Source organism: Oricola indica (assembly GCF_965227485.1).
GTDB classification, from domain to species: Bacteria; Pseudomonadota; Alphaproteobacteria; order Rhizobiales; family Rhizobiaceae; genus Oricola; species Oricola indica.
The window spans coordinates 4584615-4642119 of sequence record NZ_OZ245747.1; the positions used below are offsets into that span (position 1 = coordinate 4584615).

General features: G+C 62.7%; 53 protein-coding genes and 1 tRNA gene (2 of these 54 only partly in view). 28 read left to right on the forward strand and 26 right to left on the reverse strand.

The features are described from left to right. The 4 genes in view from ACQK2M_RS22700 to ACQK2M_RS22715 are tightly spaced (at most 39 nt apart) and all read right to left on the reverse strand, a layout consistent with a single transcriptional unit that may run on beyond the window. Positions 1-523, reverse strand: partial view of a class I SAM-dependent methyltransferase gene (locus ACQK2M_RS22700; protein ID WP_425419693.1) — the 5' portion only. Its footprint begins 107 nt before the window's first position; 523 of the gene's 630 nt are visible here — the first part of the coding sequence; its start codon is at positions 521-523; the stop codon falls past the left edge of the window. 21 nt (positions 524-544) lie between these two features. Then, entirely contained in the window at positions 545-1543 is a 999-nt protein-coding gene (locus ACQK2M_RS22705; protein WP_425419694.1) for an Hsp33 family molecular chaperone, read from the reverse strand. Further along, complete coding sequence (gene argF / locus ACQK2M_RS22710; protein WP_425419695.1) at positions 1540-2466, reverse strand: ornithine carbamoyltransferase; 927 nt, start codon at positions 2464-2466, stop codon at positions 1540-1542. Before argF ends, ACQK2M_RS22705 begins: the two co-directional genes overlap by 4 nt. 39 nt (positions 2467-2505) lie before the next feature. Beyond that, positions 2506-3699 carry an aspartate aminotransferase family protein gene (locus tag ACQK2M_RS22715; protein WP_425419696.1) on the reverse strand — a complete coding sequence of 398 codons (1194 nt, stop codon included), beginning with the start codon at positions 3697-3699 and terminating at the stop codon, positions 2506-2508. A gap of 339 nt (positions 3700-4038) precedes the next feature. Between ACQK2M_RS22715 and ACQK2M_RS22720 the strand changes: the two genes are divergently transcribed. After that, positions 4039-4593 carry a GcrA family cell cycle regulator gene (locus ACQK2M_RS22720; RefSeq protein ID WP_223476476.1) on the forward strand — a complete coding sequence of 185 codons (555 nt, stop codon included), beginning with the start codon at positions 4039-4041 and terminating at the stop codon, positions 4591-4593. 69 nt (positions 4594-4662) lie between these two features. On the opposite strand, the gene phoB is transcribed toward ACQK2M_RS22720, so the two are convergent. The 7 genes from phoB to ACQK2M_RS22755 all read right to left on the reverse strand — a co-directional run bounded on the left by phoB (position 4663) and on the right by ACQK2M_RS22755 (position 12389). Continuing rightward, entirely contained in the window at positions 4663-5355 is a 693-nt protein-coding gene (gene phoB, locus ACQK2M_RS22725; RefSeq protein WP_223476477.1) for a phosphate regulon transcriptional regulator PhoB, read from the reverse strand. A gap of 17 nt (positions 5356-5372) precedes the next feature. Next, positions 5373-6092: a phosphate signaling complex protein PhoU gene (phoU, locus tag ACQK2M_RS22730; protein WP_223476735.1), complete on the reverse strand. Its 720-nt coding sequence runs from the start codon at positions 6090-6092 to the stop codon at positions 5373-5375. 56 nt (positions 6093-6148) lie between these two features. After that, the gene (gene pstB / locus ACQK2M_RS22735) at positions 6149-6958 is read right to left on the reverse strand and encodes a phosphate ABC transporter ATP-binding protein PstB (protein WP_425420118.1); all 810 of its coding nucleotides are present in this window, start codon (positions 6956-6958) and stop codon (positions 6149-6151) included. Positions 6959-6978: 20 nt separating this feature from the next. After that, positions 6979-8319, reverse strand: coding sequence for a phosphate ABC transporter permease PstA (gene pstA / locus ACQK2M_RS22740; protein ID WP_425419697.1), 1341 nt, complete (start codon positions 8317-8319; stop codon positions 6979-6981). Then, complete coding sequence (gene pstC / locus ACQK2M_RS22745) at positions 8319-9791, reverse strand: phosphate ABC transporter permease subunit PstC (protein WP_223476479.1); 1473 nt, start codon at positions 9789-9791, stop codon at positions 8319-8321. Before pstC ends, pstA begins: the two co-directional genes overlap by 1 nt. A 90-nt stretch (positions 9792-9881) precedes the next feature. After that, positions 9882-10919, reverse strand: a complete 1038-nt coding sequence (locus tag ACQK2M_RS22750) for a substrate-binding domain-containing protein (RefSeq protein WP_425419698.1) — start codon at positions 10917-10919, stop codon at positions 9882-9884. Between the two features lie 147 nt (positions 10920-11066). Next, entirely contained in the window at positions 11067-12389 is a 1323-nt protein-coding gene (locus ACQK2M_RS22755) for an ATP-binding protein (RefSeq protein WP_425419699.1), read from the reverse strand. Between the two features lie 113 nt (positions 12390-12502). On the opposite strand from ACQK2M_RS22755, the gene ppk2 reads away from it, so the two are divergent. Continuing rightward, the gene (ppk2, locus tag ACQK2M_RS22760) at positions 12503-13384 is read left to right on the forward strand and encodes a polyphosphate kinase 2 (protein ID WP_425419700.1); all 882 of its coding nucleotides are present in this window, start codon (positions 12503-12505) and stop codon (positions 13382-13384) included. Positions 13385-13398: 14 nt separating this feature from the next. Here ppk2 and ACQK2M_RS22765 read toward each other — a convergent pair whose 3' ends face one another. Then, positions 13399-14472 carry a hypothetical protein gene (locus tag ACQK2M_RS22765; protein WP_425419701.1) on the reverse strand — a complete coding sequence of 358 codons (1074 nt, stop codon included), beginning with the start codon at positions 14470-14472 and terminating at the stop codon, positions 13399-13401. A 218-nt stretch (positions 14473-14690) separates the two neighbouring features. Here ACQK2M_RS22765 and ACQK2M_RS22770 point away from each other — a divergent pair, with 218 nt between their 5' ends. Next, positions 14691-15653 carry an NAD(P)H-dependent flavin oxidoreductase gene (locus ACQK2M_RS22770; RefSeq protein WP_425419702.1) on the forward strand — a complete coding sequence of 321 codons (963 nt, stop codon included), beginning with the start codon at positions 14691-14693 and terminating at the stop codon, positions 15651-15653. Positions 15654-15738: 85 nt separating this feature from the next. Here ACQK2M_RS22770 and ACQK2M_RS22775 read toward each other — a convergent pair whose 3' ends face one another. The 5 genes from ACQK2M_RS22775 to ACQK2M_RS22795 all read right to left on the reverse strand — a co-directional run bounded on the left by ACQK2M_RS22775 (position 15739) and on the right by ACQK2M_RS22795 (position 20793). Next, the gene (locus ACQK2M_RS22775) at positions 15739-16449 is read right to left on the reverse strand and encodes a L,D-transpeptidase (RefSeq protein ID WP_425420119.1); all 711 of its coding nucleotides are present in this window, start codon (positions 16447-16449) and stop codon (positions 15739-15741) included. 87 nt (positions 16450-16536) lie between these two features. After that, positions 16537-16893: a hypothetical protein gene (locus ACQK2M_RS22780; RefSeq protein ID WP_425419703.1), complete on the reverse strand. Its 357-nt coding sequence runs from the start codon at positions 16891-16893 to the stop codon at positions 16537-16539. Between the two features lie 125 nt (positions 16894-17018). Next, positions 17019-17813, reverse strand: coding sequence for an FAD binding domain-containing protein (locus tag ACQK2M_RS22785; RefSeq protein ID WP_425419704.1), 795 nt, complete (start codon positions 17811-17813; stop codon positions 17019-17021). A 29-nt stretch (positions 17814-17842) separates the two neighbouring features. Then, a complete protein-coding gene (locus tag ACQK2M_RS22790) occupies positions 17843-20188 on the reverse strand; it encodes a xanthine dehydrogenase family protein molybdopterin-binding subunit (RefSeq protein WP_425419705.1) in 2346 nt (781 codons plus the stop codon). Between the two features lie 113 nt (positions 20189-20301). After that, entirely contained in the window at positions 20302-20793 is a 492-nt protein-coding gene (locus ACQK2M_RS22795; RefSeq protein ID WP_223476488.1) for a (2Fe-2S)-binding protein, read from the reverse strand. 214 nt (positions 20794-21007) lie between these two features. On the opposite strand from ACQK2M_RS22795, the gene ACQK2M_RS22800 reads away from it, so the two are divergent. Continuing rightward, a tRNA-Thr gene (locus ACQK2M_RS22800) sits at positions 21008-21083 on the forward strand. Between the two features lie 158 nt (positions 21084-21241). On the opposite strand, the gene ACQK2M_RS22805 is transcribed toward ACQK2M_RS22800, so the two are convergent. From ACQK2M_RS22805 to ACQK2M_RS22840, 8 genes are all read right to left on the reverse strand, one after another. Next, positions 21242-22198 carry an endo alpha-1,4 polygalactosaminidase gene (locus ACQK2M_RS22805; protein WP_223476489.1) on the reverse strand — a complete coding sequence of 319 codons (957 nt, stop codon included), beginning with the start codon at positions 22196-22198 and terminating at the stop codon, positions 21242-21244. Beyond that, positions 22195-23679: an exopolysaccharide Pel transporter PelG gene (pelG, locus tag ACQK2M_RS22810; RefSeq protein WP_425419706.1), complete on the reverse strand. Its 1485-nt coding sequence runs from the start codon at positions 23677-23679 to the stop codon at positions 22195-22197. The genes ACQK2M_RS22805 and pelG overlap by 4 nt, the downstream gene beginning before the upstream one ends. Next, complete coding sequence (gene pelF, locus ACQK2M_RS22815) at positions 23679-25181, reverse strand: GT4 family glycosyltransferase PelF (protein ID WP_425419707.1); 1503 nt, start codon at positions 25179-25181, stop codon at positions 23679-23681. Before pelF ends, pelG begins: the two co-directional genes overlap by 1 nt. Continuing rightward, entirely contained in the window at positions 25181-25807 is a 627-nt protein-coding gene (locus ACQK2M_RS22820) for a hypothetical protein (RefSeq protein ID WP_425419708.1), read from the reverse strand. The genes pelF and ACQK2M_RS22820 overlap by 1 nt, the downstream gene beginning before the upstream one ends. Continuing rightward, a complete protein-coding gene (locus ACQK2M_RS22825) occupies positions 25800-26711 on the reverse strand; it encodes a hypothetical protein (protein ID WP_425419709.1) in 912 nt (303 codons plus the stop codon). Before ACQK2M_RS22825 ends, ACQK2M_RS22820 begins: the two co-directional genes overlap by 8 nt. Positions 26712-26791: 80 nt before the next feature. Next, positions 26792-27394: a hypothetical protein gene (locus tag ACQK2M_RS22830; protein ID WP_425419710.1), complete on the reverse strand. Its 603-nt coding sequence runs from the start codon at positions 27392-27394 to the stop codon at positions 26792-26794. Beyond that, a complete protein-coding gene (locus ACQK2M_RS22835; protein WP_425419711.1) occupies positions 27391-29643 on the reverse strand; it encodes a polysaccharide deacetylase family protein in 2253 nt (750 codons plus the stop codon). The genes ACQK2M_RS22830 and ACQK2M_RS22835 overlap by 4 nt, the downstream gene beginning before the upstream one ends. Before the next feature lie 332 nt (positions 29644-29975). Next, a complete protein-coding gene (locus ACQK2M_RS22840; protein WP_425419712.1) occupies positions 29976-31853 on the reverse strand; it encodes a sigma 54-interacting transcriptional regulator in 1878 nt (625 codons plus the stop codon). Positions 31854-32068: 215 nt separating this feature from the next. Here ACQK2M_RS22840 and ACQK2M_RS22845 point away from each other — a divergent pair, with 215 nt between their 5' ends. The 24 genes from ACQK2M_RS22845 to ACQK2M_RS22960 all read left to right on the forward strand — a co-directional run bounded on the left by ACQK2M_RS22845 (position 32069) and on the right by ACQK2M_RS22960 (position 56662). Further along, a complete protein-coding gene (locus ACQK2M_RS22845; protein WP_425419713.1) occupies positions 32069-33448 on the forward strand; it encodes a CmpA/NrtA family ABC transporter substrate-binding protein in 1380 nt (459 codons plus the stop codon). Positions 33449-33451: 3 nt separating this feature from the next. Next, positions 33452-34285 (forward strand): nitrate ABC transporter permease, encoded by an 834-nt coding sequence (gene ntrB / locus ACQK2M_RS22850; protein ID WP_425419714.1) that lies wholly within the window; start codon positions 33452-33454, stop codon positions 34283-34285. A gap of 10 nt (positions 34286-34295) precedes the next feature. Next, entirely contained in the window at positions 34296-35213 is a 918-nt protein-coding gene (locus tag ACQK2M_RS22855; protein WP_425419715.1) for an ABC transporter ATP-binding protein, read from the forward strand. 22 nt (positions 35214-35235) lie between these two features. Continuing rightward, a complete protein-coding gene (gene cynS / locus ACQK2M_RS22860) occupies positions 35236-35700 on the forward strand; it encodes a cyanase (protein ID WP_223476499.1) in 465 nt (154 codons plus the stop codon). A 283-nt stretch (positions 35701-35983) separates the two neighbouring features. Continuing rightward, complete coding sequence (locus ACQK2M_RS22865) at positions 35984-36970, forward strand: LacI family DNA-binding transcriptional regulator (protein WP_425419716.1); 987 nt, start codon at positions 35984-35986, stop codon at positions 36968-36970. A 28-nt stretch (positions 36971-36998) separates the two neighbouring features. After that, positions 36999-38342, forward strand: coding sequence for an ABC transporter substrate-binding protein (locus ACQK2M_RS22870; protein WP_425419717.1), 1344 nt, complete (start codon positions 36999-37001; stop codon positions 38340-38342). 61 nt (positions 38343-38403) lie between these two features. Continuing rightward, a complete protein-coding gene (locus ACQK2M_RS22875) occupies positions 38404-39708 on the forward strand; it encodes a carbohydrate ABC transporter permease (RefSeq protein ID WP_425419718.1) in 1305 nt (434 codons plus the stop codon). Then, positions 39708-40937: a carbohydrate ABC transporter permease gene (locus ACQK2M_RS22880; RefSeq protein ID WP_425419719.1), complete on the forward strand. Its 1230-nt coding sequence runs from the start codon at positions 39708-39710 to the stop codon at positions 40935-40937. Before ACQK2M_RS22875 ends, ACQK2M_RS22880 begins: the two co-directional genes overlap by 1 nt. A 2-nt stretch (positions 40938-40939) precedes the next feature. Further along, on the forward strand, positions 40940-42226 hold the full coding sequence (locus tag ACQK2M_RS22885) for an MGH1-like glycoside hydrolase domain-containing protein (protein WP_425419720.1): 1287 nt from the start codon (positions 40940-40942) through the stop codon (positions 42224-42226). Between the two features lie 9 nt (positions 42227-42235). Beyond that, positions 42236-43282: an ABC transporter ATP-binding protein gene (locus ACQK2M_RS22890; RefSeq protein WP_425419721.1), complete on the forward strand. Its 1047-nt coding sequence runs from the start codon at positions 42236-42238 to the stop codon at positions 43280-43282. Positions 43283-43397: 115 nt separating this feature from the next. Continuing rightward, complete coding sequence (locus tag ACQK2M_RS22895) at positions 43398-44732, forward strand: 8-oxoguanine deaminase (RefSeq protein WP_425419722.1); 1335 nt, start codon at positions 43398-43400, stop codon at positions 44730-44732. 9 nt (positions 44733-44741) lie between these two features. Further along, positions 44742-45707 (forward strand): isopenicillin N synthase family dioxygenase, encoded by a 966-nt coding sequence (locus ACQK2M_RS22900; protein WP_425419723.1) that lies wholly within the window; start codon positions 44742-44744, stop codon positions 45705-45707. 301 nt (positions 45708-46008) lie between these two features. Next, a complete protein-coding gene (locus ACQK2M_RS22905) occupies positions 46009-47121 on the forward strand; it encodes a BMP family ABC transporter substrate-binding protein (protein ID WP_223476508.1) in 1113 nt (370 codons plus the stop codon). Between the two features lie 64 nt (positions 47122-47185). Beyond that, positions 47186-48292: an ABC transporter permease gene (locus tag ACQK2M_RS22910; RefSeq protein ID WP_223476509.1), complete on the forward strand. Its 1107-nt coding sequence runs from the start codon at positions 47186-47188 to the stop codon at positions 48290-48292. Continuing rightward, positions 48289-49209, forward strand: coding sequence for an ABC transporter permease (locus tag ACQK2M_RS22915; RefSeq protein ID WP_425419724.1), 921 nt, complete (start codon positions 48289-48291; stop codon positions 49207-49209). The genes ACQK2M_RS22910 and ACQK2M_RS22915 overlap by 4 nt, the downstream gene beginning before the upstream one ends. 13 nt (positions 49210-49222) lie before the next feature. Next, positions 49223-50239: a formamidase gene (locus ACQK2M_RS22920; RefSeq protein ID WP_425419725.1), complete on the forward strand. Its 1017-nt coding sequence runs from the start codon at positions 49223-49225 to the stop codon at positions 50237-50239. 4 nt (positions 50240-50243) lie between these two features. Continuing rightward, on the forward strand, positions 50244-50975 hold the full coding sequence (locus ACQK2M_RS22925; RefSeq protein WP_425419726.1) for a cysteine hydrolase family protein: 732 nt from the start codon (positions 50244-50246) through the stop codon (positions 50973-50975). Further along, on the forward strand, positions 50975-52525 hold the full coding sequence (locus ACQK2M_RS22930) for an ABC transporter ATP-binding protein (RefSeq protein ID WP_425419727.1): 1551 nt from the start codon (positions 50975-50977) through the stop codon (positions 52523-52525). The genes ACQK2M_RS22925 and ACQK2M_RS22930 overlap by 1 nt, the downstream gene beginning before the upstream one ends. A 1-nt stretch (position 52526) precedes the next feature. Beyond that, on the forward strand, positions 52527-53207 hold the full coding sequence (locus tag ACQK2M_RS22935) for a cysteine hydrolase family protein (protein WP_425419728.1): 681 nt from the start codon (positions 52527-52529) through the stop codon (positions 53205-53207). After that, positions 53204-53392, forward strand: a complete 189-nt coding sequence (locus tag ACQK2M_RS22940; protein ID WP_223476515.1) for a DUF4089 domain-containing protein — start codon at positions 53204-53206, stop codon at positions 53390-53392. Before ACQK2M_RS22935 ends, ACQK2M_RS22940 begins: the two co-directional genes overlap by 4 nt. Beyond that, on the forward strand, positions 53389-54795 hold the full coding sequence (locus ACQK2M_RS22945) for an AtzE family amidohydrolase (protein WP_425419729.1): 1407 nt from the start codon (positions 53389-53391) through the stop codon (positions 54793-54795). Before ACQK2M_RS22940 ends, ACQK2M_RS22945 begins: the two co-directional genes overlap by 4 nt. 2 nt (positions 54796-54797) lie before the next feature. Next, the gene (locus ACQK2M_RS22950) at positions 54798-55559 is read left to right on the forward strand and encodes a 5-formyltetrahydrofolate cyclo-ligase (protein WP_223476517.1); all 762 of its coding nucleotides are present in this window, start codon (positions 54798-54800) and stop codon (positions 55557-55559) included. A 3-nt stretch (positions 55560-55562) separates the two neighbouring features. Further along, positions 55563-55949, forward strand: coding sequence for an oxalurate catabolism protein HpxZ (hpxZ, locus tag ACQK2M_RS22955; RefSeq protein WP_425419730.1), 387 nt, complete (start codon positions 55563-55565; stop codon positions 55947-55949). Further along, positions 55946-56662, forward strand: coding sequence for a GntR family transcriptional regulator (locus ACQK2M_RS22960; RefSeq protein ID WP_425419731.1), 717 nt, complete (start codon positions 55946-55948; stop codon positions 56660-56662). Before hpxZ ends, ACQK2M_RS22960 begins: the two co-directional genes overlap by 4 nt. Here ACQK2M_RS22960 and atzF read toward each other — a convergent pair. Beyond that, on the reverse strand, positions 56623-57505 hold the 3' portion of the coding sequence (gene atzF / locus ACQK2M_RS22965; protein ID WP_425419732.1) for an allophanate hydrolase. It continues 863 nt past the right edge of the window; only the last 883 of its 1746 coding nucleotides appear in the window; the start codon falls outside the window, past its right edge; the stop codon is at positions 56623-56625. The genes ACQK2M_RS22960 and atzF overlap by 40 nt on opposite strands.

Genomic DNA, 57505 nt, shown 5'->3' on the forward strand with positions numbered 1-57505 from the left:
GCGCGCGGGTGAAGACGCGGATGAGCGGCAGCAGGCCGACGGACCTCCCGAGCGGCGCGATGAAACGGATCCAGGCCATATCGTCGCCGACGCAGCCCGTCGAGGATACCAGCACGCCGCCGGGCTTCAGCGCATCGAACAGCCTTGCGATCACGGCGTCCCGATCGTCGACGAGATGGAGGATGCTGAGCGCCAAAACGACGTTGTAATGCGCCGGAGGCAGGTCCAGCTCGTCAATGTCGGCCTTCTCGAAGTCGATATTCGTGACGCCGGCTTCCAGCGCCTTCTCGCGGGCGATGTCGAGCATGTTGGCAGAGCAATCGACGGCGCGGATATGCCGAACGCGCGGCGCGTGCAGGATGGCGGTCGAGCCGGTGCCGCAACCGACTTCCAGCACGTCCGACGTCTCGCCAAGATAGGCGCGCGTGATCTCCAGCTTCTTCTGGTAGGACGCCTCGTCGGCGACCGGCCGGGCCGCGTATCTCTTCGCGATGCGGTCCCAGAACCTGTCTGTCCGGCTCATGAAGCCTCCGATCTGCGTTTCCTAGTTCGGCTTGTCGAAATCCGACAGCTTGAAGCGATAGACGGTCGAGCAGAACTCGCACTTTACGACGATCTCGCCGTCCTCGAGCGATTCCGCGCGCTCTTCCGGCGACAATGACTGCAACACGCCGGCAACCTTCTCGCGCGAGCAGGTGCAGCGATCATGCACCGGACCCGCTTCGTTGACTGTCACACCACGCTCGTGGAACAGCCGGTAGAGAAGCGTGTGGACGCCGACGCTCTCGTCGACGAGTTCGTCGTCGCTGACCGTGTCCAGCAACGCCTTGACCTCCTGCCAGGCGTCGTCCTCGTCCAGCTCGTGGATTTCGGCATCGTCGGGCGCGTCGCCGGGGTGCAAATCGGACATGCGGGCGCGTTCCGGCGCATCGGGCAGGAACTGAGCCAATATGCCGCCCGCGCGCCAGTGATTGCGCACATCGCCATCATCACCACGCACCGTCAGCCGCGCGACCGCGAGACGCAGTTCGGTCGGGATCTGCTCGGACTGGCGGAAGTAATTGCGCGCGACTTCCTCCAGCGATGCACCGTCGAGCTGGACGATGCCCTGGTATCGCTGCATGTAGGCGCCCTGATCGACAGTCAGGGCGAGCGTGCCCTTGCCGAGCAGGCTTGCGGGATCATCCGTTCCGGCCTTTTGCGCAGCCTCGACGGCGTCTTCGTCCCAACGGGCATAGGCGCGCACGCCATCCGGCGTCGCGAAATCGCAGACCAGCAGGGACACGGGTCCGTCGGTCTGGCTCTGGACGATGAACTTTCCCTCGAATTTCAGCGACGTGCCGAGAAGCACCGTGAGCACGATCATCTCGCCGAGCAGCCGGGCGACGGGCTCGGGATAATCGTGACGGTCAAGGATCGCGTCGAGCATGGGGCCGACCATGACCGCCCGGCCGCGCGCATCCAGCGCGTCGACCCGGTAAGGGACCACCGCGTCGATCGGATCCGTGTCGCTCATGCCCGTGAAGGCGATGTGTTCGCTCATCGTGCGCCGATCCCCACGCCAAGACACCAGGCGATGATTTCCTTTTGCGCATGAAGCCGGTTCTCGGCCTCGTCGAAGACGACGGATTGCGGGCCGTCGATCACGCCGTCCGTCACCTCCTCGCCGCGGTGTGCGGGAAGGCAGTGCATGAACAGGGCGTCCTCGGAAGCCTGCTTCATCAGGCGCTCATTGACTTGGTAAGGCATGAATATGTTGTGGCCGCGCGCCTTTTCCTCCTGGCCCATCGACACCCATGTGTCGGTGACGACGGCATCCGCGCCGGCGACCGCAGCCTCCGGATCGTGGCCGATCTCCACCTTGCCGCCACGCGACCGGGCCCAGTCGACATAGCGCTGCCCCGGCTCGTTGCCCTCGGGTACGGCGACGGAGAGGTCGAAACCGAATTGCGGCGACGCCTCGATCAGCGAGTGCAGGACATTGTTGCCGTCGCCGGTCCACGCAATGCGATGGCCCTCGATCGGCCCGCGATGCTCCTCGTAGGTCATCACGTCGGCCATGATCTGGCAGGGATGGGTGTCGTCGGTCAGCGCGTTGATGACGGGCACTGTCGCGGCATCGGCCAGTTCCATCAGCCGGTCGTGTTCCTTGGTGCGGATCATGATGATGTCGACATAGCGCGACAGCACCCGCGCCGTGTCGGCGATGGTCTCGTCACGGCCGAGCTGCATTTCGGTCCCGGTCAGCATGATCGTTTCGCCGCCAAGCTGGCGCATGCCGACATCGAAGGACACGCGCGTGCGCGTCGACGGCTTTTCGAAGATCATGGCCAGCGCCTTGCCTTCGAGCGGCCTGTCGGCGGTGCCCGCCTTCTGAGCGGCCTTTCGCTGTTTCGCGCCTTCGAGGATTACGCGCAGTTCTTCCGCCGGGATGGCAGCGATATCGAGAAAATGACGGACACTCATGGTTCGGAATCCAAAAGGGTTTCGTATGACGGACCGGTTTTACCGGTCACGTCCCGTTGCGGACAGATGCGATACGGCCTCTTCGACGCGTTCGAGCGCGATCTTGATATCCTCGTCTGTCGAGGTCAGAGGCGGAAGGATGCGCACGACATTGTCGCCCGCCGGTATCGTCAACATGTGGTTTGCGTAAAGCTGCTTCACAAGGGCGGTGTTGGGCACGACGCATTTGATGCCGAGCATCAGCCCTTCGCCGCGCACTTCGGCCAGCACGTCGGGATAACGGTCGACGATCGAGGCGAGCCCTTGCTTCAGGCGCAGCGCCTTGTCATGCACGGCCTCCAGGAAGCCATCGGCGAGGATGACGTCGAGCACGGCGTTGCCGACCGCCATGGCAAGCGGATTGCCGCCATAGGTCGTTCCGTGCACGCCGGGCACCATGCCGTTCGCCGCCTCTTCGGTCGCAAGACAGGCGCCCATCGGAAAGCCGCCGCCGATCGCCTTGGCCACGGCCATGATGTCCGGTTCAATGCCGGCCCACTCATGCGCGAACAGCTTGCCGGTCCGGCCCATGCCGGACTGGACCTCGTCGAAGATCAGCAGCAGGCCCTTGTCGTCGCAGAGCGCGCGCAAATCGCGCAGGAAGCTCAGCGCGACCGGACGGATGCCGCCCTCGCCCTGCACGGGCTCGATGAGCAGCGCCGCGGTCTCGTCCGTGATCGCCGCCTTCAGGGCGTCCATGTCGTCGAAGGGCACCTGGTCGAAACCTTCGACCTTGGGACCGAAGCCCTCGAGATATTTCGGCTGACCGCCGGCGGCGATGGTCGCCAGCGTCCGGCCGTGAAAGGCGCCCTCGAAGGTGATGATGCGGAAGCGCTCGGGATGCCCCTTGGCATAGTGATAGCGCCGCGCCGTCTTGATGGCGCATTCAAGCGCCTCGGCGCCGGAATTGGTGAAAAAGACCTTGTCGGCAAAGGTCGCGTCGACGAGGCGCTGGGCGAGCCGGCGCTGTTCCGGCACCTCGTAGAGATTGGAGGTATGCCAGAGCTTCCCGGCCTGCTCGCGCAGTGTCTCCACCAGATGCGGATGCGCATGACCGAGCGCGCTGACGGCGATGCCGCCGCCGAAATCGAGATATCGCTCGCCGCGCGTGTCCACGATCCAGGAGCCTTCTCCGTGATCGAAGGCGATGTCGGCCCGCGCATAGGTCTCGAACAGCGGCGATGGTTGCGTCATTTGATTGCCCCGCATGGTGTGCAAACGAAAAAAGCCGCCTGTTCCGGCGGCATTCCGGTTTTAAGATCAGACCGCGCTTGCGTCAATCGGGCTGGAGATTCCGCGTCTCCGGGGGGCGTCGGCAAGATAAAAAATGCAAGTTGTTGAAAACCGCGAAATCGGATTCACGGATGTCCGGCGACTCTTGTCAGCGAGTCAGCGGCCATAGTAGTTTCCTTTCAAGCGGGGCCAACCACGCAGAGTTTACTCCCAAGTTTCGCGTTCGGGTGCCGGTTTTTCTTGGAAAAACCGAGCCACGGAGAAGGATTCTGCGCACAGTCATTGGATGGAGAGACGGAAGTGAGCTGGACTGACGAACGCGTCGAAATGTTGAAGAAGCTATGGGCCGACGGCCTGAGCGCCAGCCAGATCGCCGCACAACTCGGCGGCGTGAGCCGCAATGCCGTGATCGGCAAGGTCCACCGGCTGAAATTGTCCGGCCGGGCGAAATCGGTTTCCTCGGGCGCACCCAAGACCAAGCGCAGCGTTGCGCCGCGGGCCTCCACGCCACGGGGCGGCGGTTATTCCGGCGGTGGCGGCGGCGGCGGTGGTGCCGGCGGACGCACCCTCACGACGGTTACGCATGCCGTCGGCGCGACGGTGATGAAGAACGAAGTCAGCACAGTGGCCTTCGCGGAAGCCGACCGCCGTCCGATCGAGGACGTCGTCGTTCCGATCTCGAAGAACCTGACGCTGGTCGAGCTCAATGAGAACACCTGCAAGTGGCCGCAGGGCGATCCGTTGTCGGAAGACTTCCATTTCTGCGGACACCAGTCCGAGGAATCCTCGCCCTATTGCAAATACCACGCGAAACTCGCCTTCCAGCCGACATCCGAGCGCAAGCGCTCGCGCTGAGCGAGAGGACATCAGGAAAAGAAAAAGGGCGGCCAATGGCCGCCCTTTTTGTTACGGAATTGGCGGGCGTCAGACCGCTTCCAGCGAATAGCCTGCCCCGCGAACCGTGCGGATCGGATCCCTCATCTTTCCGATATTGATGGATTTGCGCAGGCGACCGATATGTACGTCAACGGTGCGATCGTCGACATAGATGTCCTCGCCCCACACGCCATCGAGCAGTTGCGCGCGCGAGAACACCCGGCCAGGGGCCTGCAGGAAGAACTCCAGAAGGCGGAATTCCGTCGGTCCGAGCTTGATCTCGCGCCCGTTGCGATAGACGCGATGGGTCTCGCGGTCGAGTTCGAGTTCCCCGACCTTGAGCACGCTGGCGACGATTTCCGGGCGGGCGCGGCGCAACATGGCCTTGACCCGCGCCATCAGTTCGGGCGTCGAGAATGGCTTGACGACATAGTCGTCCGCACCGGTCGAAAGCCCGCGAATACGCTCGCTTTCCTCGCCGCGCGCGGTGAGCATGATGATCGGCAGGCGCTGCGTCTCTGGCCGCGCACGCAGCCGACGGCACAATTCGATGCCGCTGAGACCCGGCAACATCCAGTCGAGTATCAAGAGATCGGGCACGGATTCACGGAGCGCTATCTCGGCCTCGTCGCCGCGCAGTTCCGCGTCGACCCGGTATCCTTCCGATTCCAGATTGTACTTCAGCAGAACGCTAAGCGCTTCTTCATCCTCGACAACCATCACCTTTGGCTGATTGCCCATGCCTATGCTCCCATGCATCAAGCGTCGGGCTGATCCACGACGATTTTGTGCGTCTTGTCTTCTTTCGGGCGAAAGGCGGACAGATGCTCGCCCGTCACGATGTAATAGACGGATTCCGCGATGTTGGTGGCGTGATCGCCGATGCGCTCGATGTTCTTGGCGCAGAACAGCAGATGCGTGCAGGTCGTGATGTTGCGCGGATCCTCCATCATGTAGGTGAGGAGTTCGCGGAACAGCGACGTGTACATCGCGTCGATCTCGTCATCGCGGTCGCGGACCATGTTGATGCGCGTGACCGAGCGCGAGCCGAAAGCGTCGAGCACTTCCTTGAGCTGGGCCAGGGCGAGATCGCCGATATGGTCGATGCCGCGGACCAGATTGACGGAATGACCGCGCTCGGAAATCGCGACAACGCGTTTGGCGATGTTCTTGGCTAGGTCGCCGATACGCTCGAGGTCGCTGGCGATACGAATGGTCGAGAAGACCTCCCGCAGGTCGCTGGCGACGGGCTGGCGCTGTGCGATGATCTGCACGACCTTGTCGTCGAGCGTCGCCTGGGCCTCGTCGAGAACGAGATCGTCGGTGATGACCTTCTGCGCGAGCGGAATGTCCGACTTGATAAGCGCGCGGATGGAGCTTTCCACCATGCGCTCGGCAAGACCGCCCATTTCGGCAATCTTGTGGGCGAGGAATTTCATGTCCTCGTCGAAAGCGGTCACCGTATGGCTCGTTGGCACCATCGGACTGTCCTTCCCTTGTTTCGTTATCGCTGTTTCACCACCCGAGCCGGGAATTACCCGAACCGGCCGGTGATGTAGTCCTGTGTGCGTTTTTCGGTCGGGTTGGTGAAGATCTCCTTCGTATCACCAAACTCGACGAGCTCTCCGAGGTGGAACATCGCCGTGCGCTGCGACACGCGGGCTGCCTGCTGCATGGAGTGCGTTACGATGACGATGGTGTAGCTCTCGCGCAGTTCGTCGATCAGTTCCTCGACCTTTGCGGTCGCAATCGGATCGAGAGCCGAGCAGGGTTCGTCCATCAGGAGGACTTCCGGTTCGGTGGCGACAGCGCGCGCAATGCACAGACGCTGCTGCTGGCCGCCGGAAAGACCGGTGCCGGGTGCGGTCAGGCGGTCCTTGACCTCGTCCCAGATCGCACCGCGGCGCAGCGATTTCTCGACGATCACGTCGAGATCGGCCTTGGACTTTGCGAGCCCGTGAATGCGCGGGCCGTAGGCAACATTGTCATAGATCGATTTCGGGAACGGGTTCGGCTTCTGGAACACCATGCCGACCTTGGCGCGAAGCTGAACGGGGTCCACCTTCTTGTCGTAAATGTCCTCGTCGTCGATCGTGATCTCGCCTTCGACGCGCGCCACGTCGATCGTGTCGTTCATCCTGTTCAGGCAGCGCAGGAAGGTCGACTTGCCGCAGCCCGACGGGCCGATGAAGGCGGTGACGGCCTTGTCCTCGAGATCGACATCGACATCTTTGATCGCGTGGGTGTCGCCGTAATAGACCTGCACCTTGCGAGCCTTGATCTTTGTGTCTTTCGGGCCGGCGGCCGGCACGGTCGCGACTGTGTTGTCCGCTTCGGTCAGCATCGTTTTCATGGTCTTTCTCCTTACCAGCGGCGCTCGAAGCGGCGGCGCAGAATGATGGCAATGATGTTCATGGTCATGAGGAACAATAACAGGACGATGATCCCGCCCCATGCTTTTTCGTAGAAACTCGCATCGGCGCGGGCCGCCCAGGTGTAAATCTGGGCAGGCATGGCCGAGTTGGCCTCGGTGAAACCGGTGAGGAAGCTGTCCGGGTAGCCGCGCGCCACGAAGCCGACCATGCCGATCAGCAGCAACGGCGCGGTTTCGCCAAGTGCCTGCGCCAGTCCGATGATCGTTCCCGTCAGGATGCCCGGCATGGCGAGCGGAAGCACATGGTGGAAGACGGATTGCATCTTCGACGCGCCGACGCCCAGCGCGGCGTCACGGATCGACGGCGGCACCGCTTTCAGCGAGGCTCGGGTCGAGATGATGATCGTCGGCAAGGTCATCAGCGTCAGCACAAGGCCACCGACCAGTGGCGCAGACTGCGGCAGACCCGCGAACTGGATGAACACCGCCAGACCAAGGATACCGAATACAATCGACGGCACGGCGGCCAAGTTGGAGATATTCACCTCAATCAGGTCGGTGAACCAGTTTTTCGGTGCGAATTCTTCGAGATAGATCGAGGTGGCGACGCCTATGGGGAGGCTTAGCGCCAGCACGACAATCATCATAAAGAAGGAACCGACCACGGAAGCGCCGATACCAGCGCCGCCCGGGTTGTCCACGCCGGAATCGGCGCCAGTGATGAAGGTCCAGTTGAAGTCGCTCTTGATGATGCCCGCTTCGTACAATTCGTCAGCGAGATCCAGATCGCTGGCCTCAAGGAAACGGCTGTCGCTCACGTCCTCGCGCTTCAGGCGGCCATTGAAATAGCCGTCGACGCGTGAGGAGGTCGGCAGTTCGAAGACCACTTCCTCGCCGATCTTGTCCGGGTTTGCGGCGTAGAACTCGCGCATAATACCGCCGACCTTGCCGATCAGACGATCGAGGACGGCCGCGTCATACTCCACCTCGACACCGCGTTGCTCGAGCGCCTTGTCGAACCCCTCGACGAAGTAGCCCTGATAGGCGCCCGTCTTGAGAAGCTGGCTCTCGGCCTCGTCGAACTGCGCCTGCGTCAGGGTGAAGTCGAGCTCCACGACCATACGGGTGAAGGCGGGGATGCCGTTCGAGATGATCGAAACGAACAGCACGACCAGGAAGAAAAGGCCGGCGAGGACCGCGGCCAGGCCATAGGCCTTGAACCGGGCTTCGGTGGCGTTGCGGCGTTTGGTGTGCTCGTCCAGCGTCAGAAGTGACGCAAACGGGCGGCGGGCTTGGGCGGGTGCGCCAGTGGCTGCGGTCGCGTCGGTCATCAGTCGTACTGCTCCCGGTACTTGCGGACGATATAAAGGGCGAGAATATTCAGACCCAGCGTGATGACGAAGAGCGTCATGCCGAGGGCGAAGGCCACGAGGGCCTCGGGCGAGGCAAAGTCACTGTCGCCGGTGAGCTGGCTGACGATCTTTGCCGTGACGGTGGTCATGGCCTCAAACGGATTGAGCGACAGTTTCGCAGCCGCGCCTGCGCCGAGCACCACGATCATCGTTTCACCGATGGCGCGCGAGGCGGCCAGCAGGATGGCGCCGACGATGCCGGGAAGCGCGGCGGGAAGAATGACCTGGCGAACCGTTTCGGAATGCGTCGCACCGAGGCCAAGCGAGCCGTCGCGCATGGCCTGCGGCACCGCGTTGATGATGTCATCCGACAAGGACGACACGAAGGGGATCAGCATGATGCCCATGACGAGACCGGCGGTCATGACGGCGGTCCCTGCCTGCATCCAGCCAAGCCCTCCTTCTCCGAACACGCTCAGCAGCATCGGGCCGACCGTCAGGAGGGCAAACAGACCGTAGACGATGGTCGGGATACCGGCCAGAACCTCGATCAGCGGCTTGGCGATGGCGCGCATGTGCGGGCCGGCATATTCGGACAGGTAGATCGCCGCGAAGAGCCCGATCGGCACCGATACCGCCAGCGCGATAAAGGAGATATAAAGCGTACCCCAGAGGAGCGGCACGAAACCCAGCTCCGACGAACCGCCCCGGCCGGAGAAGCTCGGCGACCATGTCGTGCCGAAGAAGAACTCCGTCCAGGAGTAGAGCCGGAAGAATTCCCAAGTGTTGAAGACCAGCGAGAGAACGATGCCGATCGTCGTGAGGATCGCGATCGAGGCCGCACCGATCAAAAGGTAGCGAATTGTCGTTTCGACGACGTTTCGGGCGCGAAAATCCTTGTGCGACCGCAGGTAGGCCAGGATGAAACCTGCCGCCGCCAGGCCGAGCACGACCACCGCCATGAACATGTGGCCGGTAGCGTTCAGTGACCGGTAGCGCTGCGCCGCGCGCAGAACCGCCGGACCGACATCGGAGCCAAGGGCCACACCGATGGCGCCGAGACGATCGCGCACATCGGTAAATTCAGCGCGGATGTTGGATGCGGCTTCGGGATCCATCGCGCCCTGCGACACGGCCTGATCGAGGCCGTCGGCGACGCGACGCACGTCCGACATCATAAGGCCGAGCGTGCTGCCCTCCCGGACCATTTCGGGCGGAATATTGGCCGCCACCTGGTTTTCTATGACGATAGGCTGAACGATCAGCCAGACGATAAGGACGAGAAACGAGAACACCATCGTGAAGATGGCAACGCTGGAGCCGTAATAGCTGGGAAGCGAATGCAGATTCCGCGGATCGCCACCTGCGCTGGCCAGCGCTCTTTGGCGCCCCATGACGTAGCCGATCGCGGCCATCGCCAAAATAATTATGACGATCCAAAGCACAGGCATTGCGCGTCCCCTAAAAGCTAGCCGTCAGTATTTCAGGAAGTGAGAGGCGGCCCGTATACCGGACCGCCTCGTGATCAGACCGAAGCCTGATTACATGGTGTTTTCGTCAGCAACCATTGCCTGGGTCTCGGCAAGTTCCGGGTCGGAAACGAGGCCGTAATTGGCCAGCGGGCCATTCGGGCCGGCGATCTCGTCGGAGACGAAGAACTGGGCGTATTCCTTCAGACCGGGGATCACGCCGATATGTGCCTTCTTGATGTAGAAGAACAGCGGACGCGAAACCGGGTATTCGCCCGAAGCGATGGTTTCCGTCGAAGGCGCGATGCTGGACATGGTCGCGACCTTGAGCTTGTCGGTGTTGTTTTCGTAGAAGGCCAAGCCGAACACGCCGATGCCGTCCGGATTCGCGTCGATGCGAGCCAGGGTCTCGGTGTAGTCGCCGTCGATGTCGACCGACTTGCCGCCGTCCGTACGCACGGCGAGGCAAGCGTCCTCGGCGTCGTCTTCGGACATGCCGCCGGAGATCATGGCTTCCATCGCGCCGGTGGCTTCACAGCCGATCAGCAGGACTTTTTCCTCGAAGACTTCGCGGGTGCCGTGCTTGGTGCCCGGGATGAACATGGAGATGCCGACATCCGGCAGGTCCGAGTTGAATTCGGCCCAGTTATTGTACGGGTTGTCGACGACTTCGCCGTTCACCAGAACCTTGGCGCCGATGGCGTTGAAGATGTCGGAAGGCTCGAAAGCAGTGAAAGCCGGGCCGTCCTTCTGGCTGGCGAACACGATGCCGTCATAGCCGATGCGCACCTGGATGATGTCGGTCACGCCGGCATCGGCACAGGCTGCGACTTCCTTCTCACGGATGGCGCGCGATGCGTTCGCGATGTCGATGGTGTTTTCGCCAACGCCTTCGCAGAAGCGCTTCAGGCCAGCAGAGGAGCCGCCCGATTCCACGACCGGGGTCGGGAAGTCGGTGTTCTCACCGAAGAGTTCAGCAACGATCGAAGCATAAGGCAGAACCGTGGAGGATCCTGCGATCTGGACGTTGTTGCGCGACTGGGCCACGGCAGCCGAAGTCAGCGCGGTCGCTCCGAGTGCTGCGACAAGTGCAATCTTGAGGGTTTTCATGGAATTCTCCCGTTTGGGCATGTGTGAGCTCTGACCGGCGCTCGCCGGACAAGGGCGTTCTATCGCTCTCTCGGTAGAGCTTTTATGACGAATACAATACAGTTATGTGACAGTATATCTGCTTGATTATAAACCGTTTTCAGGATCCTAAATGTCCGTCTTCTCAATCCAAACCGGGATTGTGACAACAAACGAGGCCCCCTCGCCCATCTGTGAGGTGATCGACAGGCGCCCGACGTGGCGGGTCAGGATATGCTTGACGATCGCCAGGCCCAGACCGGTCCCCTTCTTGGCGCGACTGGATTCGACATCGACCCGGTAGAAACGCTCCGTCAGGCGCGGGATATGGTCGGCCTCGATGCCCGGGCCATAGTCGCGAACCGTCACGCGAATGCTGTCGACGCCGGAAACCGGCACCCTCTCGGCACCAACGTCGATCCGCTTGCCGGTTCCCGCGTAGCGGATGGCATTCTCGATCAGGTTGGAGAAGACCTGGATCAGTTCGTCGCGACTGCCCCATACCCTGCATTCGGGATCGTCGATGGCGGCGATGTCCTCGTTGATCGTCACATCCGCCTCGTTCGCCGTGGGTGCGAGCGTCATGCGCACATGGCGCAGGACTTCGGCGATATCGACGGGTTCGAACTCGGTGTTGGCCAGCGCCGTTTCCAGCCGGCTCAACGACAGCAGGTCGTCGATGAGCCGCGACATGCGGCTCGTCTGCTCCAGCATGATGGCGAGGAAACGGTCGCGCGCCGCGGTATCATTGCGCGCGGGGCCGGCCAGCGTCTCGATGAAACCGGAGAGCGACGCAAGCGGCGTGCGCAGTTCATGGCTCGCATTGGCGATGAAATCGCTGCGCATGCGATCGATGCGGCGCGTTTCGCTGAGATCGCGGAAATGCAGCAGGTATGGCGTATCGCCGGCGACCTCGGCGGGAAGGCGCACGACCGTCGCCTCGAACCAGCGTTCGATCGGATAACGCTCCATGACCTCGACTGGCCCGGGCGTTCCGCCGGCGAGCGCGCCGTTGATCATGGCGATGAGTTCCGGGCTGCGGAAGCGCATCAGGACCGACGCTCCCGTTTCAAGCGTATCGCCGAAAAAGCGGTGGCAGGCCCTGTTGACCACCAGAATGGTTCCGCGCCGGTCAAGCAGCATCACGGGATTTGGCAGGCTGTCGAGGACCGCCCTCGAGCGTTTCGCGTCGGGACCGGCGGATGTCTGCTGCGTCAGGGCAGCCCTGCGCTGGCTGAAGCTGCGCACCGGCGCGAACATGCTGACCGCGGCCATCGCTGCCATAAGCGCCAATGCAAGGGTCCATGGCAGGACCTGCGCGACGCCGAGCCCGGCAAAGATCGCGATCGAAGCCGCCAGCGGATAGCGGTTGGAGAAAAGACGCCGCAGAACCGCCTGGCCCAACCCCTCGCGCGGGGATCGCTCGTTCGCCCCGTCGCGCGGCTCATCCATCGATCGCTCCCTGCGTCAATTCTTCCCGGTCGCAAGCTTTCGGCATCTGGACGCTTCCAGCGTGAAGCCATAGGTTGGCCGACCTGAGCGAAACTGGAAAACGGCGATCGGACATGGCGACGGAATCACGCGCGGTTGAATTCGACATCGACGGAAAGAAAAGGGTCTTCGACATAGACGACCCGAAGCTGCCGGACTGGGTTGACGACAATGACATAACCGCAGGCGGCTATCCCTACAAGAAGCGGATGGACAAGGGCGACTACAAGGACACGCTCGAGGCGCTGCAGGTCCAGATCGTCAACATGCATACGCACATGCAGGAAACCGGCAAACGGCTGATCGCGGTGTTCGAGGGGCGCGACGCCGCCGGCAAGGGCGGATCGATCAGCGTCCTGCACGAGTTCCTCAACCCGCGCACCGCGCGCAACGTGGCTTTGTCCAAGCCTTCCGACGTCGAGCGCGGACAGTGGTACTTCCAGCGCTATATCGAGCATTTCCCGACAACCGGCGAACTCGTGAGCTTCGACCGCTCCTGGTACAATCGCGGCGGCGTCGAGCCGGTGATGGGATTCTGCACGCCGGAGCAGCACAAGGCGTTCCTGCACGACACGCCGGAATTCGAGAAAATGATTGTCGAAGAAGGCATCATCTTCTTCAAGTTCTGGCTCAATATCGGGCTCGAAACGCAATTGAAGCGTTTCCATGACCGGCGTCACAGCCCGGTCAAATACTGGAAGCTGTCGGGCATCGACATCGTCGGCATGCAAAAGTGGGACGACTACACGCTGGCACGCGACACGATGATCCAGGCGACGCATTCGAGCCATGCGCCATGGACGGTCATTCGCATGAACGACAAGCGGCGCGGGCGTATCGAGGTACTGCGCCATATTCTGCGCAACACCGATTACGAGGGCAAGGATACCGACGCCATCGGCAGTCCCGATCCGAAGATCATCGGTTCAGGCCCGATGGCGCTCGAGGAACTTTAGGCGGCTTCGCCCGGTCAGGGCTTCAGTTCGCGCACGCGCACGCTCGAGATCTTCACCGCCCGGCCGGCACCGGAAATGTCGGTAACGATCTTCAGACGGCCGGGTCCCGATACGCCGACGCCGCCCGGAAGGTCGACGCTGAACAGGAACTCGTTGTCGCTGGCGATGACATCGAAGCGCCGGCGGCCACACTCGCCCAGGTCTGCGAGTTCGCAGGTTACCGACATCTGCGTCTCGGCATCGTCGTCGGCACGGGCGACGAAGGAGAACTGTGCCGTCTTGCCGGCCAGCATTTCCAGCGTTCCCGGCGGCACGTCGATACCGATCACGTCCTGCACGGTGGGCGAAACCATGCGGGCGAAATCGCCGAAGGGATCGCTGTCGATGGCGGCGCTGGCATTGCCCTCCAGCGTAACGGTCGTCGGATCGGCAGGATCGAACAGGGTCACCCAGCCGCTTTCGGCCTCGGAACGTGCGGCGATGCGCGCCGGACCGGCAGAAGACGCGTTGTCGCGAGACCCGGGGAAACTCTCGTTTTCGAGTTCGAGCGGCGGATTGGGGACAGACGTGTCGCGTTCCTCCGTGCTCTGGAACGCGCCGGTCGAGAATACCCACCATGCGCCGGAGCCGAGAAGCGCGACCGCCACGACCGCCGTCAGCATCAAAGCGAAGGGCGCGCGCCTTGCCCGCGACCTCTGCCCGGTGCCACGGTCCTCTCCGCCGATTTCAGGAAAGGACGGACCGGATGACGCCCGCTCCATACGCGGCTCGGCGCGCAGTTGCGGCGTTTCCGATTGCGGACGCGGTGCTGGGCGTCGGCGCGGTTCGGGGCGCACGCTCACGGCCGGCGGCTCGTCGCGACCGGAGGCCTCGGGCTGAGTGCGTTGCCGGCGGTGGTGTGCCTCGGTGGCGCGGATCGCGTCCATGAGACGCTGCCTTTGCCGGCTGCGCCGATCCGGATCCGGGTGATCGGCCAGCGCGCGTTCCATCGCGGTCATGGCGGATCGGTAGACCCGCTGGCGAAACGCCGGATCCGACGCGTCTCCCTTGGAGAGCGTGTTCCTCAGCGCGGTTTCCAAATCACTCACTGGCGGTTGCCCCGTTTCCGGTCCGCCTCTCGGCCGGATCTTTCAAGTTACAGCGTTCCGGCATTTGACATAATCGTCAATCCAATGAAAGCGCACGTGCCAATCTTCCCAAAAAACTGGCAATGTTGCGGCAGCCGGTCGCGTATGACCGCTTGCCTCGCACGCGCAACACAGTTAGGTCTTACGTTTACGAAAACGTCAAAATTTGGGAGGAGCCGATGGCGCTGCCGTCAATCCTGAAGGAAAATCTGCAATTGCCGGCGGTGGCGGCCCCGCTGTTCATCATTTCCCACCCCCCGCTGGTGCTGGCGCAGTGCAAGGCGGGCGTCGTCGGCTCGTTTCCCGCCCTCAATGCGCGCCCGGAAGCACAACTGGACGAATGGCTGGCCCAGATCACCGAGGAACTTGCCGACCACAACGCCAAGAATCCCGACAACCCCGCCGCGCCCTTCGCCGTCAACCAGATCGTGCACATGTCGAACAAGCGTCTGGAGCACGACCTGACCATGTGCGTGAAATACAAGGTGCCGATCGTGATCTCGTCGCTCGGCGCGGTGCCTGAGGTCAACCAGGCGATCCACTCCTATGGCGGCATCGTGCTGCACGACGTCATCAACAACCGGCATGCCAATTCGGCGATCCGCAAGGGCGCCGACGGGCTGATCGCCGTTGCGGCCGGCGCGGGCGGCCACGCGGGACCGCTGTCGCCCTTCGCGCTGGTGCAGGAAATTCGCGAATGGTTCGACGGGCCGCTGCTGTTGTCCGGCGCGATCGCCAACGGGCGCTCGATCCTGGCGGCGCAGGCGATGGGCGCGGACATGGCCTATATCGGCTCGCCCTTCATCGCCACGCCGGAAGCGCGCGCCGTCGATGACTACAAGCAGATGATCGTCGACTCGACGGCCAAGGATATCGTCTATTCGAACTATTTCACCGGCATCCACGGCAACTACCTGAAGCCTTCGATATCCGGCGCGGGCATGGATCCGGACGCACTCCCCGAAGCCGATCCCTCCAAGATGGATTTCGACAAGGCGGCGCAACCCGGTGCGAAAGCCTGGAAGGATATCTGGGGTTCGGGCCAGGGCATCGGCGCGGTCAAGGAAATCGCGCCCGTCGCCGATCTCGTCGGCCGCCTGAAGCGCGAATATGCAGAGGCGAAAGCGAGCCTCTGCGGCTAAACGCCAAAGCGCTGATATCGCGCGGCAACGCTTCCCGTTCCAGACGGAAAGAAAAAGCCCGGCCGTTTCCGGCCGGGCTTGAAACTCACACGACGATGATGGCAGCGCCCGGCGTGACGCGGCCGTAAAGATCGATAACGTCCTGCTGGATAAGCCGCACGCACCCGCTCGATACGGCCTTGCCGATCGACCAGTATTCCGGCGAGCCGTGAATACGGTAGAGCGTGTCTTTCCCGTTCTGGAAGATATAGAGCGCCCGCGCGCCGAGCGGATTCATCGGGCCGGGCGGCATGCCGCCATTGGCGGCGCTCCATTTCTCCAGTTCCGGTTCACGCGCGATCATCTCGGCGGGCGGCGTCCATGTCGGCCACTGGCGCTTGTAGGCGACCTTCGCCCTGCCCGACCATTCGAACCCGGCACGCCCGAGCCCGACGCCGTAGCGCATCGCCATGCCGTTTTCCTGGACCAGATGGAGGTAGAACTGGTTCGTGTCGACGATGATCGTGCCGACGGCCTCGTTCGTCGGATACGAGACCTGTTGCCGATGGAATCGACTTGGCACCTTCGTCGGGTCGACGGCCGGTATCGGAAAGCGCTCGTTCGGCAGGGCGCGATAGGCTGACAGCGCCGACGGGGACGCCGATGGCGGCGGGGCCGCGGGCGTCACGGTCGGTGTGGCGGTCTGGCAGCCTGCCAGCGCCACGCCCGCAAGGCCGGCCGTTCCGACGAGTATGGCGCGGCGGGAGAAGGTTCGGGGATTTTCCGCGCTGCCGGAATTGCCGAGCGGACCCCCCATATCGGGCGGTATGGTGGAATTCTTCATGTCTGGTCTCCTGAATGCTTTGGACAGGCCGGCGATTATGGGAACGCCGGCGGCTCGCGTTCAGGCGATCGGAGGTCTGAACGGTCCGTCACGACTACCGCCAAAGAGACGGTGCAGGTCCCGCGCCGCGTGGACCTGACGATCCGGACGCTGGAACATGATCCTGATATCGCTGGAAAACTTGACGTCGCCGCCGCAGGGCGGCGCGAAACCGGGATCGGCGTCACCGCCGGCGGTAAACATGGTCTTTCGCCAGCATACGCGCTTGTTCGAAGGGATCGCCGCAACGTCGGACACCGGTCCCGAAACCACCTGGCCACCCTGCGGGAAAACCATGGCGGATGCCGATGCGGTCAGCGCGAGCGCGTGACCGGCAACGAGAATCAGCATCAATGCCGCTGCGAGGAGTTTTCTCATAGAGGCATTAAGCGCGGGAAACCGGAAAGTTCCATGGAGAGTTATTCAAACAATCGTGAAGCAGCGTCCGGTCACGAAAAAGGGCAGCCCGAAAACCGCCCCTTCCGATACCTTATCCCTGCCCGTCAGACCGCCGCGACGGCCCGTTTGGCCATGACCTTGACGAGGTTGGCGCGGTACTCGGCGGAGCCGTGGAGATCTTCCAGCATGTCGCCGGCATCGACGGATAGTCCGTCCAGCGCGCCAGCCGAGAAATCCGAGCCGAGCGCCTCTTCCGCCTCGCTCCAGCGGAACGCGCCGTCCACGCCGGCGCCGGTCACGCCGACGCGCACGCCGTCACCGCCCTTCGCCACGAAGACGCCCGCCATGGCATAGCGCGACGCCGGGTTGGGGAATTTCGAGTAGGCGCATTTGTCCGGCGCGGTGAACGACGCCGCGGTGACGATTTCGTCTTCCTCCAATGCCGTCTCGAACATGCCGACGAAGAACTCTTCCGCCGCGATCTCGCGTTTGTTGGTGTGGATCGTGGCGTTCAGCGCCAGCATGGCCGCAGGATAATCGGCCGCCGGGTCGTTGTTGGAGATGGAGCCGCCGATCGTGCCCATGTGCCGCACATGCGGGTCGCCGATATGGCCCGCCAGCGAGCAGATGCCCGGGCAGACGGATGCGAGGTCCGACGAACCCGCGACTTCGGCGTGGGTCGTCCCCGCACCGATGCGGACATCCTTGCCGCTGACCGAGATGCCCTTGAGGTTCGCGATATGGCGCAGATCGATCAGGCTGTCGGGTGCGGCGAGGCGCTGCTTCATGGTCGGGATCAGGGTCTGGCCGCCCGCGACATATTTGCCGCTTTCGGCCTCGCCCATCAGCTTTGCCGCCTCATCCACGGAACCGGCGCGATGGTAATGGGTCTCGTACATGATCTGTTTCCTTTCGCTCTCGGACCGGATCAGGCCGCGTTGATCGCGGCCCACACCTTTTGCGGCGTGGCCGGCATGGACAGGTTGTTGTTACCGATCGCATCGGTGATGGCGTTCATCAAGGCCGGCGGGGAGCCGATGGCACCCGCCTCGCCGCATCCCTTGATCCCGAGCGGGTTCAGCGGAGACGGCGTCACCGTGTTGGACACCGTGTAGGACGGCAGGTCGTCGGCGCGCGGCATGGTGTAGTCCATGTAGGTCGCCGTCAGAAGCTGCCCGGTCTCCGCATCGTAGGACGTGCCTTCCAGCAACGCCTGGCCGATGCCCTGCGCAAGCCCGCCATGCACCTGCCCCTCGACAATCATCGGATTGATGATGTTGCCGAAATCGTCGGAAGCGACGAACTTGACGATTTCCGTCTTGCCGGTGTCGGGATCGATCTCGACCTCGCAGATATGGCAGCCAGCCGGAAAGGAGAAGTTGGCCGGATCGAAGAAGGCCGTTTCCTTCAGGCCCGGCTCCATCTCCGCCGGCAGGTTGTGCGCCGTATAGGCATTGAGCGCGACCTCGTGCCAACCGAGCGCCTTGTCGGTGCCGGCGACCTTCACCTGGCCGTTCTCGATGACGATGTCGGATTCATCGGCTTCGAGCAGATGCGCGGCGATCATCTTCGCTTTCTTCTCGACCTTGTCGAGCGCCTTGACGACGGCGCTCATGCCGACCGGTCCGGACCGGGAGCCATAGGTTCCCATGCCCATCTGCACCTTGTCGGTATCGCCGTGGACGACGGAAACCGAGTCGATCGGCACGCCGAAACGATCGGACACCAATTGCGCGAAGGTCGTCTCGTGTCCCTGACCGTGAGAATGCGAGCCCGTCAGGATTTCCACGGTGCCGACGGCATTGACGCGGATCTCCGCCGATTCCCACAGGCCCACACCGGCACCAAGCGAGCCGATGGCCTGGGACGGCGCGATGCCGCAGGCCTCGATGTAGCAACTCATGCCGATGCCGCGCTTCTTGCCGCGGGCCTCGGCTTCCGCCTTGCGGGCGGGGAAGCTGTCATAGTCGATCGCCTTCATTGCCGCATCGAGCGAAGCCTCGTAGTCGCCGGAATCATACTGGAGGATCACCGGTGTCTGATACGGCCATTCCCGGATGAAGTTCTTGCGGCGCAATTCGGCCGGCGAAACGCCGAGCTCGCGCGCCGCCGTTTCGACGACCCGCTCCAGCGCATAGGTCGTTTCGGGCCGACCGGCCCCGCGATAGGCGTCCACCGGCACGGTGTTCGTGTAGGCCGTGCGCATGTTGCAGTGGATCGCCGGGATGACGTACTGGCCCGAATACAGGATCGCGTGCAGGTAGGTCGGCACGACCGAAGAGAACAACGACATGTAGGCGCCGAGATTGGCGATCGTGTCCGCTTTCAGGGCGGTTATCTTGTTGTCCGCGTCGAAGGCCATCTGGATCGTCGTCACGTGATCGCGGCCATGGGCATCCGTCAGGAAGCTCTCGGTGCGGTCGGCAACCCACTTGACCGGCACGCCGGTCTTCTTCGACGCCCACAGGCAGGTGATTTCTTCGGGATAGATGTAGATCTTCGAGCCGAAGCCGCCGCCGACATCCGGCGCAATGACGCGCAGCTTGTTTTCCGGCGCGACATTGTAGAAGGCGCTCATCACGAGACGGGCGACATGTGGGTTCTGCGATGTCGTCCAGCAGGTGTAGTGATCCTCGGCCTCGTCATAGACACCGAGCGCGGCGCGCGGCTCCATCGCATTCGGCACGAGGCGGTTGTTGACGAGGTCCAGCGTGGTGACATGGGCGGCCGATGCGATGGCCTTGTCGACGGCGTCCAGATCGCCGATTTCCCAGTCATAGATCTGGTTGCCCGGCGCGTTGTCGTGGATCTGCGGCGCACCCGGTTTCAGGGCGTCGACAGCGCTGGTGACCGCCGGCAGTACATCGTAATCGACCTTAACCGCCTCGGCGGCGTCGCGCGCCTGGGCCTTGGTGTCGGCGACAACGATCGCCACCGCATCGCCGACATAGCGCACTTTCTTGTCCGCCAGCGGGCGCCAATCGCCCATATTCATCGGCGAACCGTCCTTGGAGTGGATCATCCAGCCGCAAATCAGCGAACCGATCCCGTCCGTCGTCATTTCGGCGCCGGCCAGAACACCGATCACGCCCGGCATCTTTTCCGCCTCGGAGGAATCGATGCCCTTGATCACGGCGTGGGCATGCGGCGAACGGACGAATGCCGCATGTTTCATGCCGGGGACGGACATGTCGTCCGTGTAGCGGCCCTTGCCGGTGATGAATCTCTTGTCTTCCTTGCGCGCCACGCGGGCGCCGATGCCTTCCATTCCCATGAAATCCTCCCTTGGGTCGGAAGCGATTAGGGAACAGCGAATGCGCACAGGATGTTTTCCCGTTCGCCTTCGCTTCCTCCTGCCCTATTCGCTCCGTGCCATTCTCTATTCGCTTATTCCGCGGCCACTTTCGCCGCGCCGCTCATCTCTTCGGCGGCGGCGAGGATCGCCTTGACGATGTTGTGGTAGCCGGTACAGCGGCAGATATTGCCCTCGAGTTCCGCGCGCACGGTCTTCTCGTCCAGCTTGCCGCCATGTCGCTCGATCATGTCGGTCGCCGCCATGATCATGCCCGGCGTGCAGAAGCCGCATTGCAGGCCGTGATGCTCCTTGAAGGCGGCCTGGACGGGGTGCAGTTCGCCACCCGAGGCAAGCCCCTCGATGGTGGTGACGGTCGAGCCGGAGGCCTGGGCCGCCAGCATCGTGCAGGACTTCACCGCCTTGCCGTCGACATGGACCACGCAGGCGCCGCATTGCGACGTATCGCAGCCGACGTGCGTGCCGGTCAGGTTCAGGTTCTCGCGCAGGAACTGCACGAGCAGCGTCCGGTCCTCGACTTCGCCCGAGACGGCGCGACCGTTCACGGTCATTTCCACTTTCGACATCAAAATCCTCCCACTGACTTCGATCTTTCGGCGCGCTCCAGGCGACGGCCTTCGCGCAACTTGCAAGGAGAAACTTGGAACCGAAATACGGAATTGTCCATATGATACAAATAATAAAGCCGGTGAGGCCCTGTTGTGGAGATTGGGGCCTTGAATTCCGGGGCCGATGCCGATAAAGCGCGCGTTAGCGTTTTTCCGGCAAGGTAACGCTCCCGCCGCATTAGCTCAGTTGGTAGAGCACATCATTCGTAATGATGGGGTCGTTGGTTCGAATCCGACATGCGGCACCACTCTTCTTCCCAGAGTCTAGGAATCCAGGCGCATTCGCGGCCAATGCGTGGACCATTGGCGGTGTGGGTAACGGCGTCTGGCAAGCACGCCGGATATCGGACGAATCGAGCCTCGCGGATCAATCCCTCGACCCGAAAGGGGACCGGTCCGCGTTCTCTTACAGCGGAAGCCTGTCGAGGTCCCACGTTCCCTGGAAAAGGGGCATGCCGTGTTTTTTGGCTGCTCGCCGGGCATATGCACGCATCTTTTCAGATTTCGCATAGTCGGTGACGAGCACGGTGATCCCGGCCTTTCTCGCAAGTTCCAGGCGCTCAAGGCTCCACGCAACGTCGCTTTCCGCGTTTACCGTGTCCATCCCGCGAAGCCCGGTAAACAGGGACTCCTTGTTCAAGCCGTCGAGCGCGCGGCGATAGGCACTGTCGTAAAGGAGATCCTCGGCGTTTTGCCCCATGATCAGGAAGCCGCGATTTCTTTCGCGCGCGTGCTGCGAAATTCGCTGCACCAGCTTGACCATTTCAACATCGGCGCCCGGAAATTCTTCCTGCCACTCCACATAGCTGTCGATACGGTCAAGCAGGACGCCGTCGAAGCCTGAGGCAACGATCCGGTTGAGCAGCGATTTCTGATGCGAAAAAATCAGTGTTTGCCATTCCGGCGCCCAGTATCGAACAAGCCGTGCGCCCGGCCAGCTCGGATTCAACGGTCCGAGCCAGTCGGGCGGAGAGCGGCGCCAGGCATTCGGCCAGAACCACCTGTTCACATTGGCTTCGCCGACCGCCAGATAGGCCAAAACCAGCCGCCTTCCACCACCGGGCTTAGTTTTCATCCGGTCGATCTCATCGGGCGACAGAAATATCAGCGCATCATCATTGAGACTGGGCTCAAGTACGATGAGATCGAGATCAGAAGCGGTGATCGCATCGACATCGATATTCTGGTACTGGCAGCCCCACCTGCGCACGGCATTCAGATCGGCAAGCGCGTCTTCACGGTCGGCATCGGCATTGGAGAACGATGGCGTCGCCGATGCAAGCAGACCGCCGGCAATCGCGGACCACAGACCGGAGTTGATGCTTCGTCGCGACCAAAGGCGACGTTTCGGCGGGAAAGTCACCGGAGCCTCGCAGGCAGAAGATCGCTCAGGGAAAACGGGCGCAGCGCCACCACGAAACGTCGCGGGGCGCGCGACGCATACACATTGCGCGAGTTCCGCAGCGCATTGGCGAAGGTGATGTATGGCAGACGATTCAGCGTATCCTCGAGAACGGCGGCGGCGAAAACCGCACCCGCTACAGATGCCACGAGGAACCCGAATCCGAGATAATCGGCTCCCCAGCGCATGAAGAAATAGGTCGCCAGCCCATTGAGAACGAGGAAGGCAAGCTGCAGCCGGAGAAACTCGCAGTCGCGCCCCAGATACAAGACCAATGTCGCCATCAGCGAGAATAGCGCGAAGAACAGGGTGCCAAGCAGTCCGACCCGCAATATGCCGGTTTGCTGATACATCATTCCAAACGGTTCTATAAGCGCGGGTGCGAGAACGTACAGCATCACCGCGATGAGAGACTGGATCGCGATCAGCCAAAGAAGTCCGCGCCGGACAGCGCCCTCAAGAAGGGCTGATTGCGCCATGATCCGCTCAAGCGCCTCGTTCCGATTGACGGCGCGGAGGAAGCCCTGCATGCGGTCGAACCAGATGCCATCATGAAATGCCAGAAAGACGAGCAAGCCCGGTAACATGCTGATACGTGAAACAAACATTGCGCTGTCATAGAACGGCATCGTCGAAAGCCCGTTCGATGCCACCTCGCCAAAAGGCCCGAACCACACGACGATGGAATCCGTCCATATCGCCGCCGCCGCGGCAAATGCACCAAAACCAATTGTTCTGTAGCGGAGGCCATCGCGCAGAACCCTTTTGACGACCGGCCGCAGCTCCCCGGCCGATGGGCCATCGAAAACCCGGATCACTTCGCCGCTCAGCCATACGAAAGTGGAAGCAAAGCCGCACGCGAAGGCAAGCGCCTGGATTTGCGGTCCACCCGACTGGCCCGCAACGAACAGCGTCGCGGCGACAGCGAGAGCGAATCCGACCATGAATGCGTAACCGATCGCCTTGTAGGCGCGTATCGCGGCGGCGAAAGTCGCGGCGGTCCATGTCATCGCCATCGCACCTGAGGCCGCCATCATCGGGAACATATCAGCAGCTGGAAATCCCGCCACGATACCAAATGCGACTTGCGCGGCAATCAGTCCAACCGTCATCGAACCTGCGAGAGCCAGCAAGTAGATGGTCACCACGTGTTCGCTCTGCCTTCGATGGATATCGTCGAACACCATGCGCAACATGATGGCGGTCACGGGTGCCGCGGAAACAAGGCTGACCAGGAAGAGATAGATGATGCTGGACTGCAGCGGCAATCCGTCGTCGTCTGCTCCCTCCAGGCGAAGGCTCCGGCGAAGAATTTCAAACGCAAGGATGGCGAATATCCACGGACCAATGATCGCCATTGCTCCATAGCGTCCACCTCTCTGGCGCTCCGGATCGCAGTTTTCTTTATCCGGGCGCTGCAATGAGAAACCTATGCCGGCCATCAGTGTTCCTTCCAGGCGTAGATCCGGCGATAGGCCTCCGCGACATCATCAGCCCGGTAACGCTTGTTCACGCGCTGCCTGAGATTACGGCCGAGCCGCGATCGCAAATCCGGATCACGCAGCAGCGTGACGAGGTGGCTCGCGACGCCCGGCGCATCAAGGGCGCCCGCCACAAATCCGCCCGGCTGCGTGTTGCCGCGTTTTCCCGACCCAAGCAGCAGTTCACGGCAGGATCCGACATCCGTCGCAACACAGGGCAATCCGGCGGCACCGGCCTCAAGCAGACACAGGGGCTGCGCCTCGCTCACGCTGGTCAGCGCAACCACATGGCAACGGCTCAACAATTCGGCGGTATCGACTCTTCCGGTGAAGGTAACGTGGTCTTCAAGTCCGAGGTCGGTGACCAGTCGCCGGCAGTCGGCAGCATAGTCCGGCGCTTCTTCGGCCGGACCGGCGATCAGAAAGCGGGTTTGCGGCAATTCCGTGCGTACAATATCCGCGGCGCGCAGGAATGTCTTGATGTCCTTGATGGGAACGATGCGCCCGATCAGCGCGACCGTCGGCGGCGTATCTTCCGATGCTCTCGTGATTGCGCCGAAGCGATCGACATCAATACCATTGGGAATAACCGAAAGCTTGTTTTCCGGCGCTCCGAGCGCGCGCTGCATTGCCTGGTTGGCATCGAAAAGGGTCAGAATACGGTCGCACCCGGCATAACACGCCCTTGCAAACGACTTGAACGCAACGGTCCAAAGATCACGCAGATCGAAGCGGCTGTCCGCAAGGGCCAGTCCCTTGTCTATCGTGTCATCGATCCAGTCGGCCATCAGGATCTCGATTTGCCGCTCATTGGTGTAGATGCCATGCTCGGTAACGATAACCTGTCCGGCTCCCTCGATCTTCGCGCGTGCCGCGAGAAGCCCCGCATATCCGGTGGACAGGGCGTGATAGGTTCGCGCCTTTGGCAAATCCGCCTTCACCACAGCGAATAGGCCGCCGGTAAGCGCCTGCCACGCCCAGAAAAAGTCCTTGAAGGATGCCTGCGGCATCAAGGTCTTGTAGCTCGCAACGCAAACTTGCCACGCGAAGGGCGAATGCGTGAGAAACTCGAGGGAACGCGGATTTCCGGGATCGTTTGCAAAGCGCACGATCCAGGCGAGATCCTCCAGTTCGCCGTTCAGCATGAAGCGGCACATGGTTGTGGCCAGGCGCTCGGCGTCTTCCAAGGCGACCCGTGACCGCCCACCGGTTCCCGCCCTGTAATCATCGAGGACGAGTTCGGAGATCGACAACAGGTTTTCCGGAAAATCATACCGAGGCTTCCGGTCGTCAGAAGCCATCACGACGGAAATCACCGAAAAGGTCGTATCCTGGCAACTCCGCATCAACCAGTCAGTCCATGTCGAGACGCCGCCGGCAACGTGCGGATAGCAACCTTCCGCGATAAGGCAGACATCGCTTTCCGATGGTGCGGATCGCTGCCGCGGCACGAGGGAGAACATTATGCTCGACCTTCCGAAACGTCGGCGGCCTGGCTTACCTGACGGGACTGTATCGCAGCGGTCGCGGCGCGTACCGACAGATGCTCGTCCGTCAGGCCCGCAGACAAAACCTGCCCCGGAACCGAACCGGTGGCGGCGACGATGCGGCTCAACACCTTCACCCGATCGTCAGCAGGCGCTTCGCGCATCGTCGCCCCGATGGCTTTCGGCAGGCCTCCCGGCTGATAAGCCCGCCCGGTGACGATTGCGTGATAAAGCGCTTCGTCCCGATCATGCTCCGATGACGGGTGAATTCTGTCCATCCAATCGCTGCACCGCGCCGTCTCGTCTTGCTTCGATTGAAGCCTCAACAGCATGCAGGCAACGGCCACAGCACCAAAGGGACCGATAGATAGCGTCGCCAATACACCGGTCACCGCGGCAGTCCGATCGCCGAAGAACAGGAAAACAACGGCACCGCATGCGAAGACGGAAGCAACATGCAGAACCAAGACTTCGTTCCAACCTACCTGGCCATGCCAGCCCGCCATGAGAATCGCACATTCGAACAGCGAAAGCAGGGTAAATGCCGCCACAGCCCGCCAGCGCGCTTCTCGCATCGCATATTCAGTCCTCCGCTCAGCCATTCGCACGCACCTTTTTCGTGCGTACCGAGTTCGTCCGCATGGGCCTCCTTTCGGCACGCTTGCGCACGCGGCGCATGCTGAATTCGACCATAGGCTGCCTCCGGACCCAGCGCTCCGCGATGAACTCGCCTAACGATATGAGGGTTTTCGTATCGTTTTCTGCCGGGCACCCGTCGAGAAGCAGGATCGAGGGACCGTGCTTGTCATTGAAGGGAATTGCTATCCGTCGGGGCTGATCGCCGACCTGCTTCCCGAGGACACGGGGTGAGGAAAGCGTTTCGAATTCCGCGAGCTCTTGATCGTTCAAATCGGTGGCAATATTCGCACCGGCGACCAGGCGCCAGGAATGCGCACCGCGCCGGAATACAACGGCTGTCTCGCAGCCGGTTGCGATCTGGCATGCGCGTTTCAGAAACTTATGACGGGCCGACAGTTTCCTGGTTCTCTTCATATTCTTGAGCGTCGCCCGAAAGTCTCCCATCGATTCGTCGGCCCGAAGCGCTGCGGCCAGTTCGAGATCGCGGATTTGATCACGAAGGGTCCCGGCATAGTCAGCGATGGTTGCGCGCTGCATTCTGAAGCGTTCCGCGGTTTCGAAGGCTTCCTCGGTGCGCACTCTCTGGTGGCGGGTAATTCCGCCGATGACGGCGGCCGCTCCTATCCAGAGCGCGGGCTCTTTGACCGAGGCAAGAAGATAATCGTAGAAATCGAAGCCTATCGGCAGTCCGGCGTCGCCGAGCAGCCAATCAAGCACGGATGCCAGCAGCGCCGAGATGATTCCGGGGGCCAGGCCGCCAAGCACCGAGAACAGCAATACCGGAATCCAGAACGGGTGCGGCTGAGAGTTCAGGAGACTTTTTCCGATACCCAGAAGCTCGGCAAGAACAATCAGCGCGACAAACACAAGCACGATCTGCGGCAGAAGGAGGCCCTTCAATCGCTCACGCGGCAACCGGCTTGCGCTTGTTTCGCGAAGGGTGACGTTCAATGGATTGCCCTCACTTCTTCCGGCGGGAGGGCAACGCCGCCCGTGCTGAAGTCGATCGCCAACTCCTTCATCTTTTCGGAGTGGCGTTTCCGGGTCGACAGGCGCTCCCATCGATCAAAGAGTTCCGGTGGCAGTTGAACACCGTGAAATCTGTCGAGTAATGTCAGTTCATCCTCGAAGCGTCCCTCGAGCCGGTAAAGCCGCGCCAGTTCGGAGATATCACCGGGTTCGCTCCTCAGTTCCGTCAGACGAACGAGCATCGCTATGCGGTGGGCGCTTCCGTCGTTCGCCGCGAAGAAATCCGCAGCACGACGAAGCGCAATCGCATTGTCGCGGTGGAGGGCAAGATATCGGCCGATGGCCTGCCGCGCCGTTTCGGTATCACCGGACCGGCTGTTCACCTCGAACACGGATGAGAGGAACAAGTCCCCGCCCTTGCCCATTTCGTAAGCGGCGTTGGCGATGGCGACAGCGGCCTCGTCACGCCCGTCGCGTCTCAGCATCGCAACTCGTTCGCTAACATCGGGAACGCTCAGTGTCGCCAACATGCAGGCGCCCGCTCCAAGCGAAAATACGAATGCGGCAAGCGACGGCCTCATGACTGTTCTCCGGTATCGCAAGCGATGTCGATGCGTGCGGGTTCAATTGCATCGAACGTAAGCCTGAAATGCAGTTCGCCGTTCGCGCTGTTCGCGACTTGTGTCGCGAGCAGTTCCTTGCCGTCGCGCGACGCGTTGATACGGTAGTGGCCGCTCGGCGCGCGCCAGACGAAGTCGCCTACTCCGAAGCCTTCCGTCAGAAACGAAAGCCGACAACCTTTTCGCTCCAGACCGCTGATCCGCCACCGGGCCTGTTCGAGCATCGCCATGTCGAGCGTCGGCGGGACATTTGTCGCGTGATCGCGGCGAAGTTCTACAATCGCAGTGTCGACCTTTGAATCCAGCGCAACGTAAAGGGAGCCGCCATGGCGCGTCTCACCCAGAACACCGGCACTGGCCGCAAGATCGACACGCACTCCTTCGGCATTATCGAAACGAACCGTCTGGAGACCGTCACGGTCGCTTACAGACCACTGCAGATCACCGATCTTCCTGATCTTCGTGCTGAAGAACCCGTCGGCAATGGCCGCATAGTCGGAAGCCCGGATCGGAGCGACGGGCTCTTCACGCGCCCAGCCCAGGATCGACCGTACGGCGTCGAGAGAAACAGACCGCTCGGCCGAATACGCATGATAATAAAGATTCGCGCCGCGCAGGCGGCGCGGGTTCTCCGTTCTGCGGAATGTCTCGATCAGTTGCGTGAAACCGTTGAAGCGGCCGCGCCAGAGATCTGTATAGGTGTATTCGTTGTCGTTAAGCGCATAGATCTGCCGCTGCGCGCCCACCTGGCGGGAGATCGGCGAGATGTGACTGACGGATGGCCGGGTCGCGTCAAATCGCGTCTCGCCACCGTTCAAATTGCGCAGACCTGATCTTCTTACAGCCTCGATCGCAGCCTCGAAGGGCTCGGCGTCGCCGCTCCATTGATAGAGCTCGACATGTTTACCCGCAGGCGCGAGCGCTTCGGTTATTCCGAGGGCGTCGCCGACCTCCTTCTTCAAGCTGAAGGGCTCACGCGCATCGAACCGGGGAAGCGCTTCATCCGCTTCCTCCAGCAAATTGTCCGGCAGCGCTCGGGCGCCCGAGATCAGCGAACCGAAGCGCGAGAAAATGGACGTTGATCCATTGAAGGCATGGTTTCGGATAAGCGCCAGTTCATCGGAACGATCGTAGGTCTCGAAATACTCCCATACGAATGGATGGGTATATGTATGCGACCCGATCTCGACCTGGGGTAGAGCGAAGAGTTCGCTTGCGACGCGCGCGGCATCCTTTCCGTGGTGGATCGACGGATCCATGTCGCTCGCGACCGGTCCGATCGTCACAGGGATATCCGGATATGGCTCGACCAGTTCGCGCAGCATCACATCAGCCGACAGAGTCGGCTTGTCGCGATAACGCTCTATCCTCGTCAGGCTTTTCCATCCGTCGCCATCGACATGGCTGAAGAAAAGCCTCCTGCCTGAAACCGTCGTGGTGTCGGGAATGGGGAACAGCCCGGTTCCGAGCGCACTTGCGAAAAACTCGAAAGGATCGATGATCCAGCGTTTCTGGTCGAGCTCGGAATCGTAGTAGATAAAAAATCCGGGGGCCGCATAACCACCGCCCGGCCCTGTCGCGACCGCCACGCTCCGCGAAAGCTCTCCGCCGTCACGGCTTTCATATTCGAGAGCGACACGGGCGGAATTTCCGTATCGGCGAACCAGGAGATGTCGCTCGGGGACCGGATCAGGCTCACGTTCGAACCCGATCATGGTATCGCGGGCGACGACTTGGGATGTGAGCGTATTGTCGATGATCTTCGGTGTCAGTTCCAGTCCGATCCGGCGAAATACCGAGCCCAGAAGTTCCGCATCGTGCGTGGTGACGGGGCCGCCGAGATTGTTCAGCATTATGACCCGAAGATCATTCGTTCGCGTGATCTCACCCAACCACTCGAAATAGGTCTCGTGGTCCGGCAGATCCTCGGGGAACATGCTCAACACAGCGACCGCGTTCGCGAGTTCCTTTCCGCCCGGAAGTCCGCGTTTCAGGTCATGATAACGGACGATGTATCCGAGATGGTTGAGAGGTAGTTCCGCATTCAGATGGACAAGCGTCGAATCCACCGACGGCTCAAGGTCACTGTGATAAAGCGCGAGGACCTCTCGCCTCACGGGCTCGTCCGAATGCGCCACGACCGCAGACGACAGGAACATGCCGCCAAGCAGGAACAAAACGCGTAGCCACTCGAAACTCGGCCGGAACACACTGCACCCCATCGGTTGTGGTTAATATTTTCATAATGCAAATAGTAACAGCCGGGCAACAATTTGTGACGAAGATGGTTTACGCGTAAGGTTACTTGTCTCGCCACGCCTTCTAGTGACGCGCCTCCGCGCAAGATTGCCATCAGTCCAAATAATTCCGGGCCGAACGGCGTCAGGCCAAAGCTGTCTGATATTGGGACACAGCGGACGCTACGCTGCCTTACCAAGCGAAAGGTCTCACCAGCCGCTTTCAAGACTTTGACACGTGGAATGATGAAACCGACACATCCAATCGGCCGAAGCATTCCATCCGCTCGGGGGAGAGAATCCGGTTACCGCAATTCCCACTCGTGGCTTTCGATGCGGAACTTGTCCATGCGCGAATAGACCGTGGTCGGCTTCATGCCGAGGAGTGCGGCGGCGCCTTCCTTGCCGGCGACCTTGCCGTTCGTTTCGCGCAGGGCGGCGACGAGATTGGCGCGGATTTCCTGCTGCATTTCGCGTTCGGTGCGCACCGTCCTGCCGGTATCGCGGGTCGTCGGCTCGCCGCCGATTTCGACGATAAGCTTGCTGCCGGTCGAGACGATCGCCGCGCGCTCTATGACGTTGCGCAGTTCCCTAACATTACCCGGCCAGTGATAGCTCATCAGCGCGTTCATGGTACGCTCGGTGACGATCGGTTTTCTGCGGTTCATTCGTTCGCAAGCGATCCCGAGGATGTGATCGGCGAGTTCCGGGATATCCTCGGGGCGTTCGCGCAGCGGCGAGCAGTGGATCGGAAAAACGCTCAGGAAAAGCAGCAGGTCTTCCCGGAAACGGCCGACCGCCACTTCCTGTTCGACATCCTTGGTCGACGACGCGATGACGCGAACGTTCAGGTTGCGGGAATGGGTGTCGCCGATGCGCTTGAACTTCCTGTCCTGAAGGGCCCGCAGCAGGTCGCCCTGGAGGTCGAAAGGCAGTTCGCACACATCTTCCAGGAACAGCGTGCCGCCATGCGCCAGTTCCAGCGCGCCGGAATTGTCACCCGCCGTTCCGTCCGCCCCGCCGAACTGGCCGAACAGTTCCGCCTCGATGGAGCGCCGGCTGATCGAGCCGCATCGGAACTGGATCAGCGGACGGCGCTTGCGGCCGCTATCCTTGTGAATCGCGCTTGCCACGATGGCCTTGCCGGCCCCGGTCTCGCCGGTGATGAAGACCGGCGCGTCGGTCGGCGCGACCAGTTCGATCCTGGCGAGCATCTGCCGGATCGCCGGCGAATGGCCGATCACGTCATGGTGCGCCCGCTCGTTGGTGATCGCCTCCTGAAGATAGGCGTTTTCCTGTTCCAGCCGGTCGCGCAGTTCGGCGACCTCGCTGAGGGCTTCGTGCAGCTTGCGTTCGCTCTGCTTGCGTTCCGTCACGTCGCGGAAAATGACGACGGCGCCGGCCAGTATTTTCTGGTTGTAGATCGGCGTCGAAACATATTCGACCTGGATCGGTTTTCCGTCCTTGCGCCAGAACAATTCGTCCTCGACGCGGGCGACATGCTCGAAACGGAATGACCGGTAAATCGGGCAGTCATGGGCATGATAGGCGCTGCCGTCGGGGTGGTGATGGTGGATCACGTCGTGGATCGGCTTGCCGAGGAGTTCGTCCGGCTCCCATCCGAGCATCTCCTGTGCGGCGCGGTTGAAAAAGGTCGCCTGCCCCTTGGTGTTCACGCCGTAGATGCCCTCTCCGGCTGCGTTCAGGATGAGCTGGTTCTGGAATTCGAGTTCGGAAAAGAACTCCTGCGCCCGCCGCCAGCCCATCAGGCCTTCGCGCTGCAACTGTTCGGTTTCGGTGGCGCGTTCGTGGCGGCGCAGTTCCTCGAGGTCGAGGAACATCAGGAGCACAAGGCTGGTCCCCGCCGCCAGGCGCCGTCCCCGGATTTCGACGGCGAGTGTCTCGCCATTGCCGCGTTTCAAGGAGACCTTCCGGGTCCAGGCCTCGCCGCGATAGGCGACCTCGTCGAGGAACACGATGAAATCCGCGAGGTCCGCCTCGACATGGTCCGAGAAACGATGGCCATTGGCGGTCTCGCCGGCAAGCATCCGACGCGCCTTGAGATTGGACTGGACGATCCTGTCCGTCGCCGTCTCGATGACGATCGCGGCCTCCGGCAGGAGCGCCAGCGCCGTTGCGTCAAGCAAATCCGGGTCGGCGCGGACAATGCTCGCCTCATTCATGTCACCCTCCTTCGGCTGCCGGTTCCGACAGCATACGAAATTTCGTGAATTATGAAATATCGTAAATTGTGCATCGCCGCAAAAACGCATAAAGAATTGATTTTATTTATATAATAAAATCCTGCGATTCCCGTATTTGTTCCGCTGTCGGGAAAATCCGCTGGGCTACGATCCTCGCCATACCCGATGTTTCCACCACCACCCGAGGGAGCCCAATGACCAAGAGTCTCGGAAATCCGTTTTCACACAAGACCGATCTGCGGCACGGCGCCGGCTGCGGTTGCGATGCCTGCTCGACCGGCCAGGCGTTCAGCGCGGACGACCCCAACACCATGTCCTCGGACTACATGATGGAGCGTGTCGTCGAGAACGCCATTGTCCGTTCGATGTTCGACCAGAACGACATTTCGCGCCGGTCCTTCATGGGCCTGGTCGGCGGCACGAGCTTCGCCGCCGCGCTCGCTTCCGTCTTTCCCGTCGACAAGGCCAAGGCCGCCATCCTGGATACGCTCGGAAAGCCGGAAAAGACCGATCTCAACATCGGCTTCGTTCCGATTACCTGTGCGACGCCGATCATCATGGCGCAGCCGATGGGCTTCTACGAGAAGCATGGCTTGAACGCCCAGGTTATCAAGACCGCAGGCTGGGCCGTGGCGCGCGACAAGTCGCTGAACGGCGAATACGATGCATCGCACATGCTGACACCGATGCCGCTGGCGATGACGCTCGGCGCGGGCAGCGTTGCCGAGCCCTACATCATGCCCGCCGTCGAGAACATCAACGGCCAGGCGATCGTGCTGTCCAACGAACACAAGGACAAGCGCGATCCGAAGGACTGGAAAGGCTTCACCTTCGGCGTCCCGTTCGAATATTCGATGCACAATTTCCTGCTGCGCTACTACGTGGCCGAGCACGGCATCGACCCGGACACCGACATCCAGATCCGCGTCGTTCCGCCGCCGGAGATGGTCGCCAATCTGCGCGCCGGCAATCTCGACGGCTACCTGTCGCCGGATCCGTTCAACCAGCGCGCCGTCTGGGAAGGTATCGGTTTCATCCACGTCCTGACCAAGGAGATCTGGGAAGGCCATCCTTGCTGCGCCTTCGCCTGCCCGCTCTCCTTCGCGGAGGAACTGCCGAACACCTATGGCGCGCTTCTGAAATCGATCGTCGATGCGACGCAATACGCCTCGAACCCGGAAAACCGGAAGGAAATCGCCGAGGCGATCTCGCCCACCAACTATCTCAACCAGCCGGTTCCGGTGGTCGAGCAGGTTCTGACCGGAACCTATGCCGATGGTCTCGGCGAGGTGAAACAGGTGCCGGACCGCATCGATTTCGATCCGTTCCCGTGGCACTCGATGGGCGTCTGGATTCTCACGCAGATGAAGCGCTGGGGCTATATCGAGGGCGACGTCGACTACAAGAAGGTCGCCGAGGATGTCTATCTCGCCGCCGACTGCGCCAAGATCATGAAGGATCTGGGCTACGAGGCCCCGGACGTCACCTATGAGAGCTACACGATCATGGGCAAGTCGTTCGACCCGGCCGAGCCGGAAGCCTATGTCGACTCCTTCGACATCAAGCGGGCCTGACGCATGGACCGCCTGTCGACCAACCAGAGGGCAGCGATCCTGTCCTTCATCATCCTGATTGCCGGCCTCCTGATCTGGGAGGCCGCGATCCCCGGTCAGAAGGCGGCCACCGAACTGACCGAATATGAACGCCTGACCGGGGGCGGCGCGCCGAAGGCCGGCGTTCCGCCGCCGAGCCAGGTCCTGCAGAAGGCCTGGGAACAGCTTTCCAACCCGTTCTACGACGCCGGCCCCAACGACAAGGGAATCGGCATCCAGATCGCCTATTCGCTCTACCGCGTCCTGACCGGCTATTTCCTCGCGGCGCTGGTTGCGATCCCCATCGGCTTTCTGATCGGCATGAGCCCGGTTGCCTACAAGGCGCTGAACCCGTTCATCCAGGTCCTGAGACCGATCTCGCCGCTCGCATGGATGCCGCTGGCGCTGTTCATCATCCAGGACTCCAACGCCTCCGCCATCTTCGTGATCTTCATCTGTTCGATCTGGCCGATGCTGATCAACACGGCCTTCGGCGTCGCCGGGGTCCGATCCGACTGGGTGAACGTGGCCCGCACGCATGAGCTGGGCGCCTTGAAGACCGCGCTCACCGTCATCCTGCCGGCCGCCGCACCGACCATCGTGACCGGTATGCGGATTTCCATCGGCATCGCCTGGCTCGTCATCGTGGCCGCCGAGATGCTCGTCGGCGGAACCGGGATCGGCTACTACGTCTGGAACGAGTGGAACAATCTCGACCTGACCTCCGTCATTTTCTCGATCCTGATGATCGGCGTCGTCGGCATGGCGCTGGACGCGGCTTTCGGCCGTCTGCAGCGCGCCGTCGCCTATGCCGAGTAAGGAGAACTTCGTGTCAAACGCATTCCTATCGATCGAAAACCTCACCCAGCGTTTTCCCGCCGGCAAGGGCGAGAGCCTGACCGTCTTCGAAAACGCCAGTTTCGGGATCGAAAAAGGCGAGTTCGTCTGCATCCTCGGCCATTCCGGCTGCGGCAAGTCGACGATCATGAACATCCTGGCCGGACTTGCCGAACCGACATCCGGCGCCGTTCTCATGGACGGCAAGGAGGTCTCCGGGCCGAGCCTCGACCGCGGCGTGGTATTCCAGAACTACTCGCTGCTGCCTTGGCTCTCCGCGCTGAAGAACGTGACCTTCGGTGTCGCGGCGCGGTACCCGGAATGGTCGCGGTCGAAGGTCGTCGAGCATTCGACGCAGTACCTCGCCATGGTCGGGCTCGAGGGAGACACGATCCATCGCAAGCCGGCGCAATTGTCGGGCGGCATGCGCCAACGCGTCTCGATCGCGCGTGCCTTTGCCAATCACCCGAAGCTCCTGCTGCTCGACGAGCCGTTCGGTGCGCTCGACGCGCTGACGCGCGGCACGATCCAGGACGAACTCCTGAAGATCTGGAGCGGCACGTCGCAGACGGTCTTTATGATCACCCACGACATCGACGAGGCGATCCTGCTGGCGGACCGGATCCTACTGATGACGAACGGGCCCTATGCGCGCGTTGCGGAGTCGGTCGAGATCACCATTCCGCGGCCGCGCAAGCGCGACCAGATCATCGACCACCCGAACTACTACGCGATCCGCAATCACCTGGTGCACTTCCTTGCCACGCGCTCGAAGGAACTGGCCGGACAGCAAACCGGAAGCGACAGCAACACGCCGCAGACCGTGCGCATCGATCTCCTGGAAGAGACCAAGGGCGATGAAAGCGACGATCCCCGACATGGCGCGCATCTGCGCGCGGTAAACGAATAGGAAAACGAGGAACCTTACTGCCATGACTATCGAAATTCCCCAGATGCTGACCAAGGACGACGTCGCGCTGATCATCCTGGCCGCCAAGAAGAAAGCCGGCATGACCTGGGAGGAAATCGCCGACAAGATCAGCATGTCCGCTGTCTGGACGCATTCGGCCTGCGTCGGCATGAACGCCATGCCGAAGGAGAAGGCGCAATCGCTCGTGCAGGTGCTCGGCCTGCCGCAGGAGGTGATCGACGTGCTGGCGGAAAGCCCGACCAAGGTCTGGGAACAGACCGTGCCGACCGACCCCTGCATCTACCGCTTCTACGAGATCGTCGGCGTTTACGGCCCGACGCTCAAGGCGCTGATCCACGAGGAATTCGGCGACGGTATCATGTCGGCGATCGACTTCGACATGAACGTGACCCGCGTGCCGAACCCGAAAGGCGACCGCGTGAAGGTCGAAATGTCCGGAAAGTATCTGAGCTACAACAGCTGGTGAGGCGAGCCCGCCATCGTTTCGACGGCCCGCGCTGGACCTCCTGCGCGGGCTTTTTGTTGCTGCTTTCCGGCCCGTGCATTTGCTCGGCTCCGGCACCGCGAAACGGCGGAATTCCGCCTCTGTGACAACGCCCGACAGGTTCTCCGCCGACCGGCCAGAAGCCCAGGCGACGGCACCCAGGCTCTCCCGACAACAGCTTACAGCTTGATTCCGAAAGCGCTTTCGGAATAGCGTCTCGGTCATGCGGGAGGTGAGCCTGAAGTCTTTGTCCAGGCAACTCGGGTTGACCGAAGGTACGGTCTCCCGGGCTCTCAACGGTTATGCCGACATTTCAGCGAAGACACGCGAGCGGGTTCGCGACGCCGCGGACCGGCTGGGCTACGAGCCGAATTCGGCCGCCAGGCGGCTGGCGCTCGGCAATGCGGAATGCATCGCCTATGTCATGCCCTGGCAGAGCACCCATATCGCCGACCCGTTCCTTGGTGAGCTGCTGGACGGTATTTCGGCGGTTCTGTCGGAACGCCGATGGGACCTCAGCGTCGCCGCGCCGCGCTCGCAGGAAGAGGAAGTGGCCACGATCGAGCGGATCGCAAAGGCCGGGCGCGCGAACGGCATCGTGATTTCGCGCACGCTTGGCCACGATCCGCGCGTCGAGACGATGCGGGCGATGAAAATTCCCTTCATCACCCATGGCCGGACCACGAATTCGGACGATCACGCCTGGCTCGACGTCGACAATTTCGAAGCCGCGCGCTTCGCGACCGCCCACCTGATCGGCCTGGGCCACACGCGCATTGCCCATATCCACGGGCCGCTGAGATACAATTTCGCGGCCGAACGCCTGAAGGGATACCGGCATGCGCTCACCGAGGCAGGTCTTGCAACCGACCCCGCGCTCGAAGCGGCATCCGAAACGACACTCGAAACCGGCTACACCGCGATGCAGGCGCTTCTCGACATCGCGGACCGTCCCACGGCAGTCGTCTGCGTCGCAGACATGGTCGCCATCGGCGCGATGAAAGCCATTCGCGAGGCCGGGCTGGTTCCGGGCCGCGAGATCTCGGTCATTGGATATGACGGCATTCCGATGGGCGAACACACCCATCCGGCGCTGACGACGATGGCGCAACCGCTGAGAAGTGCGGGAAGCCAGCTGGCGTGGATGCTCATGGCCGTTATCGCCGGAGACGACCCGGCATCGCAACAAAAGATCATTCCGGCGGATCTTGTAAGGAGGCAAACGGATTCACCGCCAATTAGAAACGCCTGAAAACAGGCAGATTATTAGGGAGAGACATATGAAAAATCTGAAGATTGCCACCGGTGCATTGCTGCTTTCGGCAAGCGCCATCACCATCGCCCAGGCCGATACGATCCGCTTCTGGACGACGGAGGAACAGCCCGAGCGCCTCGCCGTCCAGGAGAGCATCGCCGCGGCATTCAAGGAAAAGACTGGCCACGACGTTGAGGTGATCCCGGTCACGGAATCCGAACTCGGCACCCGCGCCACGGCGGCCTTCGCCGCCAACGACCTGCCGGACGTCATCTACACCACGCTGCAATATGTCCTGCCCTGGGCGGAAGCCGGCATTCTCGATGTCGAGACGGATGACGAGATCGTCGAGGACCTCGGTGTCGACACCTTCGCGCCCGGTCCGATCTCGATGGCCGATTTCGACGGCCTGACGGCTGCCGTGCCGGTCGATGGCTGGACGCAGATGATCGTCTACCGCAAGGACCTCTTCGACGAGGCCGGCCTCGACGCGCCCGATTCCTATGAGGACATCGAAGCCGCGATCGCCAAGCTGCACAATCCGCCGGAGATGTACGGCTTCGTCGCCGCGACCAAGATCGACGAGAACTTCATGAGCCAGGTGCTGGAGCATGTCTTCCTCGCCAACGGCGTCACGCCGGTCGACGAGAACGGCTTCAAGCCGCTCGACGAAAAAGCGACGACCGAGGTACTGGACTTCTACAAGGCGCTCGCCGAGGCATCGCCGCCCGGCGAATTGTTCTGGAAGCAGTCGCGCGAGCTCTACTTCTCAGGCAATGCGGCGATGATCATCTGGTCGCCCTTCATCCTGGACGAGCTGGCGGGCCTGCGCGATTCCGCACCGCCGACGATCAACGACGATCCGACCTCGACCGAACTGGCCTCGAAGACCGACGTGGTCACGACCTTCTCCGGCCCGTCCAATCCTGACGGCGCGGCCTGGGCCGACGTGCGCTATTTCGGCGTGACGGCGGACGCGAATACCGACGTCGCCGCCGATTTCGTCAAGTTCTCCATGAACGAAGGCTATCTGGACACGCTGTCGATGGCGCCCGAAGGCAAGTTCCCGGTCCGCAAGGGCACGCCGGACGAGGCTTCGAAATTCGTCGACGGCTGGGCCACGCTGCCTGTCGGCGTCGACCGCAAGGCGCCGATGTCGGAACTCTATCCGGCTGAAACGGTGGGCCGCATCACTTCCGGTCTCGAAACCGCGGCACGCTGGGGCGTCAAGGAGAACCAGCTCTCGCTCGCCTCCAAGATGATCAACAGCCAGATCATCAATCAGGTCGTGCGCCAGTATATCGACGGCGAGATCGACGCGGCGGCGGCCGTTTCGAAGCTCAACGACGAACTGGCTGCCATCAACTGATCGACAAGGTGGGCCGGCCCGCAGAAGGCCGGCCCGCCATCATGCGGCGGGATAACGAGACATGACCGACCTGACGGACAAGGAGGGCGCAGTGGCGCCGCCCGACCGGCTCGGCCCGATGGCCCGGCGGGAGATGGGGCTTGCCTATGGCATGCTGCTTCCGACCTTCGCGATCGTGCTGGCCATCGTGCTCGGACCGCTGCTCGCCAATTTCTGGATATCCTTCAAGCCGGTGGGCCTCGGCGACCTGCGCCCGGCGGCGCTGTTCGTCAACGAACGCCTGCGCGGCGACCTGGACGAACCGGGCGCCACGGCGAGGCTGGAATACCGCCTTCGCAATTCCTCGCAGGACAAGGTCATCCATGCCGCAGGCTTTACCGACACCCTTCCCGAAGGACTGACGGTCACCGGCCAGCCCGACGAACGATGCAAGGTGACGGACAGCGTCATCACCTGCTTCCTCGGCGACATCGAGCCGCGCCATCGCGAGACGATCGCGATCGAGGTGACGGCCGATGGGGGCTACGTCGCCAACCCCGTCAGCCCGCGCGACAGCGAGGCGCAGTCCTCGGGCACGTCCGACAACATCCTGACCAACTTCGACTTCACGCTGGAAAACTTCTCGCGCATCTTCTCGTCGTCCGACTTCTGGTCGGTGCTTCGGGTGACGCTCTACTACACGATCTTCGGGACGGCAGGCGCGTTGGTGGTGGGGCTGTTCGCCGCCCAACTGCTCAACACGGCCTTCAAGGGACGGTCGATCCTGCGCGGCCTTTTCCTGTTTCCCTATGTCGCGCCGGTGATTGCCGTGGCCTTTACGTGGATCGTCCTGCTCGATCCGTTCTCGGGCACGCTGAACTCGATCCTGCGACAGATGGACGTGATCGACGGGCCGATCAACTTCTTCGGGCAGCGGTCCGTCCCGCTTAATCTGTTCGGGCTCACAATCGATTTCCCGGTGGCGCTCTCGACGGTGATCGCCTTCGAGGCGTGGCGCTATTTCCCGTTGTCATTCCTGTTCATCCTGGCGCGCATGCAGTCGCTTTCCTCGGAAATGTACGAGGCCGCCGAGATCGACGGCGCGACCCCGCTGCAACAATTCTGGTACATCTCGCTGCCGCAGCTCGTCGGCATTCTCGCGGTCCTGTTCCTGCTGCGCTTCATCTGGACCTTCAACAAGTTCGACGACATCTTCCTTTTGACCGGCGGGGCGGCCGGCACGCGCACGCTCACGGTCGACGTCTATGAACAGGCCTTCGCCGTTTCCAATCTCGGCGCGGGGGCCGCGGTTGCCGTGGTCGTTTTCATCGTCCTGCTCCTGTTCTCGCTGGTCTTCTTCAAATACTCGCCGAAGGATGAAGGCTGATGCGGATCGGAACAGGTTTCTTTTCGGGCATTGTCATCGGCGCCATCTGGGGCCTTGTCTGGATGGTGGTCATCGCCATCACCTTCATGCTGGTTTCCGGCGCGATCACCCGGCCGCCGGTCGGCGCGGCGGTGCTGGCCGGCGCGGGCGCGGGCGCGCTGCTGACCGTGATCGATCCCGAACGCCGGACGCCCGGCCTGCAGATCGGCACGGTGGCGCTGATCGTCATCGTCCTCGCCGTCGCCACGCTCGGCGCGCCGCTCGGCCTGCCGCTCTCGGCCGTGCCCGCCTATCAGATCGTCGCGATTGCGGCGATCGTCGGCATGATCTGGCTGTCGGTCTCCTATTGCACGAGGGGTATCAGCGGCGGGCGGCTGTCGCGCTACCACCTGGAGGTCGTGTTCATCCGGCTGATGAAGGGGCTCGGACTGGTGTTCTTCACCGTCCTCGTCGCGCTGCCATTCTACGTCATGGTAATGACGAGCCTGAAAAGTCAGCAGTCGCTGATCGCCAATCCGCTCGATTTCTCGCTCGATTTCGCGCAAGGCCCCGCCGGGCTGTTCCGCTCCTATATCGAGCTGTTCTCGACCTATCATTTCGGCACCTTCCTGACGAACTCGGCGATCGTCTCGGTGGCGACGGTGATCATCACCCTGTTCTTCGCCGTGCCCGGCGCCTATGCGGTTGCGCGGCTGCGGTTTCCCGGTCAGGCGTTCCTGTCCCAGTCGATCCTGTTGATCTACATGGTGCCGGCCATCGTGCTGGTGATCCCGCTCTATGCCGCCTTCTCGCAGCTTGGCCTGCGCAACACGCTGACCGGGCTGATGATCGTCTATCCGGCGACGACGATTCCCGTCGCGCTCTACATGCTGCAGGGCTATTTCCGAGGCATTCCGTCGGAGCTGGAAGAAGCCGGGCTGATGGACGGGCTGACGCGGATCGGCGTGATCCTGAAGATCACGCTGCCGCTGTCGCTTCCGGCGCTGGCCTCGGTCGCGCTCTATGTCTTCATGATCGCGTGGAACGAGTTCCTCTTCGCCTTCATGTTCCTCGACAATGTCGACATCTTCACGCTGTCGCGCGGTGTCGTCTCCCTCAACTCCTCGGAAGTGCCCCGCCAGCACCTGATGGCCGGCGCCGTGGTGGCGACGATCCCTGTGCTCGTCATCTTCTTGTGGTTCGAACGGTTCCTCGTTTCCGGCCTGACCGCCGGCAGCGTGAAAGGTTAGGTATGCAAAAACTTCGGCAATCCGCCGAACGGGCGAAAGAGATCCTGCTGGCGAACGATCGGGGCGGTTATACCGTGCCGACCGCCGGTCTCTATCCCTATCAGTGGAACTGGGATTCGATCTTCGCGGCGCTCGGCTTCGCCGTCTTCGACCGGGCGCGCGCATGGCAGGAGATCGAGACGCTGTTCGACGCCCAATGGGCCGACGGCATGGTGCCCCATATCGTCTTCCGCAAGAACGATCCGAGCTATTTCCCAGGTCCGGGGATCTGGCAGTCCAACACCGATCCGATGTCGTCGGGGCACTCCCAGCCGCCGGTTGCGGCGAGCGTGATCCTGACGCTGGCGAAGACCGGCGGGGCGGACGACATCGCCCGGGCGCGGCGCCTGTTTCCGAAGCTGGTCGCGTCGCACCACTGGTGGCACGATTATCGCGATCCGGACAGGACGGGCCTCGTCGGGATCATCCATCCCTGGGAATCGGGCCGCGACAACTGTCCGGACTGGGATCTCGGCATGGACAGGATCGTCGTGCCCGACGATCTGGGCCCCTATCACCGCCGCGACACCGATCATGTCGATGCAGACGAGCGTCCGACCGTGCAGCAATATGACCGTTACCTGACGATCGTGAAATTCGGCCGGGAATGCGGATGGGACCATCGCAAGATCGCTGCCGAAGGCCCATTCTTCATGGCCGATCCCGGCGTGCAATTCACGCTGATGCGCGGCGACCGGGATCTACTCGAACTCGGCAATCTGCTTGGCGAGGATTTCGACGCCGGCGAGATCGAGGACTGGATCGCCCTGTCGAAGGAAGGCGCGCAACAGATGTGGCGGCCGGATGCCGGGGCGTTCGTCGCTCGCGAATTGCGCAGCGGAGACCTGTCCACGGCGCTGACCAATGCCTCGATGCTCGCCTTCTACGCCGATGCGGGAACGCCCGCGCAACTTTCCGAACTTGCCGGGCATGGCGGTGAAATCCTCGATATCTGCGAATACGGTTTCCCGAGCTGGGATCCGCGCGACGAAGCGTTCGAATCGCGGCGCTACTGGCGCGGGCCGGTTTGGAGCGTGATGAACTACATGATCGCCATCGGGCTCGAAGAGCATGGCCATGCGGCAATGGCCGCGCGGCTGCGCGACGATTGCCTGCGGCTGCCGGACCGTTCCGGCTTCTATGAATATTTCGATCCGATGACGGGCGAAGGCCTGGGGGGACCCGACTTCACCTGGACGGCGGCGATCTATCTGACGCTTGGCGGCGGCCGTGCCGCCGGGGACGTGTGAGGAGAAAATATGGGCGCGATCCAGCTTGAAAAGGTCGAGAAGTGGTTCGGCAATGTACAGGTGATCAAGGGCGTCGACCTTGAGATCCTCGACGGCGAACTCGTGATCTTCGTCGGTCCGTCCGGCTGCGGAAAATCCACCCTCCTGCGCCTCATATCGGGGCTCGAGGAAACGTCACGCGGGCGAATTCTGATCGACGGCGAGGATGTGACGGCAAAACTGCCGTCCGAGCGCGGCCTGTCCATGGTGTTCCAGTCCTATGCGCTCTACCCGCACATGACCGTCGGCGAGAATATGGGCTTCGGCCTGAAGACGGCGGGGGAATCGAAATCCGACATCGCCTCGAAGGTCGGCGAAGCGGCGCGCATCCTGAAGCTGGAAAACCTGCTCGACCGGAAGCCGAAGGCGCTTTCCGGCGGTCAGCGCCAGCGTGTCGCCATCGGACGGGCGATCACGCGCGAACCGCGCGGGTTCCTGTTCGACGAACCGCTGTCGAACCTCGACGCGGCGCTGCGCGTCGAGATGCGCTTCGAGATCGCCAAGCTTCACGAAACGCTCGGCACGACCATGGTCTACGTCACCCATGACCAGGTCGAGGCGATGACGCTCGCCGACCGGATCGTCGTTCTGAAGGACGGCGTCATCATGCAGGTCGGGGCGCCGCGCACGCTTTACGAGAAGCCGGACAACCTGTTTGTGGCGCAGTTCATCGGGTCGCCGAAGATGAACGTCCTGCCCTGCGAGACCGACGGGCAGACCTATCGCATCCCCGGTCACGGGACCGGCCCGTATGACCGCGCGCAACCGGCCGTAAAGCTCGGGATCAGGCCTGAACATATCGGCCTGACCGACCCCGAGGGGGCCGTCTGCACCGGCAAGGTCGAGGTCGCCGAATATCTCGGCGCCGACACCTATCTTTATCTCGACTGCGCGGAAGCCGGACAGGTCATCATCCGCACATCGGACGTCCCGGAAGACATACGCGGCAAGACCGTCGGCTTGCAATTCGAGCCGGAACGCCTGCACTTCTTCGGCGAGGACGAACAGGCGCTCTAGGCAGTCCGCGCGCCCCTTCCTGCCCAATCTTTAGGCTTTGAGCGCGCCCGAGAGTGTGATTTGTTGCAGTGCAAAAGAACGGGTGCCGACCCGTCGGACATTGGGGCGAATGCGCATGCGACTGTGGATCATGAATCCGTTGGCCATTCTGGCGGACGATGCGGGTGGCGGACTCGTGGTCGAGGGCGGACGGATCGTCGAACTGGTGCCGGCCGGCCGCGAGCCGCTGCAAACGGTCGATGAGCGTTTCGACGCCAGCCGCCATGTCATCATCCCCGGCCTGATCAATACGCATCACCATTTCTTCCAGACTCTGAGCCGGGCGCATCCCAAGGCCTATAACAGCGAGCTGTTTCCCTGGCTGGTCGCACTCTATCCGATCTGGGGGCGGCTCAATCGCGACATGTTCCGCATCGGGGCGCGGCTCGCCATGGCGGAATTGCTGCTGTCGGGCTGCACGACCGCGATGGATCACAACTACATGGTCTTCAAGGGTCTTGAAGACGCCACCGATATCGAGGTCGAGGAGGCGCGGGCGTTGGGTCTTCGCGCCACGATCACACGCGGCTCGCTGTCGCTTTCGCAAAAGGACGGCGCCGTGCCACCGGATCACATCGTCCAGGACGAGGAGACGATCCTCGCCGACAGCGAGCGCGTCCTTCAAACCTATCACGACACGTCCGACGGAGCGATGACGCAGATCGCGCTCGCGCCCTGCGCGCCTTTCAATGTCTCGCGGGAGGTGATGCGCAGCAGCGCGGAGCTCGCGGACCGTTATGATTGCCGCCTGCACACCCATCTCGCGGAGACGGAAGACGAAGAGGCGTTCTGCAAGGCGACCTTCGGCTACCGCCCCATCGACTGGCTGGAGGATTGCGGCTGGCTGCAGCCGCGCACATGGCTGGCGCACGGCATCCATTTCACCGCGGACGACTGCTCGAAGCTCGGCCATCACGGTGTCGGCGTGTGCCATTGCGCCACGTCGAACGCGGTGCTCGCCTCCGGCTTCTGCCCGACGCTGGAACTGGAAGCGGCGGGAAGCCCGGTCGGCCTCGGCGTCGATGGCTCGGCCTCGAATGACGGCTCCAACCTGATGGAAGAAGTGCGCCACGCGCTCATGGTCAACCGTCTCGGCTATCGCTCTGCCGACAAGGTAACCCATCGCGACGCGCTGCGCTGGGCGACCAAGGGCTCGGCGCGCTGTCTCGGGCGCGACGACATCGGCGAGATCGCGCCCGGCAAACAGGCCGACCTCGCGCTGTTCACGCTCGACGAGATGCGCTTTTCGGGCCAGCACGATCCGATCGCCGCGCTCGTGCATTGCGGCGCGACGCGCGCCGATCGCGTTATGGTGGCTGGCATCTGGCGGGTGATCGACGGCGCGATCCCCGGTCTCGACGTGTCCGCCCTGATCGCCGAACACACTGCCGCCGCGAGAATTTTTGACTGAGGAAATCCCATGACCGAGAAAGCAATTCCCGTAATCGACATGCAGCCGCTGTTCACCGGCGGCGAGGCCGGACGCCAGCTCGTCGCGGACCAAATTGGCGAAGCCTGCCGCGGCATCGGCTTCTTCTACGTCACCGGACACGGCGTACCATCGGAGTTGCGCCAGGATGTCTTCGACGTTGCGGCAAAGTTCTTCTCGAGCCCGGAGGAAGACAAGCGCAAGGCGCTGTTTTCCGTGGCGACCGGCAATCGCGGATTTATCCCGATGAAGGGCGAGTCGCTCGATCCGAGCAAGGCACCCGATCTGAAGGAGGCCTTCAACATCGGGCTCGATCTTCCGTCCGACGATCCCGAGATCATCAATGGCGCGATGTTTCGCGCCCTCAATCGCTGGCCGGAGATGTCGGGTTTCCGTGAAACCATGCTCGCTTATTTCAACGCGGTCTGGTCGTTGGGTTGCAAGTTGCACGAGGCCTTCGCCACGGATCTCGGCATTCCGACGGATTTCTTCGAGGACAAGCTCGACCGGCCGCTCGCGACGCTGCGACTGTTGCACTACCCCGGACGGCCGGTTGCGCTGGACGAGGAAGGCCAACTCGGCGCAGGCGAGCACACCGACTATGGCTGCGTCACGCTGCTGGCGACCGACGAGGTCGGCGGTCTGGAAGTGCGGACGCGCGACGGCGAGTGGCTTTCGGCTCCCTATATCCCGGATACCTATGTCTGCAATATCGGCGATTGCCTGATGCGCTGGACGAACGACACCTACGTCTCGACCCCGCACAGGGTCGTCAGCCCGCCCGGACGCGAACGCTACTCCGTAGCCTTTTTCCTCGACCCGAACCCGGAAGCGATCGTCGAATGCCTGCCGGGCTGCGCAACCGCGGAAAACCCTGCCAAATATCCGCCGATCCGCGGCGACGACTACCTGATGAGCCGGCTCAACCCGACCTACGAGAAGAGCGGCCTGGTCTGAGGCGACAAGGCACGCCTCCGGGTCCGGGAGTCAGGATTCCCGAATTGTATGCCGAACGCATTTCCGTGCCTATATTATAGGCATTTCTATTTTTGCGTCTAATTAATAAACTTCCATGGTGCTGCCCGCCCTTGTGGCCGATCCGGCCGAAAAGCCCGAGCAACACCAATTCCCCTTAAAAATCAAAATGTTGCAATTTCCTCGCGCTGCGACGGAGATTTGGCATGTGGATTGCCTGACCCTTTTCAGGAGGCGCTGTGCAGCGCGTCATCCGACAGGGAAGCAAAACAGGAGCCTGAACATGGCAAATTACGGTGTATCAAGACGCACATTGCTCAAGGCCGGCGCGGCAGGCCTGGCTTCGACCGCTCTGCCGCTCGGCGCGATGCGGTCGGCGCAGGCCGCCGACGTCATTCTAGGCGCGGTCTATGTCGGCCCGCGCGACGATTTCGGCTGGAACCAGGCCCATGCGGTCGCGATGGACATCCTCAAGGGGGTCCCGAATGTCGAGGTCATCGAGGAGGAAAACGTTCCGGAGACCGACGCCGTGGCCAAATCCATGGAGTCGATGATCAATCTCGACGGCGCCAATCTGATCCTCGCCACCTCGTTCGGCTACTACAATCCGTTCGTCGTCGATCTGGCGAAGAAATATCCGGACGTGCAGTTCCGTCACGCGGCGCCGCTGTGGAACGCCGATACCGACCCGAAGAATGCCGGCAGCTATTTCTGCTACCTGAACCAGGCGCATTATGTGGATGGCGTCGCCGCCGGCCTGTCCACGACGACCAACAAGATCGGCTTCGTCGCCGCCAAGCCGATCCCCACGGTGCTCTCCAACATCAACTCGGTTCTGCTTGGCGCGCGCAGCGTCAATCCGGAAGCGACAGTACAGGTGATCTTCACCGGCGAATGGTCAATGCCGGTTCGCGAAGCGGAAGCCGCCAACGCGCTCGCCGATGCGGGCTGCGATGTCCTGACCTGCCACGTCGACGGGCCGAAAGTCGTCATCGAGACGGCCGAAGCGCGCGGCGTGAAGAGCTGCGGCCACAACGCTTCGCAGGCGCCGCTCGCGCCGAAAGGCTTCATCACAGGCGCGGAATACAAGTGGGAAACCATCTACACCATGTATGCCGATCTGCTGGCAGCGGGCGAGGAACTGCCGAACTTCGTCGCCGGCGGCTACCACAACGACATGGTCCGCAACACGCCCTATGGAGCTGGCGCGACACCGGAAGCCATCAAGGCGGCCGACGCCGCCATCGAGGCGCTCAAGGCCGAAGAGCCGATCTATGTCGGTCCGCTCAAGGACAACAAGGGCAATGTCGTCATCGACAAGACCTACGACAATTACGATCCGACACTCGACGGCATGAACTACCTGCTGGAAGGCGTTTCCGGCTCGATCACCTGATCGCATCATGCGCTCGGGGCGGCTTCGGCCGCCCCTCCCTATCTCCATTTTCGGCGGCAGGCAGATGACGGCAGTCACCACAGACACTCCGGTCCGGTTGACCGACAGCACCAAATTGCGGGCATGGGCCGAGGCGGTCGCCATCCCTGTCGGCGCGTTGCTGGTCTCGGCGCTTATCTTTTCACTCTTCCTGCTCCTGCTCGGCAAGTCGCCGGTAGACTACTTCCAGTTGCTTTGGCGCGGCGGGTTCGGAACGTCCTTTTCGATCCAGAACACGCTGCAACGCGCAGCGCCGCTGATCCTGTGCGGTCTGGCCTTCGCAATTCCCGCCCAGATCGGCCTGACGATGATCGGCGCCGAAGGGGCGCTGGTGCTGGGCGGCTTTTCCGCCGCCGCCATCGCCGTCCCGCTGGTTTCCGGCGGCGTGCCGTCCATTCTCACCATGCCCCTCATGGCGCTCGCCGCCATGGCCGTTGGCGGAGCGTGGATCGGCATCGTCGGCTGGCTGCGCCATGCGCGCGGTGTCAACGAGACGATCTCGTCATTGCTGATGACCTATATCGCCATCGCCATCATGAATTTCTTCGTCGAAGGCGCGTTGCGCGATCCCGGATCGGCCAACAAGCCTTCGACCATGCCCATCGGCGAGGATTACATGGTCGGCTCGATCCCCGGCACCGACATCCACTGGGGGTTAGCCGCCGGCATCGTACTCGCCATCGCTCTTCAAGTCCTGATGACACGGACCACATTCGGATTTGGAGCACGCGTGACCGGCGGCAATCCCCGCGCAGCGCTGGCGCAGGGGCTTCCCGTCGGCACGCTGGTCGTAGCCTGCACGGCGATCGCGGGCGCCTGCGCCGGCCTCGCCGGCTATTACGAGGTCGCCGCGATCCATGGCCAGGCGAACGCGTCGCTGGTCGCCGGTTACGGCTTCACCGGCATCCTGGTTTCCTTCCTCGCCCGGCACAATCCGGTTGTCGTCGTGCCGGTCGCAATCATGTTCGGCTCCATCGCCGCCTCCGGCGGGTTGATCCAGCGCCGCATGGACATGCCCGACGCCACGGCACTGGTGCTGCAGGGCATCATCTTCGTGGTGCTTCTGACCAGCGAGACGCTGTACGGGCGCTTCGCCATTTTCCAGCCGAGGACGGGGACGGAACGGACATGAGCGACGGTATTCTGGCCACGATCCTGATTTCCATGCTCGGTGGCGCGATCCGGGTTTCGACGCCCTTCATGTTCGTCGCGCTCGGCGAAACGCTGACCGAGAAATCCGGCCGCATCAATCTGGGCCTCGAAGGCAATCTCGTGCTTGGCGCCATGGTCGCCTACGCGGTCTCCTATCACACCGGAAATCCCTGGCTCGGCGTGCTCGCCGCCGGCTTGTCCGGCGTGTTCCTGGGCTCGATGCACGGCCTCATCTGCTCGCTGCCGCGGGTCAACGACATCGCCGTGGGCATCGCGATGATGTCATTCGGCACCGGCGTCGCGTTCTTTTTCGGCAAGCCCTATATCCAGCCATCGGCGCCACGCCTCGAGGCGCTGCCGCTTGGCGGCTGGAGCGACAATGCCAGCCTGCGCCAGGCGCTCGACATCAACCCGCTCTTCTTCGTCGGCATTCTCGTCGCGCTCGTGATGTGGTGGGCCTTCGCCAATTCGCGCTGGGGCCTGATCGTGCGCATGACGGGCGATTCCGAGCCGGCGGCCCGCGCGATGGGCGTGCAGCCCTACCAGGTGCGCATCGCCTCGACGGCGATCGGCGGCTTCCTCGCCGGTGTCGGCGGGGCGTTCCTGTCGCTCTCCTATCCGGGAAGCTGGAACGAAGGGCTCTCGTCGGGCCAGGGTCTGATGGCCGTCGCGCTCGTCATCTTCGCGCGCTGGAACCCGCTTCGCTGCATCGTGGCCGCCCTGCTGTTCGGCGCGGCTGGCGCGATCGGTCCGGCATTGCAGTCCGTCGGCATCAGCCAGGGCTACTACTTCTTCAATGCCGCGCCCTACATCCTGACGCTTTTCATCATGATCGCATCGGCGCGGTCGTCTTCCTCGGCACGCGAAGCGCCGGGCGAACTTTCGATCACCAAATAGAAGGGACCGGCTCATGAGTGCACTCGGCGGACTGAACAAGACACCGAACGGCGTGGTGATCGGGCTGGTGCAGCTGCAATTGCCCGTCGTCGAGACGCCGGCCGACCTTGCGGCGCAGACCGATAAGGTCGTCGCCATGGTCGCCAAGGCGCGGCGCAACATGGCGACCATGGATCTCGTCGTCTTTCCCGAATACGCGCTGCACGGCCTGTCGATGGATACAAATCCGGAGATCATGTGCTCTATCGACGGACCGGAAGTGGCGGCGTTAAAGCAGGCCTGCAAGGACAATGCGATCTGGGGCTGCTTCTCGATCATGGAGCACAATCCCGGCGGCATGCCCTATAATTCGGGTATCGTCATCGACGACCAGGGCGAGATGCAGCTCTATTACCGCAAGCTGCATCCCTGGGTGCCGGTCGAACCGTGGGAGCCGGGCGATCTGGGCATCCCGGTGATCGACGGGCCAAAGGGCGCGAAGCTCGCCCTGATCATCTGCCATGACGGAATGTTTCCGGAAATGGCGCGCGAATGCGCCTACAAGGGCGCGGAGATCATGCTGCGCACGGCGGGCTATACCGCGCCCATCCGCGACAGCTGGCGCTTCACCAACCAGGCAAACGCCTTCCAGAACCTGATGGTGACCGCAAATGTCTGCATGTGCGGTTCGGACGGAACCTTCGATTCCATGGGCGAAGGCATGATCGTCAATTTCGACGGCACGGTGATTGCCCATGGCACGACGGGACGGGCGGACGAAATCATCACCGCCGAAGTGCGGCCCGATCTGGTGCGCGAGGCGCGCAAATACTGGTCGGTCGAAAACAACATCCACCAGTTCGGCCATCGCGGCTATGTCGCCGTGAAGGGCGGAGCGGGCGATTGCCCCTACACCTTCATGCAGGACATGGTGGCCGGGCAATACAAGCTGCCCTGGGAGGACGAGGTGGTTCACACCGACGGCACGTCCTGCGGCTTCCCCAAGCCCGACCGCCTTTACGGCGAAAAGGCGCGCGAGGCGGCGGAGTAGAATCATGGACAAGCTCGGCGACGAACGGATCGAGGCGGCGCTGATGGCCAATGCGCGGACCGTGGACGCGGACCCTTATCCCTGGCCATTCGACGGCGATCTTCGCCCAGAGAACACGGCGATCGTGGTGATCGACATGCAGACCGATTTCTGCGCCCCCGGCGGCTATGTCGATTCCATGGGCTACGACCTGTCGCTGACGCGCGCGCCGATCGAACCGATTGCGGCACTGCTGGATGGCGTCCGCGCAAAGGGCTTCACCGTCATTCACACCCGCGAGGGCCACAAGCCGGACCTCTCCGACCTGCCGGCGAACAAGCGCTGGCGCTCGCAGCGCATCGGCGCGGGGATCGGCGACCAGGGGCCATGCGGCCGCATTCTCGTGCGCGGCGAACCGGGCTGGGAGATCATTCCGGAACTTCAGCCCGTCGCCGGAGAACCGATCATCGACAAGCCGGGCAAGGGATCGTTCCTGGCGACCGATTTCGACCTCGTGCTGCAGACGAAGGGCATCCGCAACATCGTGCTGACGGGCGTGACGACGGATGTCTGCGTCCACACCACGATGCGCGACGCCAATGATCGCGGCTACGAGTGCCTGCTGCTCTCCGACTGCACGGCCGCGACGAAACACGAAAACCATCTCGCCGCGCTCGACATGATCAAAATGCAGGGCGGTGTCTTCGGCGCCGTGGCGACCAGCGCCCAATTCCTCGAAACCGTGGAGACGATCTGATGGATAGCGCGGTCCTCACCCCCGAAGCGCCGGCGGAATCGAAGCGGGCCATCGGTATCGAGACGGTCGGCATGTCGAAGATCTTCGGCTCGCTGGTGGCGCTCGACGATGTGTCCATCAAGGTCCAGCCCGGCGAATTCCATGCGCTGCTCGGCGAGAACGGGGCCGGCAAATCGACGCTGGTGAAATGCATTATGGGGTTCTACCAGCCGACGCACGGGCAGTTGCTCGTCAACGGACAGGAGACGCCGATCCGCCATCCGCAGGATGCGCACTCCGCCGGCATCGGCATGGTCTACCAGCATTTCACGCTGGTGCCCTGCCTCACAGCGGCGGAGAACATGGTGATCAGCCGCGCCAACGTGCCGGCCGTGATCGACTGGAAGAAGGAGATCGGCGATCTCGAAGCCTTCATGGACCGCATGCCGTTCCGGGTGCCGCTGACGGAGCCGGTCGCAACGCTCTCCGCCGGCGAAAAGCAGAAGCTCGAGATCCTCAAGCAGCTCTATCTCGACCAGCATTTCCTGATCCTCGACGAGCCGACATCGGTGCTGACGCCCGGCGAGGCCGACGAGGTGCTTGGCCTGCTCCACGACATGGCGCGGGCGGGTGACATCACGGTCCTGATGATCACGCACAAGTTCCGTGAGGTGAAGGCGTTCACGGACAATGTCACGGTCCTCAGGCGCGGCAAATATGCCGGCGGCGGCAAGGTCGGGGATCTCTCCACCGAGGAGATGTCGCGCATGATGATCGGCGAAGCCGAAATCCGCAAAAGCGCCGAGCGAAAGGCCGGTGTCGAAAGCGCGGTGAACGTCGAACTGGCGGGCGTCGTCGTCAAGGACGAGGAAGGGATTCCAACGGTTGACGGCGTCAATCTCAAGGTCGCGGGCGGCGAGATCGTCGGGATCGCGGGCGTGTCCGGCAATGGCCAGTCGGAACTGGTCGAGGCCCTGTCCGGCCAGCGGCCCATTGAGGATGGCGGCGTCTTCATCAACGGCAAGCCCTTCGACTGCTCGCGCGCCGGCTACGACCTATTCAAGGTGTTCGGCCTGCCCGAGGAACCCCTGCGCAATGCGGCGGTGCCGCGCATGAGCGTGGCGGAGAACATCGCGTTCCGCACCTTCGACAAGCCACCGGAGGCAAATGCCGGATGGTGGCTGAAACCGACCGCCATGAAGACCCGCGCCGCAGGGCTGATCGAGCGCTACCGGGTCAAGACGCCGTCCACCGACACGCCGATCGAGAACCTGTCCGGCGGCAATGTGCAGCGCGCCATCCTGGCGCGGGAGCTTTCGCACGAGGTCAAGGTGCTGATCGTCGCCAATCCGTGCTTCGGCCTCGATTTCGCCTCCGTGGCCGAGATCAGGGCGCAGATCATCGACCAGCGCAACAATGGCGCGGCGGTGCTGCTCGTCTCGGAAGATCTCGATGAGATTCTCGAACTGTCAGACCGCGTGGCGGTGATGTCGGAAGGCAAGATCACCTATGTCTCGCCGATCGGCGAAACCGACCGCAACACCATCGGCACCTACATGGCGGGGCATTGAGATGGTAAGCGTCAAGGCACGGCCCTACGACTTCATGCTCAAGCCCGGCAAGACCGCGCTCGTCGTCATCGACATGCAGCGCGACTTCATCGAGCCGGGCGGATTCGGCGATGCACTCGGAAACGACGTCTCGCGTCTTTCGGCGATCATTCCCGACACGGCGGCGCTGATCGCGCTGTTTCGCGAACGCGGCTGGCCGATCGTGCATACGCGCGAAGCGCATCGCACCGACCTGTCCGATTGCCCGCCCTCCAAGATCCGGCGCGGCAACGCGGCGATTAAGATCGGCGAGGAAGGGCCGATGGGCAGGCTGCTGGTAACGGGCGAGCCGGGCAACCAGATCGTACCGGACCTCGCGCCGCACACCGGCGAGATCGTCATCGACAAGCCCGGCAAGGGCATGTTCTGGGCGACCGGGCTGCACGAGAAGCTGCGCGGCGCCGGCATAACCCATCTGGTCTTCGCCGGCGTGACGACCGAGGTCTGCGTACAGACCTCGATGCGCGAGGCCAATGATCGCGGTTACGAGTGCCTGTTGATCGAGGAAGCCACCGAAAGCTATTTTCCCGAGTTCAAGGCGTCGACGATCGAAATGATCGTGGCGCAGGGTGGCATCGTCGGATGGGTCGCTTCGCTCGATGATCTGCGCGCGGCGCTGGAGGAAGCGGAGGCGACGGCATGACCGACGACAAACAGGAAATCGACAGCCTGATCGATGCGATGGCGGCCTATCTGGGCCTGCCGGTCGAGGAGGCCTATCGCGCCGGTATCGCGGGGCATCTGGCGGTGGCGCATACGATCGCGCAGGACGTTCTCGCCTTCGAGACGTCGGACGAGGCCGAACCGGCGCCGGTTTTCAAAGCATGACCGATTTTACCGGAATGACCGGCGCGGACATCGCCGCAGCCGTCAGGAACGACTCCATGACGGCGCGTGCGGCCGTTGAGGCTTCGCTCGCGCGCACCGAAGAACTCAATCCCTCGCTCAACGGATTTACCGCGATCACGGCGGAGCGCGCGCTTTCCAGGGCGGATAGCGTGGATGCCGATATCGCTGCCGGGCGCGACCCCGGACCGCTTGCCGGCGTGCCTTTTGCCGTCAAGAACCTGTTCGACGTGAAGGGAATTTCGACGCTCGCGGGCTCGAAGATCAACCGCGATCTGCCGCCGGCCGGCGAGGACGCGACCCTGATCCGGCGCATGGAAGCCGCAGGCGCCATCCTTACCGGCGCGCTCAATATGGGCGAATACGCCTACGACTTCACTGGTCAGAACGTTCATGACGGCGCGTCGCGCAATCCGCATGATCCCGATCACATGTCGGGCGGGTCTTCGGGCGGGTCCGGCACGGCGACGGCGTCGGGCATGGTGCCGATCACGCTTGGTTCCGACACCAACGGGTCCATCCGCGTGCCGTCATCGCTGTGCGGGCTGTTCGGACTGAAACCAACCTATGGACGCTTGTCGCGCGGCCGGACCTTTCCTTTCGTGGCAAGTCTCGATCATCTCGGCCCGATCGCCCGTTCGACTGCCGACCTCGCGCTTTCCTACGATGCGATGCAGGGGCCCGATCCGCATGATCCCGCCTGCTCGGATCGCGCCGTCGAACCGGTTACAGGCGAACTGGACCGGGGCATCGAAGGGCTGAGGATCGCGAAAGCGGGCGGCTATTTCGCGTCGGGGGCATTGCCCGAGGCCTTTGAAGCCGTGGAGCGTGTCGCCGCCGCGGTCAACACCACACGGACGGTGGACATCGACGACGCGAAAGCGGCACGCGGCGCGGCCTATCTGATCACCATGGCCGAGGGCGCATCGCTGCATCTCGACCGGATGAGAACCCGCCACGCCGATTACGATCCCGACGTCCGCGACCGGCTGATCGCCGGCGCCATGATCCCGGGCGCCTGGGTGACCAAGGCGCAAAAGCTGCGCCGCATCTTCCGCGATACCGTCTTGAAGCTGTTCGAGGAGGTCGATGTGATCCTGGCGCCGGCGACACCCTGCCGCGCGCCTAAGATCGGCCAGCAAACCATGGTGCTCGACGGCGTCGAGATGCCGGTCAGGCCGAATATGGGGATCTTCACACAGCCGATTTCCTTCATCGGTCTGCCGGTCGTTTCCGTGCCGGTCTGGACCGACGGAGAAAAGCTGCCGATCGGCGTGCAGCTTATCGCTGCGCCGTGGCGCGAGGATATCGTCCTGCGCCTTGCGCATCATCTGGAGAAGACAGGCGCGGTCTGCGCGCCAGTCGCGAAGCATCAAGGGAGCTAGATATGGAAAAGACCGGACGCTGGGCCGGACGCAACAGCAACAAGGACTCGTTGCGCAGCCGCATCTGGGATTCGCTCGATTCCGGCGGCATGGCGATGGGGCCGACCTGGAGCCATATCCCGAACTTCATAGGGGCCGACAAGGCCGCATGGCATCTGGCCCAGACCGAGGAGTGGAAACGCGCCAAGGTGGTCAAGTGCAATCCCGATCCGCCGCAAATCCCGGTTCGGCTGCGCGCGCTCTATGAGGGCAAGATGCTCTATGCACCGGTCCCCTACCTGACCAAGGAGTTTCCCTATCTGAAGATCGACCCGGTCAAGCTTCAGGAAAAGGGCATTTCCTTCGAGCTGGCGGCGACGTCCGGCGGCTATCTGATGTATGGCGAACGGGTCGATTTCGTGGATGTCGAACCGCTCGATTTCTGCGTTGTCGGGTCGGTGGGCGTCAGCCGGGCCGGCGGGCGGACCGGCAAGGGCGCCGGTTTCGCGGACCTGGAGACCGGTATCTTCCGCGAGCTCGGCATCATCGGTCCGGACACGCCGATGGCGACGACCGTGCATTCCTCGCAACTGGTCGGCGACGACGAAATCTTTATGATGGCGCATGATTCGCCGCTGGATTTCGTGGCGACCGAGGAGGAACTCATCGTGACGAACAACAACATGCCGCGGCCAAAGGGCGTCGCGTGGGAGTTCGTCCAGGATGACCAGTTCGAGACCATTCCGTTCCTGAAATCGCTGCGCGACAGGATGGAGGCGCAATAGGCGATGGTGGTCAACGATCCCGAAACGCTGGCCGAGGTAGAGGCCGCCTTCAGCCGCTACGAGACGGCGCTTGTCAGCAATGATGTCGAAACCCTCGACGCTTTGTTCTGGCAGGACGAGCGCACGATCCGATACGGAATCGGCGAAAACCTCCATGGCGTTTCGGAGATCCTCGCTTTTCGCAAGGGCCGTTCGCCGAAAGGGCTCGAACGGGATCTCGACCGCACAGTGATCACCACGTTCGGCAGCGATTTCGCGACCGCCTCGACCCTCTTCCGGCGCGACGGCGCGCCGGGAAAGATCGGCCGCCAGATGCAGAGCTGGGTCCGCATGGACGATGGCTGGCGCGTTGTCGCAGCCCATGTCTCCATCATCGACGAAGAGAAATGAGCGAGGCCGGCGCACGGCGTGCCGTGCCGGCCCAGCCGGCGCGCACCTCGGTCGATGCGATCCGCCTCGAGATCGCACGGCGCATCGTGACCGGCGAACTGGAGCCCGGAAAGCCGCTCGACGAGAGCGGGCTGGCCGGCGAATTCGGCGTATCGCGCACGCCGGTACGCGAAGCGCTGCGGCAACTAGCCTCGTCAGGCCTGGTGCAGCAAAGGCCGCATCGCCGCACGATCGTCACCAAGCCGAGCGAAAAGGCGCTCTCCGACATGTTCGACGTGATGGCCTATCTGGAAGGCCTGTGCGCGAACCTGTGCGCCAAGGTCATGCCGCCATCGGAACGCAAGGCGCTGGAGGATCTGCACGCGCAGATGGGCGCGTTGATGCGGGCCGGCGATGCGCAGGGCTATGCGCAGGCCAACGAATACTTTCACAACGCCATCTATGACGGCACGCAGAACGCCTATCTGATCGAGATCACCTTCTCGACGCGAATGCGGCTGCAACCGTTTCGCCGCGCCCAGTTCGACACTCTCGGCCGTCTCGCGGCGTCCCACGCGGAACATACGGCGGTGGTCAACGCGATCCTGCAGGGCGACCGGCGGGCGGCCGAGGAGGCGATGCGAAACCATATCGGCCTCGTCGAGGAAGCCTGGCACGAATTCGCCGGCGACGCTCAGGATGCCTCCGCCATGAACCGCCTCCAGGAACCGTAATCGGAGATGTCGCGGGCGGTCTTCACGGCTTCCGCCTCGACCAGGAACCCTTTCGCCGACGTACCGTCCTCCAGATCCAGCGTGCCGATGCCGAGCGGCGCGGGAATTGCCGCGACGAATGTGCCGAAGGCTTCCGGCGACAGCGCCCAGAGTTCGACGGCAATGCCCGCCCCCCTGCCCTCTTCGACGCGCAGCAGCCCCGGCTTCGGCGGAGCGGTGCCGTCGAGCGCAAAGAGGCGATAGTCGGGCGTCGTCGCCGTCGCACGCAGAAAGACCGCATCCCGCGATGTCAGTTCGTGGTTCAAAGGCATGCCGGAAAGATGCGCGCCAACCACGGCAAGCGTAATCGAGCCCTCCGGCGGCGTGATCTCGCCGCCCGGCCGCGCACCGGCCTCCAGCGCTGCGGCAGTTCCGGCCAGTCGCGCATCGCTGCCCGCCTTTCCGATCAGGGTCAGGCTCGACGGCAAACCGTCGTCGCGCGCGCCGACCGGCACCGAAATCGCCGCGAGATCGAGCAGGTTCACGAAGTTGGTGTAGGTGCCCAGATTGGAGTTGAGCGTGACGGGATCGGCCTCGACCTGCGCGACCGTGTAGACGGCGGGGACCGTCGGAACGGCAAGGCAGTCCAGCCCGGCAAGGACCGGCGCGACCTGGCGCCGCATGGTTTGCAGCTTGTACATCGCATCGAACGTATCGACTGCGGTGATGCCCTCCGCGCCACCGATGATCTTGCGCGTGATCGGATGCAACACCTTCGGGCGGGTCTCGATGATCTCGCGAATCGCATGGTAGCGTTCCGCCACCCAGGGGCCCTCGTAGAGCAGGCGCGCAACCGCGTGCAGC

What these genes read in the sequence shown, in the direction of transcription:
- ACQK2M_RS22915 (WP_425419724.1), top strand. Translation starts at nt 48,289, where the DNA reads ATGAGCGACGGTATTCTGGCCACGATCCTGATTTCCATGCTCGGTGGC.
- ACQK2M_RS22770 (WP_425419702.1), top strand. Translation starts at nt 14,691, where the DNA reads ATGGCGCTGCCGTCAATCCTGAAGGAAAATCTGCAATTGCCGGCGGTG.
- ntrB (WP_425419714.1), top strand. Translation starts at nt 33,452, where the DNA reads ATGGACCGCCTGTCGACCAACCAGAGGGCAGCGATCCTGTCCTTCATC.
- ACQK2M_RS22820 (WP_425419708.1), bottom strand. Translation starts at nt 25,807, where the DNA reads ATGGCTGAGCGGAGGACTGAATATGCGATGCGAGAAGCGCGCTGGCGG.
- pstC (WP_223476479.1), bottom strand. Translation starts at nt 9,791, where the DNA reads ATGCCTGTGCTTTGGATCGTCATAATTATTTTGGCGATGGCCGCGATC.
- ACQK2M_RS22870 (WP_425419717.1), top strand. Translation starts at nt 36,999, where the DNA reads ATGAAAAATCTGAAGATTGCCACCGGTGCATTGCTGCTTTCGGCAAGC.
- ACQK2M_RS22875 (WP_425419718.1), top strand. Translation starts at nt 38,404, where the DNA reads ATGACCGACCTGACGGACAAGGAGGGCGCAGTGGCGCCGCCCGACCGG.
- ACQK2M_RS22795 (WP_223476488.1), bottom strand. Translation starts at nt 20,793, where the DNA reads ATGTCGAAAGTGGAAATGACCGTGAACGGTCGCGCCGTCTCGGGCGAA.
- argF (WP_425419695.1), bottom strand. Translation starts at nt 2,466, where the DNA reads ATGAGTGTCCGTCATTTTCTCGATATCGCTGCCATCCCGGCGGAAGAA.
- ACQK2M_RS22910 (WP_223476509.1), top strand. Translation starts at nt 47,186, where the DNA reads ATGACGGCAGTCACCACAGACACTCCGGTCCGGTTGACCGACAGCACC.
- ACQK2M_RS22920 (WP_425419725.1), top strand. Translation starts at nt 49,223, where the DNA reads ATGAGTGCACTCGGCGGACTGAACAAGACACCGAACGGCGTGGTGATC.
- ACQK2M_RS22845 (WP_425419713.1), top strand. Translation starts at nt 32,069, where the DNA reads ATGACCAAGAGTCTCGGAAATCCGTTTTCACACAAGACCGATCTGCGG.
- ACQK2M_RS22705 (WP_425419694.1), bottom strand. Translation starts at nt 1,543, where the DNA reads ATGAGCGAACACATCGCCTTCACGGGCATGAGCGACACGGATCCGATC.
- ACQK2M_RS22900 (WP_425419723.1), top strand. Translation starts at nt 44,742, where the DNA reads ATGACCGAGAAAGCAATTCCCGTAATCGACATGCAGCCGCTGTTCACC.
- pelF (WP_425419707.1), bottom strand. Translation starts at nt 25,181, where the DNA reads ATGTTCTCCCTCGTGCCGCGGCAGCGATCCGCACCATCGGAAAGCGAT.
- ACQK2M_RS22785 (WP_425419704.1), bottom strand. Translation starts at nt 17,813, where the DNA reads ATGTACGAGACCCATTACCATCGCGCCGGTTCCGTGGATGAGGCGGCA.
- ACQK2M_RS22750 (WP_425419698.1), bottom strand. Translation starts at nt 10,919, where the DNA reads ATGAAAACCCTCAAGATTGCACTTGTCGCAGCACTCGGAGCGACCGCG.
- ACQK2M_RS22890 (WP_425419721.1), top strand. Translation starts at nt 42,236, where the DNA reads ATGGGCGCGATCCAGCTTGAAAAGGTCGAGAAGTGGTTCGGCAATGTA.
- ACQK2M_RS22880 (WP_425419719.1), top strand. Translation starts at nt 39,708, where the DNA reads ATGCGGATCGGAACAGGTTTCTTTTCGGGCATTGTCATCGGCGCCATC.
- ACQK2M_RS22945 (WP_425419729.1), top strand. Translation starts at nt 53,389, where the DNA reads ATGACCGATTTTACCGGAATGACCGGCGCGGACATCGCCGCAGCCGTC.
- ACQK2M_RS22905 (WP_223476508.1), top strand. Translation starts at nt 46,009, where the DNA reads ATGGCAAATTACGGTGTATCAAGACGCACATTGCTCAAGGCCGGCGCG.
- ACQK2M_RS22935 (WP_425419728.1), top strand. Translation starts at nt 52,527, where the DNA reads ATGGTAAGCGTCAAGGCACGGCCCTACGACTTCATGCTCAAGCCCGGC.
- ACQK2M_RS22780 (WP_425419703.1), bottom strand. Translation starts at nt 16,893, where the DNA reads ATGAGAAAACTCCTCGCAGCGGCATTGATGCTGATTCTCGTTGCCGGT.
- pstA (WP_425419697.1), bottom strand. Translation starts at nt 8,319, where the DNA reads ATGACCGACGCGACCGCAGCCACTGGCGCACCCGCCCAAGCCCGCCGC.
- ACQK2M_RS22960 (WP_425419731.1), top strand. Translation starts at nt 55,946, where the DNA reads ATGAGCGAGGCCGGCGCACGGCGTGCCGTGCCGGCCCAGCCGGCGCGC.
- ACQK2M_RS22885 (WP_425419720.1), top strand. Translation starts at nt 40,940, where the DNA reads ATGCAAAAACTTCGGCAATCCGCCGAACGGGCGAAAGAGATCCTGCTG.
- ACQK2M_RS22895 (WP_425419722.1), top strand. Translation starts at nt 43,398, where the DNA reads ATGCGACTGTGGATCATGAATCCGTTGGCCATTCTGGCGGACGATGCG.
- ACQK2M_RS22840 (WP_425419712.1), bottom strand. Translation starts at nt 31,853, where the DNA reads ATGAATGAGGCGAGCATTGTCCGCGCCGACCCGGATTTGCTTGACGCA.
- ACQK2M_RS22950 (WP_223476517.1), top strand. Translation starts at nt 54,798, where the DNA reads ATGGAAAAGACCGGACGCTGGGCCGGACGCAACAGCAACAAGGACTCG.
- ACQK2M_RS22940 (WP_223476515.1), top strand. Translation starts at nt 53,204, where the DNA reads ATGACCGACGACAAACAGGAAATCGACAGCCTGATCGATGCGATGGCG.
- hpxZ (WP_425419730.1), top strand. Translation starts at nt 55,563, where the DNA reads ATGGTGGTCAACGATCCCGAAACGCTGGCCGAGGTAGAGGCCGCCTTC.
- cynS (WP_223476499.1), top strand. Translation starts at nt 35,236, where the DNA reads ATGACTATCGAAATTCCCCAGATGCTGACCAAGGACGACGTCGCGCTG.
- phoB (WP_223476477.1), bottom strand. Translation starts at nt 5,355, where the DNA reads ATGGGCAATCAGCCAAAGGTGATGGTTGTCGAGGATGAAGAAGCGCTT.
- ACQK2M_RS22715 (WP_425419696.1), bottom strand. Translation starts at nt 3,699, where the DNA reads ATGACGCAACCATCGCCGCTGTTCGAGACCTATGCGCGGGCCGACATC.
- ppk2 (WP_425419700.1), top strand. Translation starts at nt 12,503, where the DNA reads ATGGCGACGGAATCACGCGCGGTTGAATTCGACATCGACGGAAAGAAA.
- ACQK2M_RS22925 (WP_425419726.1), top strand. Translation starts at nt 50,244, where the DNA reads ATGGACAAGCTCGGCGACGAACGGATCGAGGCGGCGCTGATGGCCAAT.
- pstB (WP_425420118.1), bottom strand. Translation starts at nt 6,958, where the DNA reads ATGCTGACCGAAGCGGACAACACAGTCGCGACCGTGCCGGCCGCCGGC.
- ACQK2M_RS22775 (WP_425420119.1), bottom strand. Translation starts at nt 16,449, where the DNA reads ATGGGGGGTCCGCTCGGCAATTCCGGCAGCGCGGAAAATCCCCGAACC.
- ACQK2M_RS22790 (WP_425419705.1), bottom strand. Translation starts at nt 20,188, where the DNA reads ATGGGAATGGAAGGCATCGGCGCCCGCGTGGCGCGCAAGGAAGACAAG.
- ACQK2M_RS22930 (WP_425419727.1), top strand. Translation starts at nt 50,975, where the DNA reads ATGGATAGCGCGGTCCTCACCCCCGAAGCGCCGGCGGAATCGAAGCGG.
- ACQK2M_RS22830 (WP_425419710.1), bottom strand. Translation starts at nt 27,394, where the DNA reads ATGAGGCCGTCGCTTGCCGCATTCGTATTTTCGCTTGGAGCGGGCGCC.
- pelG (WP_425419706.1), bottom strand. Translation starts at nt 23,679, where the DNA reads ATGGCCGGCATAGGTTTCTCATTGCAGCGCCCGGATAAAGAAAACTGC.
- ACQK2M_RS22755 (WP_425419699.1), bottom strand. Translation starts at nt 12,389, where the DNA reads ATGGATGAGCCGCGCGACGGGGCGAACGAGCGATCCCCGCGCGAGGGG.